The 43,022-nt window shown below is 50.2% G+C and carries 33 protein-coding genes and 2 rRNA genes; 30 read left to right on the forward strand and 5 right to left on the reverse strand.

The window, feature by feature from the left end:
* The 7 genes from FYJ84_RS11460 to FYJ84_RS11490 form a co-directional block, all read left to right on the forward strand.
* Window positions 1–125, forward strand: a 23S ribosomal RNA gene (locus FYJ84_RS11460); the annotation flags it as partial.
* A 74-nt stretch (window positions 126–199) separates the two neighbouring features.
* Window positions 200–316, forward strand: a 5S ribosomal RNA gene (gene rrf, locus FYJ84_RS11465).
* 1,152 nt (window positions 317–1,468) lie between these two features.
* The gene (locus tag FYJ84_RS11470; protein WP_154407747.1) at window positions 1,469–3,631 is read left to right on the forward strand and encodes a putative bifunctional diguanylate cyclase/phosphodiesterase; all 2,163 of its coding nucleotides are present in this window, start codon (window positions 1,469–1,471) and stop codon (window positions 3,629–3,631) included.
* Window positions 3,624–4,805 carry a BMP family ABC transporter substrate-binding protein gene (locus FYJ84_RS11475; RefSeq protein WP_205764225.1) on the forward strand — a complete coding sequence of 394 codons (1,182 nt, stop codon included), beginning with the start codon at window positions 3,624–3,626 and terminating at the stop codon, window positions 4,803–4,805. Before FYJ84_RS11470 ends, FYJ84_RS11475 begins: the two co-directional genes overlap by 8 nt.
* A gap of 85 nt (window positions 4,806–4,890) precedes the next feature.
* Window positions 4,891–6,033, forward strand: a complete 1,143-nt coding sequence (locus FYJ84_RS11480) for a PIN domain-containing protein (RefSeq protein WP_154407749.1) — start codon at window positions 4,891–4,893, stop codon at window positions 6,031–6,033.
* A gap of 528 nt (window positions 6,034–6,561) precedes the next feature.
* Window positions 6,562–6,909 (forward strand): ASCH domain-containing protein, encoded by a 348-nt coding sequence (locus FYJ84_RS11485; protein ID WP_154407750.1) that lies wholly within the window; start codon window positions 6,562–6,564, stop codon window positions 6,907–6,909.
* Window position 6,910: 1 nt separating this feature from the next.
* Window positions 6,911–7,309: a thioesterase family protein gene (locus FYJ84_RS11490; protein ID WP_154407751.1), complete on the forward strand. Its 399-nt coding sequence runs from the start codon at window positions 6,911–6,913 to the stop codon at window positions 7,307–7,309.
* Window positions 7,310–7,514: 205 nt separating this feature from the next.
* On the opposite strand, the gene FYJ84_RS11495 is transcribed toward FYJ84_RS11490, so the two are convergent.
* The 3 genes from FYJ84_RS11495 to FYJ84_RS11505 all read right to left on the reverse strand — a co-directional run bounded on the left by FYJ84_RS11495 (window position 7,515) and on the right by FYJ84_RS11505 (window position 11,222).
* Window positions 7,515–8,759, reverse strand: a complete 1,245-nt coding sequence (locus FYJ84_RS11495) for an ATP-binding protein (protein WP_154407752.1) — start codon at window positions 8,757–8,759, stop codon at window positions 7,515–7,517.
* 143 nt (window positions 8,760–8,902) lie between these two features.
* Complete coding sequence (locus FYJ84_RS11500; protein WP_154407753.1) at window positions 8,903–10,132, reverse strand: LL-diaminopimelate aminotransferase; 1,230 nt, start codon at window positions 10,130–10,132, stop codon at window positions 8,903–8,905.
* 211 nt (window positions 10,133–10,343) lie between these two features.
* A complete protein-coding gene (locus tag FYJ84_RS11505) occupies window positions 10,344–11,222 on the reverse strand; it encodes a LysR family transcriptional regulator (protein ID WP_154407754.1) in 879 nt (292 codons plus the stop codon).
* Window positions 11,223–11,521: 299 nt separating this feature from the next.
* Here FYJ84_RS11505 and motA point away from each other — a divergent pair, with 299 nt between their 5' ends.
* The 17 genes from motA to FYJ84_RS11590 all read left to right on the forward strand — a co-directional run bounded on the left by motA (window position 11,522) and on the right by FYJ84_RS11590 (window position 34,055).
* The gene (gene motA, locus FYJ84_RS11510; RefSeq protein ID WP_205764226.1) at window positions 11,522–12,295 is read left to right on the forward strand and encodes a flagellar motor stator protein MotA; all 774 of its coding nucleotides are present in this window, start codon (window positions 11,522–11,524) and stop codon (window positions 12,293–12,295) included.
* Between the two features lie 4 nt (window positions 12,296–12,299).
* Entirely contained in the window at window positions 12,300–13,070 is a 771-nt protein-coding gene (locus FYJ84_RS11515) for a flagellar motor protein MotB (RefSeq protein WP_154407755.1), read from the forward strand.
* 45 nt (window positions 13,071–13,115) lie between these two features.
* Window positions 13,116–13,487 carry a holo-ACP synthase gene (gene acpS / locus FYJ84_RS11520; RefSeq protein ID WP_154407756.1) on the forward strand — a complete coding sequence of 124 codons (372 nt, stop codon included), beginning with the start codon at window positions 13,116–13,118 and terminating at the stop codon, window positions 13,485–13,487.
* An 81-nt stretch (window positions 13,488–13,568) separates the two neighbouring features.
* Window positions 13,569–15,134, forward strand: coding sequence for an NAD(P)H-hydrate dehydratase (locus tag FYJ84_RS11525; RefSeq protein ID WP_154407757.1), 1,566 nt, complete (start codon window positions 13,569–13,571; stop codon window positions 15,132–15,134).
* A 144-nt stretch (window positions 15,135–15,278) separates the two neighbouring features.
* Window positions 15,279–16,355: a branched-chain amino acid aminotransferase gene (locus FYJ84_RS11530; protein WP_154407758.1), complete on the forward strand. Its 1,077-nt coding sequence runs from the start codon at window positions 15,279–15,281 to the stop codon at window positions 16,353–16,355.
* Window positions 16,356–16,599: 244 nt separating this feature from the next.
* Window positions 16,600–17,454, forward strand: coding sequence for a diadenylate cyclase CdaA (cdaA, locus tag FYJ84_RS11535; protein ID WP_154407759.1), 855 nt, complete (start codon window positions 16,600–16,602; stop codon window positions 17,452–17,454).
* Window positions 17,451–18,380: a CdaR family protein gene (locus FYJ84_RS11540; protein ID WP_154407760.1), complete on the forward strand. Its 930-nt coding sequence runs from the start codon at window positions 17,451–17,453 to the stop codon at window positions 18,378–18,380. Before cdaA ends, FYJ84_RS11540 begins: the two co-directional genes overlap by 4 nt.
* A 124-nt stretch (window positions 18,381–18,504) precedes the next feature.
* A complete protein-coding gene (locus tag FYJ84_RS11545) occupies window positions 18,505–20,121 on the forward strand; it encodes an NAD(P)/FAD-dependent oxidoreductase (RefSeq protein WP_154407761.1) in 1,617 nt (538 codons plus the stop codon).
* 144 nt (window positions 20,122–20,265) lie between these two features.
* Window positions 20,266–21,624 carry a phosphoglucosamine mutase gene (gene glmM / locus FYJ84_RS11550; RefSeq protein WP_154407762.1) on the forward strand — a complete coding sequence of 453 codons (1,359 nt, stop codon included), beginning with the start codon at window positions 20,266–20,268 and terminating at the stop codon, window positions 21,622–21,624.
* A complete protein-coding gene (locus FYJ84_RS11555; protein WP_154407763.1) occupies window positions 21,624–22,409 on the forward strand; it encodes a sirohydrochlorin cobaltochelatase in 786 nt (261 codons plus the stop codon). Before glmM ends, FYJ84_RS11555 begins: the two co-directional genes overlap by 1 nt.
* Window positions 22,410–22,597: 188 nt before the next feature.
* A complete protein-coding gene (locus tag FYJ84_RS11560; RefSeq protein ID WP_154407764.1) occupies window positions 22,598–22,966 on the forward strand; it encodes an OadG family protein in 369 nt (122 codons plus the stop codon).
* A 36-nt stretch (window positions 22,967–23,002) separates the two neighbouring features.
* Entirely contained in the window at window positions 23,003–23,161 is a 159-nt protein-coding gene (locus FYJ84_RS11565; protein WP_154407765.1) for a hypothetical protein, read from the forward strand.
* Window positions 23,162–23,183: 22 nt separating this feature from the next.
* On the forward strand, window positions 23,184–24,320 hold the full coding sequence (locus tag FYJ84_RS11570) for a sodium ion-translocating decarboxylase subunit beta (protein ID WP_154407766.1): 1,137 nt from the start codon (window positions 23,184–23,186) through the stop codon (window positions 24,318–24,320).
* Between the two features lie 195 nt (window positions 24,321–24,515).
* The gene (locus FYJ84_RS11575) at window positions 24,516–27,638 is read left to right on the forward strand and encodes a DUF499 domain-containing protein (RefSeq protein WP_154407767.1); all 3,123 of its coding nucleotides are present in this window, start codon (window positions 24,516–24,518) and stop codon (window positions 27,636–27,638) included.
* Between the two features lie 25 nt (window positions 27,639–27,663).
* Window positions 27,664–28,314 carry a DUF3780 domain-containing protein gene (locus FYJ84_RS11580; protein ID WP_154407768.1) on the forward strand — a complete coding sequence of 217 codons (651 nt, stop codon included), beginning with the start codon at window positions 27,664–27,666 and terminating at the stop codon, window positions 28,312–28,314.
* A 41-nt stretch (window positions 28,315–28,355) separates the two neighbouring features.
* Window positions 28,356–31,181, forward strand: a complete 2,826-nt coding sequence (locus FYJ84_RS11585; protein WP_154407769.1) for an anti-phage-associated DUF1156 domain-containing protein — start codon at window positions 28,356–28,358, stop codon at window positions 31,179–31,181.
* A 33-nt stretch (window positions 31,182–31,214) separates the two neighbouring features.
* Window positions 31,215–34,055, forward strand: a complete 2,841-nt coding sequence (locus FYJ84_RS11590; RefSeq protein ID WP_154407770.1) for a phospholipase D-like domain-containing anti-phage protein — start codon at window positions 31,215–31,217, stop codon at window positions 34,053–34,055.
* A 73-nt stretch (window positions 34,056–34,128) separates the two neighbouring features.
* Here the strand turns inward: FYJ84_RS11590 and FYJ84_RS11595 are convergent, their stop codons facing one another.
* Window positions 34,129–35,013 carry a PD-(D/E)XK nuclease family transposase gene (locus tag FYJ84_RS11595; protein WP_154407771.1) on the reverse strand — a complete coding sequence of 295 codons (885 nt, stop codon included), beginning with the start codon at window positions 35,011–35,013 and terminating at the stop codon, window positions 34,129–34,131.
* Between the two features lie 938 nt (window positions 35,014–35,951).
* Window positions 35,952–36,323: a VOC family protein gene (locus FYJ84_RS11600; RefSeq protein ID WP_154407772.1), complete on the reverse strand. Its 372-nt coding sequence runs from the start codon at window positions 36,321–36,323 to the stop codon at window positions 35,952–35,954.
* A 156-nt stretch (window positions 36,324–36,479) separates the two neighbouring features.
* On the opposite strand from FYJ84_RS11600, the gene FYJ84_RS11605 reads away from it, so the two are divergent.
* The 6 genes from FYJ84_RS11605 to FYJ84_RS15080 all read left to right on the forward strand — a co-directional run.
* Window positions 36,480–38,240 (forward strand): GNAT family N-acetyltransferase, encoded by a 1,761-nt coding sequence (locus tag FYJ84_RS11605; protein WP_205764227.1) that lies wholly within the window; start codon window positions 36,480–36,482, stop codon window positions 38,238–38,240.
* A gap of 173 nt (window positions 38,241–38,413) precedes the next feature.
* Entirely contained in the window at window positions 38,414–39,283 is an 870-nt protein-coding gene (locus tag FYJ84_RS11610) for a phosphoribosylaminoimidazolesuccinocarboxamide synthase (protein WP_154407774.1), read from the forward strand.
* Window positions 39,284–39,421: 138 nt separating this feature from the next.
* Entirely contained in the window at window positions 39,422–39,955 is a 534-nt protein-coding gene (locus FYJ84_RS11615; RefSeq protein ID WP_154407775.1) for a biotin transporter BioY, read from the forward strand.
* 156 nt (window positions 39,956–40,111) lie between these two features.
* Window positions 40,112–41,047 (forward strand): RluA family pseudouridine synthase, encoded by a 936-nt coding sequence (locus FYJ84_RS11620; RefSeq protein WP_205764228.1) that lies wholly within the window; start codon window positions 40,112–40,114, stop codon window positions 41,045–41,047.
* A 64-nt stretch (window positions 41,048–41,111) separates the two neighbouring features.
* Window positions 41,112–42,620: a M20/M25/M40 family metallo-hydrolase gene (locus FYJ84_RS11625; RefSeq protein ID WP_154407776.1), complete on the forward strand. Its 1,509-nt coding sequence runs from the start codon at window positions 41,112–41,114 to the stop codon at window positions 42,618–42,620.
* Between the two features lie 328 nt (window positions 42,621–42,948).
* Window positions 42,949–43,022, forward strand: a 74-nt coding sequence (locus tag FYJ84_RS15080; RefSeq protein ID WP_407060751.1) for a helix-turn-helix domain-containing protein, incomplete at its 3' end; no start/stop codon positions are given.

The raw sequence follows: 43,022 nt of genomic DNA on the forward strand, positions 1-43,022 counted from the left end.
GAGATGAGATCTCTCACAGAGCAATCTGGTAAGACTCCTTGAAGACGACAAGGTAGATAGGTTGGGAGTGGAAGCGTGGCAACATGTGAAGCGGACCAATACTAATAAGTCGAGGGCTTAATTACAACCCTAAAACGTCAATTCATGACTTGTTTCTGTATAGTTTTGTGTGTACATGTGAATGTATACAACAGCATAATCCGGTGATGATGGCTATGTGGCTCCACCTGTTCCCATTCCGAACACAGTAGTTAAGCACATAAACGCCGAAAGTACTTGGCTGGAGACGGCCTGGGAGGATAGGAAGTTGCCGGTTAGAAAGAGATTGTCTAAGGACAGTCTCTTTTTTGTTATATAGTCACCGTCTCCAGCCAAGGGACTTGCTTGGAGGGTGACATGCCGGTGGCATGTCACCCAGTGAAATACAGCGGGTTCGCTGTATTTCACTGCGACCGGCCTGGGAGGATAGGAAGTTGCCGGTTAGAGCAAGAGAGGTTACTGCAAGGTAGCCTCTTTTTTTCGTGCTTGGAAGTTCGTGGACTCTGTTCAGACTATGAAGGGGGCAGGTATTGGCAGTACCCATAGAAAACACGCTCTCGCTCGGAGGGATGACGAAACCCTATTTCCATGATTATTTTCGGTCTAAATCCTTGTCTGCGTTGTTGTCGTCGGTCGGCATGGAACCACCATGCCTTCCTCCTCCGCCTAGCATACAAGGATTTATCCTCGAAACTAATTCATGTCAATAGGGTTTCGTCATCCCCTGCGCCTCGCGCTTCTAAGCTCCTGCATCGCTTACGCTCGCACTCGCTAAGAAGCGAGGCTGCACTCAAGGTTTTCTTTGGGTACATGCCACACCTGCCCTTTCTTGGTCTGAACAGATACAACAGAATAATCAACGCTACAAAATGTACGCTACACATTACATAACATGGGGCTTGCATCTACCCGTCAATGGGAGCTGGTAGCTGACGAAGCTTGAAACTGCCAACATTTATGCAAGGATTTCTACTAGTAAGAGCATGGAGGCTTGCATAATTGATGGCAGTTGCAGGTTTCGTCAGCTTTCCGGCTCTCCTTTTCAATTTTTTTGTATGGTTGGGGGGAGGCAGGTTGCTATTGCAGGATAGTAAATGTTGGCAGGGAAGTGATGGGGGGAGATGGCGGTGCCAATGCAGGGCACTGAGACGCGCCTCGGTGCTTAGCAATTCGCGAGCCGAAGGCGAAGCGAGAGCTTAGCATCCGCTAGGCGCGGATAGTAGCGCGAGCGTGCCTGCATTGGCATTGCCTCTCCCCCCATTGGGATTTCCACAACGAAAAAATTGAAATTTTTAAATATTTGCAGGATATTTACATTTTATGGCGAATACTCTATATATGACTTTATTTGGGTAATTTGTTGTAGATATTTGGTAGTAAAACAGCAGGACAGTAAGAAAATAAATGGTAAGCAGTTGAGGTGGACAGTATGAAGTTTACACTTCATGAAAAGAATGACAGTTTCCAAGCTTTGATTGTGCTGGGGATGCTTTTAATGCTCTGCATGGGAGCCTGTCAGTATGCACTATCCCAGATCATGTACAGGGAAGCGGAAACTAATATGGTGGAGAAGACCGTTCAGTCCAGGCACTTGATTGATGAACGGATAAAAAAGTACTATGAAACATTGCGATATGTGAATTCTGTAGCGGAGTCCCAAACAAACAGCAGGAGTGAGCTAAATGAGTACATTCGCAAGGTAAATCCTGCCTTGAAGGATTTTATCCTCATAGGAGCAGTTACTCCTCAGGGGGAGATGATTTATGGCGATAAGGCACCTTATGATATTTTGCCTGTGCTGCAGCAGACCATGCGGGGCTATGAGAAAATACAGTATCATTGCAGCGGCATTTTTGAGCATGTGATTGTCAGTGTGCCATATTGGCGTGGTGGCAGGGTTTGCGGTGCCGTGTACGGGATTTTAAACAGCAGTGCCATGAACAGCCTTTTTTATCACGAGGATGATGACAGCGTTGTCTTTGCGGCATCGCAGCATAGCTGGCAGCTGGGAGTGAGCAGCATGACAATTGAAAGCCAGCAGGCTGCCCATACCTTCTTTAACGATGAAAGCCACTGGAATAGTCTTTCCCAAAAGCTCTATTACAATGACTATGGTATTGAGGCTTTTGAAAATGCTGACAAGAAATGGTACATGGTATCCGTGGCGGTGCCGGAGCTGGATGGCTGGTATGTGTACCGAATGCTGCCGGCATGGGTTGTGGATACGCCGATTCATAATGTATTGTACCTTGTCCTGGTGGCGTCCATGGTGCTGGCGGTGCTTTTCTGGCTTGCCATGTGGACATTGGATTCCAACAGGCGGGAGAGCCAGGACAAGCTGATCAGGCTTGCTTATATTGATGAGCTGACAGGCCTGTACAATTATGCAGGCCTGAGGCGCAAATGGCATACCCAGGGCAGGAAGCCTGTGACGATTTTTGTGGTGGATTTCAATTCCTTCAGCGCCCTGAATATGATTATGGGCAATGAGTATGGCGATATAGTCCTGAAAAAGACGGCAGCTATCCTGAAGGATGGCATAGACCAGGGGGAGATGGTGTGCCGGGTTACGGCGGACAGATTTGCCCTGCTGATGAATGGCGAAGGGGCATTGGAGCGTGTACAAAACCTTTTGGAGCAGGTGCGTGACAGTGTCAGGGAATATACCATAGTGCTGTCAGCAGGTGCCAGCGTAGCAGATGAGGGCGGTCACATGAACGCGGCGTATGAGCGGGCGATTACGGCCCTTAAGTATGCCAAGCAGGGCAGCAATATAGTGGTGTTTTATGACCAGAAGATGTACGAGGAGCAGCAGATGCGCAAAAGGCTGGAGGAGGACTTTGAGCATGCGCTGGAACGGCGCGAGCTGAAGCTGTATTTGCAGGCAAAGCACCATCTGCAGTCTGACGGATGGGCAGGCAGCGAGGCGCTGGTCAGGTGGCATCACCCGGAGCTGGGACTTATTCTGCCGTATCAGTTTGTGCCTTTGCTGGAGTCTACAGGAGATATAAAGCGGCTTGACTTGTATATGCTGAAGGAGGCATGCCGCCTGATACGCCACTGGCTGGATGAGGGCAAGGTGGTGTATCCGATTTCAGTGAATATCTCACGCGCCCATTTTGCCAGCAAGTCTTTGGTGGCAAATATCTGCATGATTGCGGATTCTTTCCGGGTGCCGCGGCATATGCTGGAGCTGGAGATTACGGAGAGCGCCTTTATTGATGATGCAGCTACCATGGTGGACAGGCTGCAGGAGCTGTCTGCGGCAGGCTTCAGGCTGTCCATTGATGATTTCGGTACAGGTTATTCCTCCCTGTCCATGCTGGAGCAGATACCGGCTGATGTGCTGAAGCTGGATAGGAATTTTGTGCTGGGCTGGGAAAGGAATCACAACAACAGCCTGGTTGCCAATGTGGTGAGGCTTGCCAGGGACTTTGGCATGCTGACAGTGATTGAGGGCGTGGAAACTGAGGAGCAGGCAGCCATGGCCAGGGAAAGCGGCTGTGATGTGGTGCAGGGATGGCTTTATGCCAAGGCAGAGCCGGTGGCTGACTATGAGAAGCGTGTCTATGGAGGTGGCAGTGATGAGTAAGGATTTAATCAAGCCCTTTGCTGTAGCACTGCTGCTCCTGATGGGCGTGGCAGGATATTTTTGCATCAAGTTTGCCAGCAATCCCTTTGCATCCGCGGTTACGGGAGATATACGGATTGGCGTGCTCTTTGACGGCAAGCTGAATGATGGAGGCTGGAATGAGGCTCAGCGCATTGGCTTTGAGTATGTAAAGAACACCTTGAAGGTTCAGGTGGTGTACAGGGATTCCCTGCCTCATGCTGATGCCGCCAATATGCGTGTGGACAATGATATGCGCGGTGATGGAAAGGGCATTGACGAGGAAACTGCCATGCATATTATTGACCAGCTGGTAAGGGCGGACAGGGCAACCATTGTCTTTTCCACCAGCGATGTATATGCCTCAGCTGTTGAAAAGGCGGCGCAGAAGTACAGCAATGTGAAGTTTTTTCAGCTGAAGGGCAAGAAGGCGCAGGGAAATCTGGCTTCCTACTACGCCAGGATATATCAGGCATGCTACCTGTCAGGCATCGTGGCCGGCAGGCAGACGGAAACGGGGCATATCGGCTATGTGTCCAGCTTTCCAAGGCCGGAGCAGATCAGGGTTATCAATGCTTTTGCCCTGGGGGTGCAGAGCGTAAATCCCCAGGCTGTGGTGCATTTGCGCTGGAGTCATACTTACAGTGACGTGGAACGGGAGAAAGAGGTTGCCAACAGGCTGATGGATGATTTTCCGGTGGATGTAATGGCGACCAATCTGAACACCATATCCGTGCTGGAGGCTGCTGATGCCAGGGGGGTCAAGAGCATCGGCTACAATATGGAGCATACGGATATGTTCCCCAATACCTTTTTGGCAGCTTCTGTATGGCACTGGGATAAGTTTTATGAGGCGAGGATGCGTGAGTGCATGGAGGGGCGCTTCAAGGGAACCATGTACTTTGCGGATATTTCCGAGGGCTTTTTTGGCTTGTCGGAGCTTTCGCCTCTGGTGAAGCCGGGGACTGCCAACCTGGTGGAAACGGCTATGGCACGGTTCCGGTCAGGCAAGTGGGATGTCTTCTACGGCCCTATTTACGACCAGAGGGGTGTCCTGAGGGTAGCAGGAGATGAGAATATGTCCGATGATGAGGTTTCACAGCATTTTGACTGGCTGGTCAGGGGCGTGGAGGGCAGCTGCGGCGAGGATGATTAGCTGCACAAATTTTTGTGTGCCGGTTGCTTTATCTGCCCTGGGAGAGTAAAATAAAGAAATAAAATAAATTTTGTGAGGTGCTAGGGTGTCAAGTTATTATATTGATTATGAAAATGTGCACAACGAAGGGTTGGGCGGTATTGAAAAGCTGGGGGCTGGCAGCAGGGTGTGCCTGTTTTACAGCTGCAAGGCAGATACGCTGAAGATTGATGTGGTGCGCCAGCTGATGGGCTGCGCAGCGGAGATACGCTTTGAGAAGATTGATAATGGCGTGGAGAATGCGCTGGACTTTCAGCTGATTACGGCTCTGATGTGCAGTTATTCAACGGATGAGAGCTATTATATCATCAGCAAGGACAAGGGCTATGATGCTGCTATTGAGATGGCTGCCAAGCAGGGACGGGATAATATCTATCGCTGCCGTGATATTGACGGTGCCCTCAAGCATCAGTCCGGGCTGGGGATTGATGAGAGCGACCAGGAGGTTATTGTAGATTTGAACCTTGACAGTGCTGCAGGTGCTGATGATTATGATTATGTTGTCGCTGACGGCCAGCAGGCAGATGGCGGCACAGGGGAGGTCTATGGGGCTGAGGAGCCGCCTTTTGGTGCTGATGATGGGTACTATGCTGATAAGGCTGCGGAGGCGGCTGCTGCCAGTGATGAGGCAGCAGGGGATAGCAGTGCCGGGGATGATTCAGATAGTGCATCCTGCGGAGCTTTGGCAGCTGCTGATGCGTTTTCCGCAGCCGTGGAGGCTGTTGCGGAGGAGGCTGCACCAGAGGCAGATGAGCCAGCTGAAGCAGGAGAGGCAAATGAGGCTGATGGTGAAGCAGGAGAGGCGAATAATGGCGGCGGAGCCGAGCCTACGGCAGAGGAGCTGCAGCGCAGGGCATATCAGTCCATCTGCACCAAGCTTCTGAACCATATTAAGCTCATCCACAAGATACCGCTGAACTACAAGCAGGCAGGGGTTATCTACGAGGCATTGTCCGAGTCTGACAGCAAGATGCAGTTCTATCACAAGCTGATTCAGATTCTGGGGCGCAAGAAGGGTGGCGAGCTTTATCAGAGGGTGAAGACTACCTACAAGTCAATTACGGCTATTTACAAGGCTTCCCTGAACTCCGATGGTGATGGGGATGGCAATGGCGTGCCTGCCGGGGCGGAGAGCAGCCGCAGTGCCTTCGATGAGGATGGGCAGAACCAGGGCAATCCTGAGGAGTAACCTGCTGCTATGCTGTTTTGTTATAGGTGGGATATGGATTAATCTATACCAATTTTGCTAATTTTGGCATAAAAAACTTCTATAATGGAATAGCTGAAACTAGGACTAAGGTCTGTTCACAGAAATTGGACATAGACGTATAATGTACACAAATGAATACAAAGTACACAGCAAGTACAAAATGGTGTAATGAATTTGTGGAGGTATACGGTTATGGATATGGCAGTTGTTGACGGAGTTCTGAAGCTGGTTATGCTGGCAGGCGTTATCCGCATGATTAAGTGATTGTTGATGTGTGTCCTGCTTTGGCAGCAGGAGATAAAAAATGAGCCGCAGGAGTATGTGCGGCTCGTTTTTTATTTGCAGGGGCTGTCATTCTTATCCGGGATATGGTCTTTTATTTTGCTGGAAAGTATGGTAAACTAATAATAATCCGACCGGAGGCGGTATTGCTGTGGTATCTTGCTGTGCTGGTTGCGAGATTTGTTGATGATGAAATTTATATATTGGGTTTAGGAGTGTTGTGTTATGATGTCTTTGAATTTCCAGGCCGAAAAGCACGAAAAGATGCTGATTGAGCGCAGCAAGAGATGTACTGTACGTCTGGGGGATGTGAGCGACAAGTATCCTGAGGGTTCCATTGTCTGGATTACTGCCGGCAAGAAGTTCACCCCGAAGAAGCGGCTCTATACTGCTTACCTTGACAAGGTACGGGTGAAGACCATGGAAAACCTGACCTCTGAGGATTTGGGCCAGCAGAATCCCAATATTCATTCCCGTGATGAGCTGATTGCTGATTTTGAGCGCATCTACAAGAAGCGCATTACCATGAATGATACCGTTACGGTAATCTATTTCACCGAGGTGTTTGGCTGATATGGCACAGGAGATAAGGACCGGGCTTTCCCATGAGGTCAGGGATGCAGTGACGGCTGCCAATACGGCGAAAGCCATGGGCAGCGGCTGCCTGGAGGTATTTGCTACTCCTGCCATGTGCTGCCTGATGGAGAAGGCAGCCTCCGACCTGATGGACAGCCTGCTGGATGAGGGCAGTACCTCCGTAGGGACGGCTCTTAACATCGCCCATAGTGCAGCTACTCCTGTGGGTATGCAGGTGAGGGCTGTGGCTGAGATTACCGGGGTGGAGGGACGCAGGATTTCCTTCAAGGTGACTGCCTTTGACGAGGCCGGGGAAATCGGCTCCGGCACCCATGAACGGTTTATTGTGTTCAAGGAAAAGTTCCAGCAGAAGGCTGACAGCAAGCTGGAACGGTAATCTGCATTGGGATATTGCCAACGTCAAAAAATCATACAGTGTCATAGGCAGCGCCCCCTTTCAGGGGCAGGATTTACCGCCTGCCGTGCCGGTACATCTCCTGCTGATGATATTATGCATGATTTTGGCTGAGAAGGCAACGAAAAAAGCACTCTGTTCGTTTTTGAACAGGGTGCTTTTTTATGGCTATTTTGCTTCGCGTGGTTTATTTATCCAGCATCTGTCCCAGATAGTGGGTGACAAACTGGCGGGCAGAGCGGCCGGAACGGCCGGAGTGCTCCAGGTTCCAGCGGTGGCCCAGGATGCGGAGCTCCTCCCGGTCAAGGGAGATGCCCTCCTGCTGCAGGTAGTGGTCGATAATATCCAGATATTCGTCCTGTGTCGGCTCCAGATAGGTGATGATGAGCCCGAAGCGGTCAGACAGGGAGATGGTCTCGTTGATGCTATCGTTCCTGAACATTTCATCCTGCTGGTCGTTCCTGTCACGCCAGGTCTCACGGATGAGGTGGCGGCGGTTGGAGGTGGCGTAAATAAGCACGTTTTCCGGCCTGGATTCCACGCCGCCCTCGATGGCGGACTTCAGGTACTTGTAGTCGCTGTCGGATTCCTCAAAGGACAGGTCATCAAAGAAGATGATGAAGCGCTTGCTGGCGTACTGGCGCAGGCTTGCCATGATTTTTGGCAGGTCGCTGAGCTGGGATTTCTGCATCTGGATGAGGCGCAGCCCGTCAGTGTAGTAGGCCTTGGCCAGTGCCTTGACGCCGGAGGACTTGCCTGTGCCCCGGGAGCCTACCAGCAGCACGTTGTTGGCAGGGCGGCGGCGGATAAATGCCAGGGTGTTGCCGATGAGCTGCTCCTTCTGCCGCTTGTAGGCAATAATGTCCTCAAAGTCCATAGCTTCAAAGTGGCGGATGCCCTGCAGCTTCTGATGCTTGGTATTCCAGCAGAAGGCAGGATAGGATGCAATCTCGCCATAGCCGTACCTGGCGTAGTAAGTCAGGAATGCCTCGGTGATTTCCTCCGGGGTGGCCTTGCCGGAAAGCTGCCGTTCAAGGTACTCGGTGGCTTCCAGCTTCTGAGGCAGGGAAGGGATATAGTCATCCAGCAGCTTTACATTGACAATATCCACTGCCTTTTCGGAGAGTGCCGGCAGCAGCTTTTTCATATCGTGAATGAAGGCATCCTGCAGGCTGGTGCCGATTTTGCCACTGGCGGCCTCTGCCATCTTTGCTGCCAGGCAGCCCTCCTGGCTAAGAAGGTGCAGGAACAGGGCGCGGATCAGGTTGCCGCTCCAGCCCTCCTGCTCAGCCTTTTCCATCAGGTGACCGGCAAAGCGATGGCTGGCGGATAAATCGTCAGGCGAGGCAACGGCCTCTGCCAGCTCCTGCACCAGCTTGTCCTTTAATATGTTTCTGCACACCAGCAGGTTTTGCAAATCAAGTGTTACCATAAGAATGCCTCCATTTATTTTTGAAAAATGCAATAGCCCCCCGACAAGGAGGGCTATTAATCATTTTATCTGTATTTTGAAAAAAGTCAAGTGTGCATTATCCAGCACAGGATGCAGCTGATAGTAATTTATACAGGCGTTGGTCAGAACTTCAGGCTGTTTTTGATGCGGTCAACTGCCTCAATGGTCTTTTCCCTGTTGCCGAAGGAGGTGAGGCGGAAATAGCCCTCGCCGCAAGGGCCGAAGCCTGCGCCAGGAGTACCCACGATATGCACATCGTTCAGGAGCTTGTCAAAGAAGTCCCAGGATGGCATGCTGTCCGGGGTTTTCAGCCAGATGTAAGGGGCGTTGATGCCGCCGAAGGCGGTAACGCCTGCCGCAGTAAGTCCCTCGCGGATGATGCGGGCATTTTCCATGTAGTAGCCGATCATTTCCTTGACCTGGGTCTTTCCCTCCGGGGTGAAAATCGCCTCTGCACCACGCTGGATGATGTAGGCGGTGCCGTTGAACTTGGTGGTGTGGCGGCGGTTCCACAGGGGATTCAGTGCCTGCCGGGAGCCGTCAGCAGCTTTGCCGGTAACGGTCTTCGGCAGGACGATGTAGCCGCAGCGGGTGCCGGTGAAGCCTGCTGTCTTGGAGAAGGAGCGGAACTCAATGGCACAGTTTTTGGCCTCAGGAATCTCAAAGATTGTGCGTGGCACATCCTCCTCGGTGATGTAGGCGTTGTAGGCAGCATCAAAGAGGATGATGGAGTCATGCTCCAGGGCGTAGTCCACCCACTTTTTCAGCTGCTCACGGGTGAGGGTGGTGCCCGTCGGATTATTCGGGCAGCAGAGGTAAATCAGGTCAACGGGCTTTTCCGGCAGCTCCGGGCAGAAATTGTTCTCAGCGTTGCAGGCCAGATAGGTGACGCCCTGGTAGCGGCCATCAGGCTGCAAGGTGCCGGTGCGGCCAGCCATGACATTGGTGTCCAGGTATACAGGATATACCGGGTCCGTGATGGCAATGGTGTTATCGGTGCTGAAGATTTCCTGAATGTTGCCGCAGTCGCTCTTGGCACCATCAGACACGAATACCTCGTCAGATTCAATGCCCAGCCCCTTATAGTTGTTCTCGATGATTTTGTCCACCAGGAAGCTGTAGCCCTGCTCCGGGCCGTAGCCCCGGAAGGTATCGGCAGATGCCATTTCGTCTACTGCCTTGTGCATGGCCTGGATGCAGGCCTGTGGCAATGGCAGGGTTACATCGCCTATGCCCAGGGAAATGACGTCAGCTTCCGGATGAGCCTCAATAAAGGCAGCTCTCCTGCGGGCCGTCTCCCTGAAAAGATAGCTGCCTGCCAGCTTTAAGTAGTTATCGTTAATGTTTGCCATAAAATCTCCTCCTGTTTCTTTGCAAATTTATTTTCACATATCATGACTACATGCCACAAAAAAACAGGCAACAGATAACCGGCTGATCTTTGGCAAGCATCTCTCTCCGGCTATCCTGTCACCTGTCGTTGGTGTAATATCTCTTTTTCAGTATTGTAGTATAACAGAATTTACATACTTTGTAAATAGTTTATTATACTTATGAGGCTTATCAGCCTTCCTTCATGGTATTGCGGCAGAAGTCGATGAAGGACTGGGCGGCGTTGCTGATGTAGCGGTCCTTTTTCCATGCCAGCCCCAAATCCACATAGATGGGGTCATCAAAAGGCACGGCCTTGATGCCCGGAGCCCCCTTGACGATGAAGTCCAGCAGGAAGGCGATGCCCACGTTGGAGGCAATCAGCCCCTTGACTGTCTCTATCTGGTTGGATTCCAGCACAATCTCAGGCATGATATTGGCACGCTTGATTTTGCTCAGTACCAGCTGCCTGAGGAAGGAGCCCTCCTTCAGCATAATCAGGTCGGCATTGGCCACATCGTTGATGGAGATGCTGTTCTTACTGGCCAGGGGGTGCTTTTCAGGGATGCACGCCACAATCTGGTTCCTGGACATAGGCAGGAGCTGCAGGCTGGCAGAGGCATCGGAGATGATGACGATGCCGAAGTCCAGGTCATCCCGCTCCAGCTGCTCCCGGATGGTCATGGAGCCTTCCTCGTAGAGGTAGATGTCCAGGTGAGGGTACAGCTGCTGGAAGCTGGAGAAGATCTTCGGGAACAGATAGGCGCCGATCATGGAAGGGATGCCTATCTTGATGGTGCCCTTCTGCAGCTGCTTGTAGTCGTTGACTTCCAGTACGGCATCCTGTATGCTTCTCAGAGCCAGCTCGATGCGGTTCAGGAAGATGTTGCCTTCCGGTGTCAGGGAAAGCTGCTTCTGGCTCCGATCGAACAGCTTGATGCCCAGCTCCGTTTCCAGCTTCTTGATGGCAACGGTGATATTGGGCTGGGAAACATTGAGCCGTTCCGCCGCCCGGGTGATGTTTTTCAGCCGGCTGGCCATCTGGAAATATTCCAGTTGTCGCAATTCCATAATGATCACTCCGATACAATTTATTCGCGAATTTGTCGTGCATATATACTAAAGTAATAAATTCAAGTTATTTAAAATTTATTATACCATATATTTTAGAAATAGTTAAGGATTTTTATGTTATTATAAAAGAAAATTATTTTAGTACAAAAGTCTAAGAATTTCATGAAAAATGGCTAATGGTTTGTTTTTCGGGAAAAAATTTTGTATAATTAAAGAAAATTGAGTTTGTTAGCAGGACTTTCAGATTTTTTATTGAATAATACTCAATAAATGTATATGGATAGGGGGATTTTATCTTGGAACTTGCAACAGTCATTGGTATGGTATTGGGTGTAATTTCTATCTTTGTGGGCATGATTTTAAAAGGTGCGCCTTTGTCAGCTATGAATAACCCGGCGGCGTTCCTGATTATTATCGGCGGTACATTCTCCTGCTTGTTCATCGGTTTCCGCATGGACCAGCTGAAGAATTTCCCGACGCTGTTCAAGAAGACATTTTTCAAAAACAACCTGCAGTCCTCAGTTGAGCTTCGTCAGACCTTTGTTGAGCTTTCCCAGCTGGCACGCCGCGAAGGCTTGCTGGCACTGGAGAGCAAGATTCAGGAGATTGACGACCCGTTCTTCCGCAACGGCCTCAGCATGGTAGTTGACGGCATGGAGCAGGAATTTGTCAGCGATGTGCTGGATGCGGAGATTTCCATCATGCAGGCACGTCATGCGGAGAACCGTTCCATGTTCTCCCAGGCAGGTACTTATGCACCTACCCTGGGCGTGCTTGGCGCCGTGGTAGGCCTGATTGCGGCACTGGGTAACCTGAATGATATTGAGAAGCTGGGCCATTCCATTGCAGCGGCGTTCGTTGCCACCATTCTGGGTATCTTCACAGGCTACGTTCTCTGGTTGCCGCTGTGCAACAAGCTGAAGATACTTTCCGAGCAGGAAATCAGCCAGAAGCGCATGATTATCGAGGGCATATTGTCATTGCAGGCCGGTGACTCCCCGGCTGCTATTGAGGCGAAGCTGATGGTATTTATTCCTCAGACTGTACGCGAGACTTTGAAGGAGGATTAAGCTGATGGCAAGAAAGAAAAGACCGGCTCCTCATGAGGAGGAAGCCAGTGAGGCATGGCTTTTGCCGTATTCTGACCTGATGACGCTGCTTTTGGCGCTGTTCATCTGCCTGTTTGCGATTTCCCAGACGGATGAGACGAAGCTGACCCAGATGGCTCAGGCCTTCAGTTCGGCCTTTAATATGGGCGGCCCGTCTTTCTTTGAAGGGGCAGGCCCGGCACAGAACAGCTCCCGTGACATGGTGTCATCGGATGATGGCGGCATGGAGGCTTATCTGGCAGAAAACAAGCAGATGGAGGCTGTTAAGAGGCAGCTGGATACATATATTGAGCAGAATGACCTGAACGAGGAAATCAGCACAGTCCTGACCGAGGACGGGCTGATGATCAGGATAAAGGAGAATGCGCTGTTCCCGTCAGGCTCTGCGGAGCTGACGGCTGGTGTGCAGAAAATCGGGCCGGTGATTGCGGCGCTGGTGGCACCTATTCCCCAGCGGATTCTGGTCACGGGACACACGGACAACGTGCCGATTACCAGCGGGGCGTATCCCTCCAACTGGGAGCTGAGCTCTGCCCGTGCCATTAACTTTATGAAGTATATTATTGCGCAGGATGGCAGGATGAATCCGGCCAGGTTCAGTGCCATGGGCAGGAGCGAGTACCGCCCAATTGCTGATAATGCCACCGAGGAGGGCAGGGCACAGAACCGCCGTGTTGAGGTGCTGATTGAGCGCTCCGTGCATGTGGACAAGTCTGAGTATCAGGTAGCAAGATAGAATTCAAGAACCCCTGCCCGGGGTTCTTTTTTGTAGAGGGGTAGTATGATTTTAGGCATTGGTGTTGACATAGTTGAAATAGGCAGGATGAGGAAGGCTGTGGCGAAGGAGGCCTTTGTCAAGAGGGTGTTTACGGAGGCGGAGGCGGCCTACTGCCGGAGCCGGGGGGCAGGCATGGCGGAGTCATTTGCCGGGCGGTTTGCTGCCAAGGAAGCGGTGCTGAAGGCTTTTGGCACCGGGCTGCGGGAGGGCAGGCTGCTTGATATTGAGATAGTCAATGATGAGCTGGGCTGCCCAAAGCTCTTGCTGTATGGTGCATTCCGGGATATGGCGGAGGCAAGGGGGCTGAAGCATGCCTGGATAAGCATCAGCCATGCCAGGGAGCATGCCGTGGCACAATGTGTTTTTGAGGGATAATTAGAGAAAAGTTGCGGCGCAGCAGGCCGGCAGAGGCAGGTAAGCCGCGGTATTTTTTTGAATAATGAGGGGGAAGCGTTCATGAAGCTGACAACAGTGGCGGAGATGAGGAATATTGACAGGCGGGCGATTCAGGAAATCGGGATTCCCGAGGTGGTGCTGATGGAAAATGCCGCCCGGGAGGTTTTTCTGGCATTGGATTCCCTTTTGGAGGGCGTGGCTGGCAAGAGGATTTGCGTGGTGGCTGGTATCGGCAACAACGGGGGAGATGCCTTTGCGGCGGCGCGGTATATTGCCAATGCAGGGGGCAGGCCCAAGGTGTTTGTGCTGGGGCAGACGGAGCGGATGTCAGCTTCGGCGGCAGTGAATTTCAATGTCATCTGCAACATGGGCATCGAGGTGTTCAACCTTCGGGAAGAACGTGACTGGGATAAGCTGCAGGTGGTGCTGAAGACGGCTGACGGGGTGGTGGACGGCCTTTTGGGCACCGGCTTTCACGGTACGCTCCGGCCGGAGGCAAGGCGGCTTATTGAGGCTGTGAACCGGGCTGGGCTCAGGGTGCTGTCCATTGATGTGCCCAGCGGTGTGGAGGCGGATAACGGCCAGGTGGAGGATGTGGCGGTGGCTGCTGCCATGACCGTCACTCTGGGTGCACCCAAGTGGGGGATGATGTTTGCACCGGGCTCTGTGTACTGCGGCAAGCTTCTCAGTGACGGCATCGGGATTCCCAGTGGGATTCTGGAGGATGACAGGATCCGTCAGGAGCTTTTGCTGGAGGACGGTGCCAGGCAGTGGCTGCTGCCAAGGCCTGTGGACTGCCATAAGGGAAACTGCGGCAGGATACTGGTGATTGCAGGTTCCAGGGGCATGACCGGGGCGGCGGTGCTGGCTTCCCGGGCGGCCCTGGGGATTGGTGCCGGGATTGTGACATTGGCATGTCCTGAGAGCCTGAACGATATCTATGAGGCAAAGCTGACGGAGGTCATGACCTTGCCGGTGCAGGATAATGGCAGCGGCCATTTTTCCCTGGACAATGCGGAGGAGCTTTTGTCGGCTGCCTCCGGCTATGACCTGGTGCTTTTGGGACCGGGGCTGGGCAGGACGGAGGAAGCTCAGTCCTTTGTGCGTGCCTTTGCGGCTGGTACGGATGTGCCGCTGGTGCTGGATGCGGACGGTATCTACGCTTTTCGGGAGCGGGGGGAGCTTCTGGCAAAGTGCCGCCATGTGCCGGTGCTGACGCCGCATCTTGGGGAGATGGCATGCCTTCTGGGGATTACGGTGCCGGAGCTGAAGGAGGAGCTTTTGGAGCTGGGCCGGGAGGCGGCCAAGGAATACAATACGGTTTTTGTCATCAAGAGCGAGACTACGGTGGTGATTTACCCTGATGGCATGGCTTATGTTTCCAACGGCGGCAATCCGGGCATGGCAACGGCAGGCTGCGGTGATGTGCTGGCAGGAACCATTGCCGGGCTCTATAAGCAGGTGATGGAGGGCAGGCAGCCGCTGGCCGGGGTGTACATTCACAGCCGGGCCGGGGAGCTGGCTTATGAGCAAAAGGGCAACTGCCTCATAGCCGGGGATATTGAGGAAATGCTTCCTGAGGTTATGAAAGAATTGACAAGAGATGAGGCAGAGCTTTGCCAGTGAAGTTTGTGGCAGGGCGGAGGACTGGTTTTATAGATACTTTAATAAATTTTATTTATTTACTTGATTTATGAGTGGAAAAGTCCTAAAATGTATACATTACACAGTTACAAAGTTATCAGATGAATTGTTAGGAGATGTATTTTTATGGCAGACATTCGTTTTGTACAGGCGGAGAGCTTAAAAGAGAAACCTGCGGATATCAGCAAGGTTGGCTTTGGCCGCGTCTTCACTGATTATATGTTTGAGATGGATTACAACCCGGAGGAGGGCTGGCATGACCCTCGCATCGTGCCTTATCAGGAGGTTTCCCTGAGCCCTGCCAATGCCACCTTGCACTATGGACAGGCTATTTTCGAGGGCTGCAAGGCGTATCGCTATGAGGGGGGCAAGGCTGTGGTCTTCCGCGCCAAGGATCATGTCGCTCGCCTGAATCGTTCCGCAAAGATTCTGGATATTCCTGCTGTGGATGAGAAGCTGGTGTATGATGCTCTCATGAAGCTGATTGACATTGAGAAGGACTGGATTCCTGATGGCCCTGGCCAGAGCCTCTATATTCGTCCGTTCATTTTCTCTACTGATCCGTATCTTGGTGTGAGCGTAGGCCAGTACTACAAGCTGATGATTATCCTTTCCCCTGTAGGTGCTTATTATGCCCATGGCTTTGCACCGGTAAAGATCATGGTGGAGGATACTTATGTACGCGCACCGAAGGGCGGCCTGGGGGCGGCCAAGACTCCTGCCAACTATGCAGCTTCCCTTCACGGCGGACTGGTGGCTCACGAGAAGGGCTACGACCAGACTTTGTGGATGGATGGCATTGAGCACAAGTATGTGGGCGAGGTTGGCTCCATGAACATCCTCTTTAAGATTGATGGCAAGGTGGTAACTCCTGAGCTGGACGGCACTATCCTGGACGGCATTACCCGCCGCACCGTGCTGCAAGTATGCAAGGAGTGGGGCATCCCTACCGAGGAGCGCAAAGTTTCTATTGATGAGCTGATTGAGGCTTATGAGAACGGCAAGCTGGAGGAGGTATTCGGCTCCGGCACGGCAGCTGTCATTTCCCCTGTCAGCGTGCTGGGCTATCAGGGCCAGGACAGGGTAATCAGCGGCGGCAAGATCGGCCAGTTCGCCCAGAAGCTGTATGATTACATTGACGGCCTGCACACCGGCAAGGAAAAGGATGTATACGGCTTTATTGATGTGGCCGGCGAGTATTAATTTTATTAATTGACGGCAAGGCAGCCGGGGAGGCATTTTCTGTCTCTCCGGCTTTTTTTGTGGCTGATTGTGGGCATTTGCAGTCCTTTTCATAAAAAAATCACAAAAAAGATTTATATTTTTTCGGAAAAATGAAGGATTTCTGCTTTTTTTCGCGAATGAGAGATATAGGGAGATTTTTCGGAATAATTTGTATTGGTGCATGGGTTTTGTTTGTTGTCATTTTATGTAGGGGAGTATGTATATGCCGTTTGATTTTTCTGTTCCGATACAGTACCATGGCCTGTTGTCCACAGTTGGGTTTCGTGATGTGGTGGACATACTGCTGGTAGCTGTTATTTTGTACAAATCTTATGAGATGCTGAAGGATACCAGGGCTATAACCCTGGCTAAGGGGATGTTCGTGATGATGGGCGTGGCGCTGGGGGCGTATATCCTGGAGCTGCATGCCATCTACTGGCTGCTGTCCAAGAGCATCTATCTTCTGTTCATGGCGCTGCCGATTGTGTTCCAGCCGGAGCTGAGGCGTGCCCTTGAACGTATCGGCCAGGGCAAGTTCCTGGGCTCTGCGGTGTACCTGAATGCGGAGGAGGCTGACACCCTGGTCAACGAGATTGACAAGGTGGTATTCAACATGTCTGCCAAGAAGATTGGTGCCCTGATAGTGCTGGAGCGGGAGATCGGCATCAATGAGATTATTGATACCGGCATCAGGGTGGACGGGCTGGTGACGGCTCCCTTCATGATGAACGTGTTTATTCCCAATACGCCCCTCCATGACGGTGCGGCAGTTATCCGGGGCAACCGCATGATTGCCGCCGGCTGCCTGCTGCCCCTGACGGAGAACCGCGGCCTCAGCACGGAGCTGGGGACCAGGCACAGGGCGGCCCTGGGGCTGTCCGAGCAGTGTGATGCAGTGGTGGTGATTGTCAGCGAGGAGACAGGCATTGTGTCTATTGCAGAGAATGGTCATATTACCAGGCGGCTGAATTCGGAGCAGCTGAAGAAAAGGCTTCGTCCGTTGCTCATCAAGGCAGATCCTACCTTGAAGATGAAGGATATAAAAAATGTGTTTGATACTTGGAGGAAGAATAAATGATGATAAATCTGCGTAATCTGGTTAGGCGCAATCTTCCTGTCAAGATTCTGGCACTGATTGCGGCGATTATCATGTGGGGCTATGTAATGAATGAGGAAAATCCTTCGGTCAATGCTACCTATACGGTGCCTGTGGAGATTGTCAATGCGCCGGAGGGGTATAATGTTACCATGGATGTCAGGGAAGTCAGTATGAAGGTGCGTGCACCCCGTTCCCTGATGGCAACTGCCCATGAGTATGACTTCAAGGCGGTCATCGATTTGTCCGGCAACACCGAGGGGGATTATGAAGCGAAGATCAAGACGGTTATCCCCCAGGGCTTTGAGCTGCTGGAGCTGTCCGATGCCGTGGTCAACGTGAGCATGGAGAGCCTGATTGCCCACGGGGTGCCGGTGGAGATTGCCGTCAGCGGCAAGCCTGCCCAGGGCATGGATGTGGGCAGCGTGCAGCCTGTGCAGCAGTATGTCAATGTATACGGGCCGAGGCATCTGGTGGAATCCATTGTGAAGGCGGCAGGCAGGATAAAGCTGGCGGACAATACGGCTGATTTTACCATGCGCGTCAAGCTGACGGCTGTGGACGCAGATGGCAACCAGGTCACCAATCTTTCGGTGCTGCCGGGGGAGATGGATGTGACTGTGCAGCTGGTGCCGGGCATGGGCAAGAAGGTTGTGGCGGTAAAGCCTGTGGTGAACGGGATTCTGCCGGAGGGCTACAAGCTGGGAGGTGTGACGGTGGAGCCTGCCCAGGTGGAGATAAGCGGTGCTACCAGGCTGCTGGCAGATATCAAGAGCCTGGAGACGCAGCCTGTTTCCCTGGCTGGCATGACGGAGGAAGGAACCAGGGATGTGGAGCTGGTGCTGCCTGAAGGGGTGACTTCACCGAATAAGACCGTGAGCGTGGGTATCAAAATCAATAAAAAATGATGTAAAAATATAAATGCTGCAAAATATAACGGATATATTTTGTGGATAGCTGGCACTTGTCAATGATATAATGTCATTGGCAAGTGTTTTGCGTTCAGTGTTTTTTGCGTGGAGAGTGGACATATTGATAAGGATTGCAAATTTTAATGTGAATTTTGATGATGCCAGGGAGCTGAAGGTGCTGGTGGCAGAGAGGCTGGGCGTGGCTGCCGATATGGTCAGCCTGGTGAAGGTGGTCAGGAAGGCGGTGGATGCCAGGCGTTTTCATGGTGCTCCCATCAGGTTTGTGTATATGCTGGATGTGGCGGTGCAGGGCAGCGAGAAAAAGCTTCTGAGCCGCTGGAAAAAGGACAGGAATGTATCTGAGGCGCCGGAGGCGATGGCATCCCTTGGGCAGTTTTCGCCTCCGGGCAGGGAGGATAAGCCGCCTGTGGTAGTGGGCTTTGGCCCTGCCGGCATGTTTGCGGCACTTACCCTGGCACGGCAGGGCTGGCAGCCTGTGGTGGTGGAGCGTGGCCGTGATGTGGACAGGCGCCATGAGGATATAGCCAGGTTCTGGTCTGGCGGCGGCTTTGATGAAAAATCCAATGTGCAGTTCGGGGAGGGGGGAGCCGGAACCTTCTCCGATGGCAAGCTGACTACCCGTGTCAATGACCCGCTGATGGGGCAGGTGCTGGCGGATTTTGTGGCAGCCGGTGCCCCGGAGGAAATCCTGTACCTGCACAAGCCCCACATCGGTACGGATATGCTGCGGCAGGTGGTGAAGAACATCCGCCAGGAGATTATCCGCCTGGGAGGGCAGGTGCGCTTTGAAACCCAGGTGACAGGGCTTGAGGCAGATAGTGATGGCAGGCTCCGGGGCGTGCAGCTGAATGGACAGGAAAGGCTGTCAGCAGGGGCTGTCTTCCTGGGCATCGGCCATTCCGCCAGGGATACTTATCAGATGCTTTTTGATAGGGGTATAGCCATGGAAGCAAAGCCCTTTGCCATCGGGGTCAGGATAGAGCATCCTCAGGAGCTTATTGATGTGTCCCAGTACGGGCAGGATGCAGGCAGCCCTCTTTTGCCGGTGGCTGATTATGCCCTGACCTACAATGACAGGGCATCCGGCAGGGGAGCCTATTCCTTCTGCATGTGCCCGGGGGGCCAGGTGGTGGCCGCGGCCTCGGAGGCCGGGGGCGTGGTGACTAATGGCATGAGCAATTATCGCCGCGATTCCGGGGTGGCAAATTCCGCGCTGCTGGTGACGGTGAATACGGCGGATTTTGCCAGCCATGTGCTGGGGGGCATTGAGTTCCAGCGGCAGTGGGAGCGGCTTGCCTTCCGGCTGGGGGGCGGTGACTATCGGGCACCTGTGCAGACGGTGGGAGATTTTCTGTCCGGGCGGCAGGGCTCCCGGGATTTTCTGACCAAGCCAGGCTATCTGCCGGGAGTGAAGCCGGTGGATTTGCATGGCTGCCTGCCGGGGTTTGTGACGGATATGCTGGCAGCCGCCCTGCCTTACTGGGACAGGAAAATTCATGGCTTTGCCCATGAGGGGGCGGTAATGACCGGCGTGGAAACCCGTTCCTCGGCACCTTGCAGGATTGTCCGTGACCGTGAAAGCTATCAGTCTGTCAGCATGCCCGGGCTGTATCCTATCGGCGAGGGAGCTGGCTATGCCGGGGGAATTATGAGCGCGGCATTGGATGGAATGAACGCATCACTTGCATTTTTGCGTGAAAACAGTCATAATATATAGGATAATGGCTAGAAAAGCGGAAGCTGCTTTGGCTTTTAGGGGCATTTTATGAGTATTATGCAAATGCTATATGAGTATTATGCGAGTATTGTTTATGTAAGTATTATGTAAGTATTATGAGCTTGATGCGGAGGGTTTTGTTTTATGTCAAGATTGTTTGGTACTGATGGTGTTCGCGGTGAGGCAAATCTGGAGCTGACGCCTGAGCTGGCGTATCGCATGGGGCGGGCTGCCACCCTGTATTTTGGCGAGGATGACAGCGATGAGGCGCCTGTGATTCTGATTGGCCGCGATACCCGTATTTCCGGCCCGATGTTTGAGGCGGCACTGGTGGCAGGCATCTGCTCTGCCGGTGGCCATGCGGTGGTGACGGGGGTTATTCCTACGCCTGCCATTGCCTATCTTACCAAGAAGCATGGGGCAAAGGCAGGTATTGTGATTTCTGCTTCCCACAATCCATTCCATGACAACGGTATCAAATTCTTTGGCGGCAATGGCTACAAACTGCCGGATGCAGTAGAGGATGAGCTGGAGAACATCGTGCGCACTATCGAGCAGGAGGACCAGATGTATCGTGCTACCGGCTCACAGATGGGCACTGTGACTTATCGCCATGATTTTGTGAAGGAGTACATCGAATTTGTGGTGTCTACCGCCAGTGAGCGGCTGGATGGCATGAAGATTGTGCTGGACTGTGCCAATGGCGCGGCCTTTGAGTCCATGCCGGCAGTTTTGAAGCAGCTGGGGGCAGAGGTGACTGTCCTCAATGACCAGCCAAATGGTGTAAATATCAATGACAACTGCGGTTCTACCCATCTGAAGATGCTGCAGAAGGCTGTAGTGGCTCAGGGGGCTGATTTTGGCATTGCCCATGACGGGGATGCAGACCGCTGCCTGTGCGTGGATGAGAAGGGCCATGTGATTGACGGTGACCACATGCTGGTGATGTGCGCCAAGGAGATGATTGCCAATGGCACTCTGAAGGATAATACGGTGGTGACTACCGTCATGGCGAATATCGGCTTCCACAAGGCTGTCAAGGGCCTGGGGGGCAGGGCTGAGATTACCAAGGTAGGCGACCGCTATGTGCTGGAAAACATGCTGGCTAACGGCTACAATCTGGGCGGCGAGCAGTCCGGCCATATTATTTTCTCAGATTTCAGCACTACGGGAGATGGCCCTGTGACTGCTTTGCAGACCTTGTGCGCCATCAAGAGAAGCGGCAAGAAGCCGTCGGAACTGAATGAGCTGATGACCAGCTATCCTCAGCTTCTGGTCAATGTAGTGGTGAAGTCCAAGGAGGGCTGGGAGGAAAATGCCAATATCGCGGCTGCCATCAAGGCAGGTGAGGAGGAGCTGGGGGCAGAGGGACGCATCCTGGTACGTCCTTCCGGCACTGAGCCGCTGATTCGCGTTATGGCGGAGGGGCCTGACCAGGCGCAGCTGGAGGTCATCTGCCAGAAGATTGCCGATGTGGTTGTGGCAGAGCAGGGTGCAAAATAATGACGAAGGGTGCTATTGTGGCAGTGTCCTTTGGCGTGGGGGATATCCATGTGAAGGAACGCTGCCTTGATGCGCTGCTGGCTGATGTGAGGGAGGCTTTCCGGGACTTTGAGGTACGGGAGGCCTGGACCAGCAGCTTTTTGCGCAAAAAGATGGCAAGGGAAGGATATGTATATCCTTCCCTCGAGGAGCTTCTGGATGAATTGTCCGGTGCAGGGTATGAGGATGTGGTGGTTATGCCCACCCATCTGACGCCGGGGGAGGAATTTCAGAAGAAGATTGTGCCTGGGGCAGAGGCTTTTGCGGATAGATTTGCCAGCCTGCAGGTGATGGAGCCGGTCTTTACTGTGAACGAGGCAGAGGATTTTGCTTTTTTGACAGATGATGTGCTGGGGCTATCCGGGCTGGCTGAGGATGAGGACATGGTGTTCATGGGGCACGGCTCCCCTCATCAGCACAATCCAGCCTACGAGCTTTTGCAGCAGTACGCTGACAGCCGGGGCTGGCGGATGCATATCGGCGTGGTGGAGCCTGATGATTATCCCAACAAGGCTGATGTGCTGAAAAGGCTGGCAGAATGCGGTTCCAGGAAGGTGTACCTGCGTCCGCTGCTTCTGGCAGGGGGCAATCATGCCATTCATGACCTGGCAGGTGACTCCCCGGAGTCCTGGAAATCAGTGCTGCAGGGGGCAGGCTTTGCCGTGCGCTGCTCTACGAAGGGGCTGGGAGAGTATGCAGCCTTCCGTAGGCTGTATGTGCAGAAGCTGAAAAAATTGCTGATATAACTATTTATAGCCAAAAGTTATGGAAAATATTCTCATAACCTACTTTTACATATTTGGAATTTCTGTTATAATGTGATAAGGCGTTATTAGAAAGCTGTAGGGCATAGGTGTGGAATGTATAGATATTTTATTTGACATTTGCTTAATGCTTATAACAGCGGAAACTATTATTTTAAGGCGGTGTCTATATGGATAATCAAATGTCAAATCCAGTTGTCATCATGCTTATCAACATGACAATTGTATTTGCGGTACTGTTTCTCCTGAGCCTTTTTATTCGTGTGATTCACTTCATTGATCCAACGAAGCCGAGAACGAAGAAGAAGACTCATCCGACAGCAGCTCCGGCCAAGCCGAAGAAGGCTGCCCCTGCGAAGGCGGCAGAGCCTGCGGCTCCTGTAGTTGCTCCTGGGATCAGCGGTGAGACAGTGGCTGCTATTGCTGGTGCTTTGGCAGCATATGGTGTTGGCTTTTCCCAAATCAAGGCGATTCGTCCGGCTGAGAGAAGAAGCTGGGCCGGCGCAGCTCGCATTCGTGGTTTGAGAAATGACAGGTAGTATTGTATTTTTTTAACGAATGAGGAGGCAATTATTATGGCAGTAACAAATGGTGTAAACAAGGACACAGTAGCAGTAATCGCAGGGGCTTTGGCCGCAATGGGCGTGGGCTTTTCCAGGGTGAAGGCAATCCGGCCGGCGGTGCGCCAGAATTGGACTGACTCTGCCAAGGTGATTGCCCTGAAGAAAATTTGACACACAAGGGGTGCATTGATTAATGGAAATTTTTAGCGCTTTTGCGATTTCTTTGCAGTCCGTATGGCTTGACAGTGGCTTTTCAGCATTGACTTGGGGAAATGTAGCGATGATTATCGTGGGCATTTTCCTGCTGTACATGGCTATTGGCAAGGAGTACGAGCCTTTGCTGCTGACTCCGATCGCATTTGGCTGTATTATGGCTAACTTCCCTTGCACTGGCTTTCTTGAGGAGCCTGGTGTAATGCAGGTTATCAATTATGGTATCAAGTTTGAGATTTTCCCGCCGTTGATTTTCCTGGGCGTAGGTGCAATGACCGACTTCGGCCCGCTGCTTGCTAACCCGAATACGCTGTTCCTGGGTGCAGCTGCCCAGTTCGGCGTGTTTATTTCCCTGGCAGGCGCCATGCTTTTGGGCTTTACGGCCCAGGAGGCATCTGCTATCGGTATCATCGGTGGTGCGGACGGCCCTACTGCTATTTATATGGCATCCAAGATGGCTCCTAACCTTCTGGGTGCGATTGCGGTGGCGGCTTATTCCTATATGTCCCTGGTACCGTTGATTCAGCCGCCGATTATGAAGGCCCTGACTACGCAGAAGGAACGCGAAGTCAAGATGGACCAGTTGCGTAACGTAACCCATTTTGAGAAGATGGTATTCCCGGTTGCTTCCGCTATTTTGATTTCCTTATTGCTGCCGCCTGTAGCAGCCCTCATCAGCATGCTGATGCTGGGCAACCTGTTCCGTGAGTCCGGTGTTACTGACCGCCTGTCTGATACTTCTCAGAACGCGCTCTGCAACATCGTGACGATTTTCCTGGCAACAGGTACTGGTATGACTATGAACGCCGAAGACTTCCTGACTGTACAGACCCTGATGATTATCGGCCTGGGCCTGCTGGCTTTTGCCGGCGGTACTGCGGCTGGTGTTATCCTGGGCAAGATTATGTGCCGTCTGTCCGGCTGGAAGATTAATCCATTGATCGGTTCTGCCGGTGTATCTGCAGTGCCGATGGCTGCGCGTGTTTCCCAGGTTGTAGGCCAGAAGGCTAATCCTTCTAACTTCCTGCTGATGCATGCAATGGGGCCTAACGTTGCCGGTGTTATCGGTACGGCTGTTGCCGCCGGTACCATGCTGGCTATGCTGGGTGCGAAGTAAGATGATGATTTGTACGGGCTGCCCTTCGGGGCAGCCCTTTTTTTCTATTTTCGGATTACTCAGTGGTTGTGTCTGAATATGAGTATGAGCACTTTATGGCATAATATTTTTGCAAAGTTATACACAAAAGCAGGATTTTCTTTGTAGCTTGTAGAATTTATACGCATATAACAATTTTCTTAAGGGGCGCGGGTTATGAAAAGTTTATATGAGCTTTGTCAGGTGAGACAGGATGTCTTTTTGGATAATCAGCAGGATGATGCGCTGGATTTAGCAAATCTAGTTGATGGAAGCATTGATGCGAAAAAATTTTTTTCTGAAAATTATATAACTGAAGGCATGAATACTTTGGTTGATATGGCTTTTCAGCGTTTTTCAGGTACAGGAGCACGAGGCCTCATACGCTTGAAGCAGTCTATGGGTGGTGGCAAAACCCATAACATGATTGCACTGGCTCTTTTGGCAAAATATCCTGCTCTGCGTGAAGCGGTTCCTGCAAATATAATCCATGATTTTAAGGATGAGGTCAGGGTTGTAAGTTATACTGGCCGCAACAGCGATATAAAATACGGGATTTGGGGCGAAATTGCTGAGCAGCTTGGCAAGAAGGAAGCCTTCAAGGATTATTATGCGCCATTGGCAGCCCCTGGCCAGAATGCCTGGATTGAATTGCTTAAGGGAGCACCACTTTTAATTGTGCTGGATGAGCTGCCACCTTATTTGTCCTACTTAAAGACTCAGCCTAGTGGCACTGGCACTGTAGCGGATATAACAGTAACGGCTTTGGCAAATCTGTTTAATGCTGTCAACAAGGGTGGCGAGTTGGCCAAGGTATGCATTGTGGTTTCTGATCTGAATGCAACTTATGAAAGTGGCAGTGATTTGCTGCAGAATACCTTCAAAGATTTGGATAACGAGATTTCCCGTACATCTATGGATATTGAACCTGTGCGGGCTACTTCTGATGACTTGTATAAGATTTTAAAGAAAAAGCTTTTTAGTGCCCTGCCTGAGAAAGCAGAGATTGAAGCCGTTGCGGCTGAATACAAGGATGCTGTCAGCAAGGCGCGTCAGATGAATTATACCGGCTATGATGTTAATAGTGTATATACGGGTATTTGCGAAGTTTACCCGTTTCATCCATGCATAAAAGATTTGTTTGCTCGTTTTAAAGAAAACAATAATTTCCAGCAGACAAGGGGATTTATCCGCTTGACACGTCTGATGGTTCGTTCCCTGTTTGGCAATGAAGGTAAGAAAGCAAAGGAAAAGTATCTCATTAATGCCTTTGATTTTGATTTGCATGATAATCTTACAGTTTCTATGGTTTCTGCAATCAAGCCAAAGCTGCAGCTGGCTATGTCCCGTGATATAGTTTCTGAAGGAAGGGCAGCTGCAGAAGTAATTGATGCAAGGACGGGCAGCCACGACATGCAGGAAATTGCCAAAATGATTTTGATGGCATCGCTGGGAGATGTAACAGGTGTCATTCTTGGTCTGACTGCCAATGAAATTATAGGTTACATGGTAGCTCCCGGGCGTGATATGTCCAATTTCAGAAATCTGATAGAGGAATTTAATAATGCAGCATGGTATTTGTATGCGGACGAGAGAGGCCATCTTTATTTTAGGGACATACAGAATGTAAATGCCAAGCTGAACAGTATAGTGACTTCCTACAATAACGCTCAGGCAAAGCAGGAAATCAAAAAGGTTTTGCAGGATAAGTTTTCCCCACGGGTAAAAGATTGCTATCAGAAAGTGAATGTTTTTCCTGCCATAGATGAAATTCAGCTAAATAAGAACCAGGTTACATTAGTGTTGTTTGAGCCTGTGGATAATGGGAAATTTCCTAAGGAACTTATTGATTTTTACAATAATGCTGTGTATAAAAATCGCATTATGTTCTTGTCCGGTCAGAAAAATACTATGGAAAGCCTGCTGGAAGTATCAAAGGAATACAAGGCAATTATGTCCATCATTCAGGAGTTGCAGGCAGAGCATATTTCGGAAAAAGATACCCAGTATATGGCAGCAGAAAGCTTGCGGGATAGGATTTTGATGCGTATGCGTTCCGCTATGACCGAGACTTTTGTTACGCTTTATTATCCGGCTAAGGATACTTTGCGCAGCAAGGAGATTACAATGGATTTTCGATCCAACAATTTTGATCCTGAGGCGCAAATAAGAAATCTGCTAATGGAGGCTGGCAAGTTTACAACCCAGGAAAAGCTTTTTGAGGACACGTTCCGCAAAAAAATAGAAAAAAGGCTGTTTACTGCTAATAAGATGAGCTGGCATGATTTGGTAGAACGGGCGGCAACCAATATGTCTTGGAACTGGTATATTCCTTCAGGCTTGGAAGATGCAAAGGATAGATATGTGGTAAATGGCATTTGGGCAGAGGAAGGCGGTATGCTGGATAAGGAACCGCCTGCACCTAAAACCGGGGTGTCTGTCCGTGCAAAATATCTGGAAGATGGTACAGTGCTGCTCAATATTGTGCCGGAGAATGGCGATATCGTGTATTGGGAAGTTGAGCAGCAGGCAACGACAGCTTCTGCACGGGTAAAAGATTGCAGTGCTTTTCAGACTGATGAAATGCTGCTGTACTTTTTGTGCGTTGATTCTACGGAGGTGCACGAAACCGGTGATTTGTGCCGTTGGGAAAATAATGTCAAGGTGCAGTACAGTTATTATGACCAGGGGGGGCGCAAATATTGCTGCCTAAAGGCAACAAATCCCAAGGTCAGGATATACTATACTACGGATGGCTCAAATCCTGATAAGGAAACGGCAGCAGTGTATCAGGAACCTTTTGTTGTAACCAAGGAAATGTCCATGCTGCAGGCTGTAACATATTATGAAAAGGAAGATATATGGGGTGAAGTGCTATCCCAGATGCTGCCAAGATTGGATGGCGGACATGGGACAGGCTGTGGCGGTGATGTGGAAATTCAGCCTGATAAGCCGCTTTGCCTGCAGAAAAACTTTAGTTACAACAGCAACAAAGATGTGTATGAATTTCTGGTGGATATGAAAAAGTGGCATTTGCAGGCTGATGTGGAAAGAATACTGTTGAGTGATGCCAATGATGACAGTATTTTTGTGGAAATTTCCGCTTCCGGTGTCAGGCTGGATGGCAATGCCATCGAAAAGCAGCTGGAGAACATCAGGCAGAATGTGCTCGGTTTGGAAAAGACCAAGCATACTGTGGAGTTGTCTGGCTTATGGTTTGTGTCTGGCCGTGACTTTAGCAAGTGGGTAGGAGAACGCCGGGAAGAAATTAAGAAATATGGGGAGGCTATCAGGCAGTAGAGGATAAAGTGCCTGGTGGAATGAAATGAAAAGAAAGAAAACTATCGGCTTTGGCTTTGACCCTGAGGAAGCACAGCAGCATTTTATGGTGATTGTGCCTAAGGCTGGCAATAAACAGAGTGTATCTGTTTATGAAAGGTTTGTCTGGGATGAAGGAGATGTTCAGTATACGGCACTGCCGCTGACTGTTTCCAAAGCCTATATGGAGCAGGCGGCATACGATGCGCACTGTGTTATGCCAATGGTTCCTGTAAATGATGAGGAAGAAAAGGAAAAAATACGGCACAAGATTATTTTGCCATACAAAAAATGGAGGGCTGTGAAACCTGTCCTGGAGAGGGAGTTCAATAGGACACTGAAGGCAGAAGGCAAGCTGACAGGCCGTTTCAAATCAGGTCATATTCCAGTGGAAAGATTGCTGGGAAAAGAGATGATGGTGCTCCTTTGGGCAATAGAGGACTGTGATTCTAGCGTGATTGATAAAGCGGTGCAGAATTGGTGCGGACTTAGCAGGGAAGAACGCTGGTGGCTTTTTACGATGACCAATGCATCGACCGGGGAGGCTGATGATAAACTGGGCTGGCGCAGTGCCCTGCGGTATGCCTTGACTGAAAATCCTGTGGAGGAAATGGTATGTCAGGGGGATTTTCTGGAAAGCCTGGCACAGCATAGGTAAGCGAATGTTTTTATTTTATATGGATAGGCAGGTTGGCGCAAATGCTTGATTATACTAAATCTTTTATTGAAACCCAGTTTCCAGTAGCAAAGCTTTCCAAGGAAAGTTATCGTGAGCGCAAGGCAGGACGTAGCCAGACCTTGACAGGGCTGGGGAAATGGTGGGGACGCAAGCCCCTGATTTTAGTCAGGGCGGCACTGTTTGGCGCATTGTTGCCGGTATCTGATGATGCAAGGCGGGACAAGGAAATATTCTTGAAGATTTTGACTATGGACAAGGCCGGATTTTGGCGCAGGCATGAAAAACAGGCTGCTAAATTGCAGGAACGGGATTTGTTTAATCAGCTTGAGTATAGTGCCATGCTGGATGTAAGCTGCCGTCCGGAGGAGATAGATGGCCCGGATGAGTCCGCATGGCATGAGATAAATGCCCACTTGGAAACTGATGCCCATAGCTTGCAGGAATTGGCACAGCAGCTGGGCAAAAAGCGTTTTGGCCATATTCCGAGAGTAGGGGATTGCTTTTCGGGTGGCGGTTCTAATGTGTTTGAGCCTGCCCGTATGGGGTGTGATGTATATGGTTCAGACTTAAATCCCTTGGCAGGGATATTGACCTGGGCTGATTTGCATCTTTTGGGCTGCAGTGAAGATGAGCAGAAAAAGCTTAACGAATTTCAGGAGAAGGTTTTTGATGAGGTCTGTGCTGAGATTGATTCCCTTGGTGTGGAGGAAAATCCGGAGTACAAGCCTCATAGTTATGCAAAGTATTATTTGTATTGCCATGAAATAGTATGTCCTGAGTGCGGCTATCTGGTGCCTACCTTGCCTTCTTTGGTGGTGAGCAAAAAGCAGAAGCTGGTAGTGGAATTGGAAGATACCGGGGAGAAGCACTTTGCTATGCATCTGGTGACGGTAAATGATACCAAGGGTGTGGATAAAAATGCTACAATCCAGCGTGATTCATTGGTGTGCCCTCACTGCCGGAATATTACTTCGATAAGGTCAATTCGCGGTGGCGATGAGGGAAGTTTTTTGCGCAAGTGGGAAAGAAAGGATTTTGTTCCCCGTCCTGATGATATTTATCAGGAGCGTCTTTATGCCATCAAGTATGTGCAGGTGACAAAGCCGAATCGCACTAAGGAAGGGCTGCGCAAGAAGCCGGGGCCGGTGACAGATAATACTTTTGGCGAGTCGTATTATGTGGAGCCTGCTGCGGCAGATTTGGCGCGGGAAGAACGGGTATATGAATATGTGAAAGAGCATTTTGAGGAATGGCAGGAAAAGGGATATATTCCTAGCGGGGAGATTGTAGCTGGAGATAAAACTGATGAACCTATACGAACCCGTGGCTGGAAATACTGGCATCAGCTGTTTAATCCAAGGCAGCTTTTAATGTTGGGGCTGTTTGTAAAAAAGTCGTTGGAGTTGGCAGAAAATAAAAATGAAATAGTTGTTTCAATATTAACATTAAATAAATTAAATGATTTTAATTCAAAGTTGTCAATATGGTTTACAATAGGAGATAAAAGTGAAAATACTTTTTATAATCAAGCACTAAATACACTTCATAATTACGCGGTAAGAACATCTTTTACTATATGGAGCATATATAATTTATTATTTCGTATTCATGCTGTTAATTTTTATAATAAAATCGATATAAAACATGCGGCTGAAGTTGATGATGCTTGCGATATATGGATAACTGACCCGCCTTATGCCGATGCAGTGAATTACCACGAGCTGACGGAGTTTTTCCTTGCCTGGGACAAGGCATTGATAAAAAAAGCTTTTCCAGATTGGTATACTGATACAAAGAGGGCATTAGCCATAAAGGGGAAAGGAAAATCCTTCAATCAGTCTATGGTTGCCGCGTATAAGAATTTGGCTGCGCATATGCCTGATAATGGCCTGCAGATTGTGATGTTTACCCATCAGGACACTAAGGTCTGGGCGGAGCTGGCCATGATTCTCTGGTCGGCGGGGCTGCAGGTAACAGCTGCCTGGTGCATTGCTACAGAAACTGAATCCGGTGGTTTGAAGCAGGGGAATTATGTCAAGGGAACTGTTTTAATGGTTTTGCGCAAGCGCACTACTGATGAAGAAGCCTTTGAGGATGAACTGTATGAGGATATTCGTGATGAGGTCAAGGCGCAGATAGACTCCATGCATGATTTGGATGATATGAGCAGTCCCGACTTCAATGATGGAGATTATTTGCTGGCAGCTTATGTGGCAGCCCTGAAAGTGCTGACTTCATATGCGAATATTGAGGGACTGGATGTGGAATATGAGCTGGAAAAAGCCCGTGAAAGCAAGATGGACAGCCCTGTAACAAAGATTATTAATACTGCGCGCAAGGAGGCCTATGATTATCTTGTGCCTGAGGGCATCCAGCCGATGCTGTGGTCGAAGCTGACTGTGGAGGAACGTTTTTATATCAAGGGGCTGGGCATGGAGATGAATGGTGTCCATAAGAGCAGTGCTTTTCAGGAGCTGGCCCGTGGCTTTGGCGTTGCTGACTATCAGGATATGCTGGGAAGTACCAAGGCAAATAAGGTGCGCCTGAAATTGCCGAAGGAGTATCGCATGACTTACATGAATGAGCATGGTTTCGGCAGCTCGCTTTTGCGGCAGATATTGGCGGCACTCTATCAGTCTATGGAAAAAGATAATGTGCAGGAAGGATGCAGTTATTTACGTTCTCATTACCATGAGGGCAACAAGTATTGGGAATTGCGCAACGATATTGTAGCATTACTGGATTTTATGGCAAAAATGCAAGGGAATAAGAACGTAGAGCATTGGCAGGATACAGTTGAGTATATCAGGATGCTCAGGGAAGCAATCCGAAATGATGGCATATGATGACTTCAAGCAGGTTTATGGGGTATATTGGTTATGAAACGCTATTCATCTTTGCGGGGAAAGCCTTTTATTGAGGTGCTTACCGGCAATTTGCAGGGGGCACAGGCTTATGACCGCATCGCAGGGTATTTTTCATCTTCTATTTTGGATATTGCCGGAGAAGCTTTGGAAAGCATGGCAGGGAAGGTGCGCCTGGTGTGTAACTCGCAGCTTGATGTGGAAGATGTGAAAACCGCGAAATTGGCAGCAGAAGCAATGCGGCAGGAGTGGAATAGTTTTCAGCCTGAAAACCTGCCCGACTGTAGCAAGCGTTTTCAGAGGCTGTATGAGTTTTTGGCAACAGGCAAGCTGGAAGTAAGGGTTTTGCCCTCGGAGAGCTTTGGCTTAGAACATGGAAAAGCTGGTGTTTTTACCAGGGCTGATGGCAGCCGGAGCAGTTTTTTGGGGTCGGCTAATGCGACTTATATGGGCTGGAAGGGCAACTATGAGCTGGTCTGGGAGGATGATGCAGATGCAACGGTGGCATGGGTTCAGGAGGAATTTGACCGCTTGTGGAATCATCCGGAAGCGATTGCCCTGTCAGATTATGTTGTGTCAGATATAAAGCGGCTAAAAGACCGCCATGTAATTGGCTCTGTCGATGAGTGGCGGAACAAGGCTGCAAATCCCGCTTCGGCAACAGTTGAGGCTCCTATTTACAGGCAGAATTTTGGTTTGTGGGAGCATCAAAAATATTTTGTGGATAGAGCATTTCGTGACCACAAGACCAGCTATGGAGCTAGATATGTGCTGGCAGATCAGGTAGGCTTGGGAAAAACAGTGCAGCTTGCTGTTACAGCAGAGCTTATGGCATTGTATGGTGACAGGCCTATTTTGATTGTTGTGCCCAAGACATTGATGGAACAGTGGCAGGGGGAATTGAAGGATCTGATGGGGCTACCGTCTGCTATCTGGCGCAATAAGCAATGGGTTGATGAAAATGGTGTTGAATATCCCCTGCCTGTCAGCAAGTGCCCACGGCGTATGGGTATTATATCCCAGGGGATTATTAGCAACGGCAGCCAGGCATGCCAAAAATTAAAAGAAAGTCTATTGCAGCAGTATTATGAATGTGTAATTGTAGATGAAGCTCATAGGGCGAGGCGGCGTAACCTGAGTGAGCAGAAATTGAATCAAAAGCCTGAAATGAATAATTTGTATAGATTCTTGCTGCAAATTTCTTTAAGGACACATAGTATGCTTCTGGCTACTGCTACACCTGTGCAAATGTACAAGGTAGAGGCATATGACTTGCTGAATATACTTTCTCAAGGTAGTGACAGTGTTTTGGGGAGGAATGGCAGTAAGTGGCTAGGGCCGGCTGAAAGTGTGCTGCAGGGGCTTGACTTAATTACCGGGGAAAGCAAGTTGAAGGAAGAAAATGAAATATGGCAATGGGTGAGGAATCCTTTTCCGCCATCTGAAGAAGATGTGCACTATTTTGGGCGTTTGCGCAAGCGAACCGGCATGACGGATGGGGATTTTGTCTGTGCAAAGCTATTGAGTGACTTTGAGCCGTCTGATCGCAAGCGTGCAAAGGATATTTGCTTAAAAAAGAATTTTTTTGGCATGCATAATCCTTACATACGCCATATTATTCGTAGGGAGCGCAGCTATTTGGAAAATACTGTGAATCCGGAAACTGGGCAGACATATTTGCCTAAAATTAGTGTTAAGCTGGTGGGGGAATCAGCAAGGGAAGCCTTGGTTTTGGAAGGTTATTTGGGTAATGCATATGCTTGTGCTGAAATTTTTTGCCAGCTTATACAGGAAAGAAGTCCATCTGCCGGGTTGTTTAAAACGTTGCTTTTGAAGCGGGTGGGCAGTTCTATGATTGCCGGTTTGAATACGGGCAGGAAAATTCTTACGGAATGGCAAAATACTGATAAGCTGGTTCAGATGTACCTTGCATCTGATGATGAGAATGCAGATGATAATGGAGAGCTGGAGGATATTGGAGGGGAGTTTGAGGATAATGTGCGTGGGAGCACATCTTCCCAGCAGGCGAGAAATAATTCTGATGGTACTGATAGCCTGAAAAATCTTACCCAGCGTGAAAAGGAGGTACTGGAGAAATTCGTTGGCCTATTGGAAGTAGCATTAACCAATGAACACCTTGACCCAAAGTATGACAAGGTATATAAGATTTTGAATGAAGGCATGACCTTGGAAAGTGGTGTTTGTACCAAGCCGTGGAAACAGCTCGGCTGTATAATTTTTTCGCAGTATTATGATACGGTGGAATGGGTGGCACGTTGTTTATCAAAGGCGATGGCAGAACCAATTGGCGTATATGCCGGTGGCAGCAAGTCAGGTATTTTTAGGCAGGGGATTTGGCATAGGCAGGAAAAAACGGAGATTAAGCAGATGGTCAGGGATAGGAAACTCAAAATCCTTGTGGGTACGGATGCAGCTAGTGAAGGTTTGAATTTGCAAACGTTAGGAACTTTGATTAATCTTGACTTGCCGTGGAATCCAACCAGGCTGGAGCAGCGAAAAGGGCGTATTCAACGTATAGGCCAGATGTATGATACGGTTTATGTGTGCAATCTACGCTATAAGGATTCTGTTGAGGATCGGGTGCATCAGTTGTTATCCAATCGCATGGAGAGCATTTATAAAATGTTTGGGCAGTTGCCGGATGTATTGGAAGATGTATGGGTAGATGTGGCCATTGGCAATATTGAAGAAGCTAAAAAGCGAATTGATTCTTTGCCTGAAAAGCATCCATTTGAAATGAAATATCATGAACAGGTTGAACACATAGATTGGGAATCGTGCGCAGAAATTTTACGGCAGCAGGATGTGTATCAATGCCTGGTAAAAAAGTGGTAAAAAAGAAAAACACCGTTGTCATTAAGTTTTGTATGGCTTAATGATAACGGTGTTTTATTTTATAAAGTTATTTTCAGGCAGTGGGCAGAAGCTCTGCCATAAGCTGCTGCTGATAAGCTGCATCCTCTGTGGCACGGGCAAGGTCATCGAAGCGGCCTGCCTTGATGAGGATTCTGTTCAGTGCATTGATTTCTGACTGTCCCTCAGCTTTGCCCTCAGCTTTGCCCTCAGCTCTGCCCTCAGCTCTGCCCTCAGCTCTGCCCTGGTTGATACCTTGGTTTTTAAACCTCTCCTGGACCAGCTGCATCAAATCATCTAAGGACTCGCACATGTCACTCACTCCTTTGTCACTTTCTTTGAAATCACTGACTCTGTTGGCCAGCACACGGTAATTCATGTCTGCGGCCCGGGTGCAGAAAAAATCATGCATCAGCCTGCCTACGGCATCATCGCCACGGTATTCTCCGTTTACATAGATGATATGTGCACCATCATTTACAGCCTGGCCTGTTTCCATAAGGCAGCGTTCAATGTGGTACAGGGGAAGCTGCAGCCTGAACTTGTCCTTTTCGGTGATGAAAATCACATAGGTTTCAGCCAGCTGCTCGCCATACCTGCCAATATCGGACTGATTGGCATCCAGGTAACTGCTGTTGCGGCGCGCCCTCTTGATGCCTGCTCCCTGCTCCGAACGCTGTACCTCTATGTTTACTATTTTACCATCAAAGGAGGCTATGATGTCAAGCCTTATTTCCTGCCCCTGGAAGCCGGAGATAGTGTATTCGACGCTGCTGGATATGACCTTTAAATCCGGCTTGTCCAAAATAATCTGCAACACCAGCTCAATACATTCATCATGCCCCTCAAATACCTTCTTCATGAAGGCATCGTCGATGATACGCAACTTGTGCTTAACAATATAGATGATCTGCGCCCTCAAGTCTTCGTTCGTATACACAATAAGCACCCCTCTTATTATATTTGGTATATATGTATTATACCATAAAGAAAAGATAATTACCATGACCAAGACTCATGCCGTAAGGCAGGAGGACAGCCCGAAACTTTTGGACACTATTGTTAATTCCAGTTTGTCGTAGTGCTTAATTGTTACTTCGTGCATATACTGATGATGTAGTTTGATATTTCGTGGACTCTGTTCAGACATTATAAAGGGACAGGTAGCGGCAGTACCCATAGAAAACTCGCTCTCGCTCTTAGCACAGCCTCGCGCTTCTAAGCTCCTGCATCGCTTACGCTCGCACTCGCTAAGAAGCGAGGCTGCACTCAAGGTTTTCTTTGGGTATATGCCGCACCTGTCCCTCTTTTTGTCTGAACAGATATGCACGTAGTTATCAACTATATTCTGCTGTACGCTACCAAGGTAATCAATCTAACTTTACGAGCAAGCCTGAAATAGGGGGGGCTGGGAGGCTGGCGAAGCCTGATACTGCCAACAACTATGCAAGGCAACCTGCTATTGTGAGCAGAGTTGTTGGCACTGTACGTTTATGCAACGGTCGGCAATAACAGGTTTCGCCAGCCACTTCGTCCCCCCTATTTCAGGCTTATTCGTAAAGCTGTATGGGGCACTATGGTAACAAATAATGTATGCGGTTCTGTCATTTTGTTTATATCTGTTCAGACAAAGAAAGGGATGAGTGAGGACAGTACCCATAGAAAACCTTTGTTGTGCCTCGTTACTTCATTCATCAGAGCCGCAGGCGATAGATGAATGTTAGTAACGCGAGGCACAACTAGGAGCGAGAGCGTGTTTTCTATGGGTAGCTGTCCCGCTCAGCCCATTTTTAATCTGAACAGAATCCACAAACTAACAAAACTCATCCGTTAATGTTCTAAAAGTCTCGTACCTTCACGACGGCAAACTGAAATCCTTTATTTTATTGGTGGCAGAACCTCCAGCCAGTATCCATCCGGATCCTTGATGAAGTAGATGCCCATCTGGGGATTTTCGTAGCAGATGCAGCCCATGGCCTCATGCTTGGCGTGAGCGGCCTCGTAATCATCGGTGCGGAAGGCCAGGTGGAACTCGCAGTCCCCCAGGTTGTAAGGGCGGTCCATGTCCCGGAGCCAGGTCAGCTCCAGCTCGAAGTCGGAGTTTTCGTTAGCCAGGTACACGATGATAAAGGAGCCGTCAGCGGCCTCCTTGCGGCGGGTTTCTTTCAGTCCCAAAGCTTCCTCATAAAATGCCATGGACTTTGCCAGGTCTGCCACGTTATAATTTTCGTGAATCATTTTGAACTGCATACTTTCTACCTCTTTTCATAAACCTATTGTAATATGTTGTAAAGCTTCTGTTATTATTTTATCAAAAAAGGGGCGGCATGACAATTTTTGTGGTATAATGACTTTTGCGTGATGAAAGTAAAGAAGATTTAACTAGTATGTAAGTAGGTAATGATTATGGAAGATTATAATTTTCACGAGGTTGGCATAGAGGACAAGGACTGGATCAAGGCACGGCTGGCGGAGGATGATGGCAACAGCTGCGAGCGTTCCTTCAGCACGATTTTCCTGTATCGGAAGCTTTATCATGTGCAGGTGGCGGAGATTGCAGGCTGCCTGGTTTTTCGCTGCATGTACAAGACCATGAAGGAAAACGTGCCGTACTGGACATATTATTTTCCTATCGGTGCTGGTGACAAGAGGGCAGCCCTGGAAATCATGCTGGAGCTGTGCCGCCAGGAAGGTATTCCCCTGCATTTGGAGCCCATTCTCGCCCAGGAGCGGGAGCTTCTTCTGGAGTGGTTCCCGGGGAGGTTTTTAATCGAGTCCAACCGTGATTGTTATGATTATTTGTACAGCCGTGAAAAGCTGGCGTCTTTGAAGGGCAAGAAAATGCAGAAAAAGCGCAATCATATTGCCCGCTTCAAAGATGATGAGAATTGGAGCTATGAGCCTATCACCAGGGAAAATCTGGCGGAGACGCGCTTTATGGCGCGGAACTGGATTTGCTCCCGGGCGGAAAAGTGGAATGAGGACATGGAAAATGAGTTTTCCGTGCTGGAAGATGCCTTTGTCAATTATGAGGCAATCGGACTGAAGGGTGGCATCCTGAGGCGTCATGAGGACATTGTGGCATTTACCATGGGAGAGCCGTTGAACTCTAATACATTTCTGGTGCATTTTGAAAAGGCCTTCCCGGAGGTGCAGGGTGCCTATCCGATGATTAACCAGCAGTTTGTCCAGCATGCCACGGAGGGCTTTGAGTATATCAATCGGGAGGATGATATGGGCGACCTGGGGCTTCGCAAAGCGAAGCTGTCCTATTATCCTGAAATCCTGCTGAAGAAGTATGTGGCGGAAACTGCGGATGTGGTTATGGCGGATCCTGTCCGCGACCGGGAGGCAATCCATGCCATGTGGGAGCAGTGCTTTGGGGATAGCCCGGAGTTTATTGATTTTTACATGTCAAAGCGCATGAGCGAGCTGAATATGCTGGTGATTTACCGGGATGGCAGGGCGGTGTCCATGGCAAGCTTCCTACCGGCAGATATTCAGACCGCCATCGGCAATATTGAGGGCTACTATGTGTATGCGGTGGCTACCCTGCCGGAGTATCAGGGGCAGGGGCTGTCAAGCCGGATTTTGCAGTTTGCCCAGCAGCATTGGCAGAAGCCGCTGATTTTGTCACCGGCGGAGTCAGATTTGCGGATTTTCTATGCCAAGCGGGGGTTCCAGCCGGTGTATGACAAGAAGTTTTATGCCCTGCAGCCATGCCGGGAGCAGGAGGCGGCAGATGTGGCATTGAAGCCTGCTACGGCAAAGGAGTACAAGGCCATCCGTGATGCCAAGTGGCAGGGCCCGGGCTATGTGGCGTGGCTGGAGGAGGATATTGCCTACGCCATGGAGCATGCTGCCTTCCAGCAGGGGGAAACCCTTTTGGTGAAATGCTGCCATGAGGGCGAGGGAGAGACGCCACAGCACATCCTCATGTATACCTTGGACGGGGAGACCATGCGGATAGTGGAGTCCACCCTGAACCTCAGTCAGCTGCCGAAGCTCCTGCCTCTCCTGGCAAGGCGGGCGGCAGAGCTGCATCCTGAAAGCCGGAAGGTGCGCAGCTTTGAGTACAGGCTGCCGGACGGCATGGTCTGGCTGCCGGAGCGGCTGAAAACTACCAGATTAAAGCGGCGGGGGTATTTCAACCTGGTGCTGGATTAATGCAGTATCGTTCAGCTGTGCCGGGGTAGCAGTCCCTTTGGGGGGACTTTTGCAAAACAGCTTGAGGAAAAGGTATTTCTGTGGTATCATAAAATTTGCGTTAGGATGTACAGGTGCCGGATAGTGCAGAAAGCCGGATTGTACAGAAATTTATCAAGACACAGGAGGAAATTATGAAAGAGTATAAGCCATTCAAATCAGGTAAGGTTCGTGAGGTATACGATGCAGGCGATAGCATCATCATGGTAGCTACTGACCGTATTTCCGCATTTGACCACATTCTCAAGAACAAGATTACTCAGAAGGGTGAGGTACTTACCCAGATGTCCAAGTTCTGGTTTGATTTGACTGCTGATATTGTGCCAAATCACATGATTTCCGTTGATAATAAGGATATGCCGGAGTTCTTCCAGCAGCCGCAGTTCCAGGGCAACAGCATGATGTGCAAGAAGCTGACCATGCTGCCTATGGAGTGCATCGTCCGTGGCTACATCACCGGCAGCGGCTGGGAGAGCTATCAGGAGAACGGTACTGTCTGCGGCATCAAGCTGCCGGAGGGGCTGAAGGAGTCCCAGCAGCTGCCTGAGCCTATCTTTACTCCTAGCACCAAGGCTGAGCTGGGTGACCATGACATCAATGTCAGCTTCGAGGAAGGCGTCAAGTATGTGGAGAAGGAGTTCCCTGGCAAGGGGCTGGAATACATGACCATGATGCGTGATGCCACCATCGCCATCTACAAGAAATGCGCTGCTTATGCCCGTGAGCATGGCATCATCATCGCTGATACCAAGTTTGAGTTCGGCATTGATGAGAACGGCACTTTCATGATTGGTGATGAGATGCTGACTCCGGACAGCTCCCGTTTCTGGCCGCTGGAGGGCTATGAGGCAGGCAAATCCCAGCCATCCTATGACAAGCAGTTTGTCCGCGACTGGCTGAAGGCAAACCCTGACAGCGATTATCTGCTGCCGGATGAGATTATTGACAAGACCATTGCCAAGTACAAGGAAGCTTATGCCCTGCTGTCCGGCAAGGAGCTGTAATATAGCGGCAGAATATGTGCTGCATGATGTATCTGGCGCAAGGCAGATGGTAAACTTAATATAGCGCATTAGTTGACTAAATTGCCTCCCGGGGGTATACTGATATGAGAGTATTGGTATTACCGGGAGGTCTTTATTATGAAGGATAAGGTATTTACGCCCCGTTCCATGGGCAGGATGGCCATGTGCGTGGCACTGATAAGCGTTGGTGGATATATTGCTTTTCCGACGCCTTTTTCGCCGGTCATGGTGACGGCTACCACTCTGGCTCTGGGCATAACAGCATTGATTTTGCCGCCCAAGCAGACTGCGGTAGCTATCCTGGCATGGATTCTGCTGGGGGCAGCTGGCGTGCCGGTATTTTCCGGCGGACAGGGAGGCATTGGCAAGCTGCTGGGGCCCAGCGGCGGCTTTTTTCCCGGCTTTTTCGTGGGCTACACCTGCGTAAGCTATTTAAAGGGCAAAAGCTATGACTGGAAGCGGTATCTGCTGGTGCTGCTGGCGGTGGCATTTCCTGCTACCTATATCCTGGGGATTGCCTACATGATGCTGACACTGCATGTAGAGCTGTGGCAGGCAATGACCATGGCGATGTTCTCCTTTATTCCGGGGGATATTATCAAGGCTGTGGCGGCGGCATTCCTGGGAGTGCGGCTGAACAAGGTGCTGTAAGCCATATATTTGCCGGGGGTTCAAGTGGCAGTTATCAGGGGATTTAACCTGATAGCTGCTATTTTTGTGGAATTTTTTTCTTTACTTCAATATATATCGTGATATATCGTGCATCTATGCTATAATAATCCTATTGAAAGTTTTGCGGAGGTATTTATGAAAGGAAAGCGCAGGGAAAAGAATTCCAGCCTGAAAAAATACATTGTAGCAGCTCGTTATGATGGAATGGAGCTGGAGCAGTATCTGAAGGAGGTTATGTCTGTATCGGCACGGCAGCGGCAGAAGCTGTTTTTCAGCCGGGGTGTGTATGTGAACGGCAGCAGCGCCCATACGAAAAGGCTGCTGAAGGCTGGCGATATGGTGGCAATCCGCCAGTTCAAGGATACCGGCTATGGGGTAGTGCCGGAGGAAGGTGCAGTGGAGGTTCTCTACGAGGACAATGAGGTGATTGTGCTGAACAAGCCTGCCGGGATGCTGGTGCATCCTGCCGGGCAGACCGGCTCCGGCACCCTTGCCAATTATTTGGCACATTATTTCAAGGTCAAGGGGCAGATGGTGACAATCAGGCCTCTGCACCGCCTGGACAGGGATACTACCGGCTGCGTGCTGTTCGCTAAAAGCTCTGAGGTGCAGGCAAAGCTGGAAGCTTCCCTGGCAGCAGGCCGGCTGCACCGCAAGTATGAGGCAGTTGTCTCTGGTGATGTGGCTCTGCTGCAGGCAAAATTCCCGGAGGGTACCATCAATCTGCCTATAGGCAGGAATCCCCTGCAGCCCAATCGCCGTCAGGTGATGGCAGGTGGCAAGGAGGCTGTTACCCATTTTCAGGTGCTGAAGCAGGGCAGGGAGCATAGCCTCTTGCAGCTGACGCTGGAAACGGGGCGCACCCACCAGATCAGGGTGCACCTGGCTCATGCAGGCTGCCCGGTGGCAGGTGACAGGATGTACGGCAGCCGCAGCAGGGCAATCAGGCGGCAGGCACTGCACGGGGCAGAGCTGGATTTTTGGCAGCCGGCTACAGGCAGGCGCATTGTGGTCAAGGCACCTTATCCTGAGGATATGCAGGAGCTGATCAATATAATTGATGCTGAATGATGATGAATAATGAATAATGATGGATGATAAATGTTGAATATTGATAAGGCAAGGAGCATGGGGCATGAACAATATAGTGAATATCAGTGAAAATGAAATTGTGGAAGGGGTGCTGGCTGAGTTTTCCCAGCTGGCCAAAATACCTCGTCCATCAGGATATGAGAAGGCAGTCAGCGATTATCTGTACAAATTATTTTCGGATATGGGCTGCCGCGTGGTGCAGGATGATGTAAATAATATCATCGCTGATATGGAAGCCACGGAAGATTGCCAGGAAAAGCCATTAACGGTGCTGCAGGCACACATGGACATGGTCTGCGTGGCGGCAGAGGGGGTGGATTTCAATCCCCTGACGGACGAAATCAAGCTGGTACGGGAGGGCAATCTCCTCCATGCTGACGGAACCAGCCTGGGAGCTGATGACGGCATGGGCATTGCGATTATCGTGTACATCATGAAGCATTTGGAGAGCCATGGCCCTTTGCGGGCGGTGATTACCGTGGATGAGGAATGCGGCATGACCGGGGCGGAAAAGCTGGCGCCGGAGGCACTTGCTGATGCCAGGTATCTGATTAACTGCGACTCAGAGGATTGGGACTTGCTGACAGTGGGCAGTGCAGGTAGTGGCGATATCACCTTCCGGCAGGGCTTCTGCCCGATGCGCAGCAGCCTGCCTAAGCTGTATCGGCTGAAGGTCAGCGGCCTTCGGGGCGGCCATTCCGGAGAGGAAATCAACTGTGGCGGCGGCAATGCCATCAAGGCTTTGGCTGCCTGCCTGCATAGCTGGCGCCAAAAGGGGCTTGCCTTTGATTTGGTCAGCTTCAATGGCGGCAGGGCAAAGAATGTTATTCCCGGCGGCAGCGAGGCTGTATTTTATAGTGATGCAGGGCTGGAGGAACTGGCAGCAGCTGCTGATGAGTCCCGGCAGGAGTTTTTGGCGGTTTATGGTAGCATAGAGGCAGGGGCTGTTTTTGCTGTGGAGCCTGTAGAGGATGTAGAGGCTATAGGAACTGCGGCAGGGGTGGGACGGCCTCAGGCCATGGATAGGCATCAGAAGGATAACCTGATAGACCTTCTGATGTGCCTTAGTAACGGTGTATCAGCCATGTCCCAGCTCTGTCCGGGGCTGGTGCAGACTTCGGCAAACCTGGGGGTGGTGCGCACCGTATTTGAGGCGGACAGAGGCGAAAAATACATTGAGGTGCAGTACATGCCTAGATCAGCAAACGAGGGAAGTATTCTGGAATACTATAGGACAGCAGAAATCCTGGCACGGCTGACGGATTTTGAGCTGCAAACAGGCAGGATTTCCCCTAGCTGGGGGGAGCGGCAGGACAGCCGTCTGGCAAAGCTGATGCTGGAGGTATTTGCGGAGCAGAATGGTCAGCCGATGCGGATGGCAACTATTCATGCCGGGCTGGAATGCAGCTGGCATTTGCAAAAGAATCCTCAGCTGGACATTGTTTCTATAGGTACTAACAACAATGATATTCATTCGCCATCAGAAACCTTGGAGCTGGATACGGTGGCTCCCCAGGCGAAGCTTATTGCAGAAGTTTTATGCAGGATATAATACTGTAAATAGCCTTGCAAATTTTGCAGGAGAATTGTATAGAGACATAAAAAGGTGCTACCGATAGACGGTTAGTCCTCAGCATATTAAGTCAGAATGACCGCTCGCTTTGGAACTGAGGCGGTCATTTCTGTTTTTGGGAAATTCCCAGTGGACTTACCGCAAGGATATTACTACGGAGGAAGCTTTGTTTATCTTAATGTGGCAGAAGACTCCCTGCCTCTATAGGCGGGAGATGAATGCCACGTCCACCGAATTTACGCAAGTAATTGAGATGGACAATAGAACATAGTGGTGATATAATAGTAAGTGACAGGAGGTGAACGATGTGTTACAGCAAAAAGGCTATCAGTATCGAATATATCCCACTAAACAACAGCAACAGCTAATCAATCAGACACT

The sequence above is a fragment of the Anaerovibrio slackiae genome (assembly GCF_009695585.1).
In the GTDB taxonomy this organism is placed as follows: domain Bacteria; phylum Bacillota; class Negativicutes; order Selenomonadales; family Selenomonadaceae; genus Anaerovibrio; species Anaerovibrio slackiae.

Excerpts from the sequence above, each read along its gene's own strand:
- FYJ84_RS11470 (WP_154407747.1), top strand. The coding sequence starts at position 1,469 with ATGAAGTTTACACTTCATGAAAAGAATGACAGTTTCCAAGCTTTGATT.
- FYJ84_RS11475 (WP_205764225.1), top strand. The coding sequence starts at position 3,624 with ATGAGTAAGGATTTAATCAAGCCCTTTGCTGTAGCACTGCTGCTCCTG.
- FYJ84_RS11485 (WP_154407750.1), top strand. The coding sequence starts at position 6,562 with ATGATGTCTTTGAATTTCCAGGCCGAAAAGCACGAAAAGATGCTGATT.
- FYJ84_RS11490 (WP_154407751.1), top strand. The coding sequence starts at position 6,911 with ATGGCACAGGAGATAAGGACCGGGCTTTCCCATGAGGTCAGGGATGCA.
- FYJ84_RS11495 (WP_154407752.1), bottom strand. The coding sequence starts at position 8,759 with ATGGTAACACTTGATTTGCAAAACCTGCTGGTGTGCAGAAACATATTA.
- FYJ84_RS11500 (WP_154407753.1), bottom strand. The coding sequence starts at position 10,132 with ATGGCAAACATTAACGATAACTACTTAAAGCTGGCAGGCAGCTATCTT.
- FYJ84_RS11505 (WP_154407754.1), bottom strand. The coding sequence starts at position 11,222 with ATGGAATTGCGACAACTGGAATATTTCCAGATGGCCAGCCGGCTGAAA.
- FYJ84_RS11515 (WP_154407755.1), top strand. The coding sequence starts at position 12,300 with ATGGCAAGAAAGAAAAGACCGGCTCCTCATGAGGAGGAAGCCAGTGAG.
- acpS (WP_154407756.1), top strand. The coding sequence starts at position 13,116 with ATGATTTTAGGCATTGGTGTTGACATAGTTGAAATAGGCAGGATGAGG.
- FYJ84_RS11525 (WP_154407757.1), top strand. The coding sequence starts at position 13,569 with ATGAAGCTGACAACAGTGGCGGAGATGAGGAATATTGACAGGCGGGCG.
- FYJ84_RS11530 (WP_154407758.1), top strand. The coding sequence starts at position 15,279 with ATGGCAGACATTCGTTTTGTACAGGCGGAGAGCTTAAAAGAGAAACCT.
- cdaA (WP_154407759.1), top strand. The coding sequence starts at position 16,600 with ATGCCGTTTGATTTTTCTGTTCCGATACAGTACCATGGCCTGTTGTCC.
- FYJ84_RS11540 (WP_154407760.1), top strand. The coding sequence starts at position 17,451 with ATGATGATAAATCTGCGTAATCTGGTTAGGCGCAATCTTCCTGTCAAG.
- glmM (WP_154407762.1), top strand. The coding sequence starts at position 20,266 with ATGTCAAGATTGTTTGGTACTGATGGTGTTCGCGGTGAGGCAAATCTG.
- FYJ84_RS11555 (WP_154407763.1), top strand. The coding sequence starts at position 21,624 with ATGACGAAGGGTGCTATTGTGGCAGTGTCCTTTGGCGTGGGGGATATC.
- FYJ84_RS11560 (WP_154407764.1), top strand. The coding sequence starts at position 22,598 with ATGGATAATCAAATGTCAAATCCAGTTGTCATCATGCTTATCAACATG.
- FYJ84_RS11565 (WP_154407765.1), top strand. The coding sequence starts at position 23,003 with ATGGCAGTAACAAATGGTGTAAACAAGGACACAGTAGCAGTAATCGCA.
- FYJ84_RS11570 (WP_154407766.1), top strand. The coding sequence starts at position 23,184 with ATGGAAATTTTTAGCGCTTTTGCGATTTCTTTGCAGTCCGTATGGCTT.
- FYJ84_RS11575 (WP_154407767.1), top strand. The coding sequence starts at position 24,516 with ATGAAAAGTTTATATGAGCTTTGTCAGGTGAGACAGGATGTCTTTTTG.
- FYJ84_RS11580 (WP_154407768.1), top strand. The coding sequence starts at position 27,664 with ATGAAAAGAAAGAAAACTATCGGCTTTGGCTTTGACCCTGAGGAAGCA.
- FYJ84_RS11585 (WP_154407769.1), top strand. The coding sequence starts at position 28,356 with ATGCTTGATTATACTAAATCTTTTATTGAAACCCAGTTTCCAGTAGCA.
- FYJ84_RS11590 (WP_154407770.1), top strand. The coding sequence starts at position 31,215 with ATGAAACGCTATTCATCTTTGCGGGGAAAGCCTTTTATTGAGGTGCTT.
- FYJ84_RS11600 (WP_154407772.1), bottom strand. The coding sequence starts at position 36,323 with ATGCAGTTCAAAATGATTCACGAAAATTATAACGTGGCAGACCTGGCA.
- FYJ84_RS11605 (WP_205764227.1), top strand. The coding sequence starts at position 36,480 with ATGGAAGATTATAATTTTCACGAGGTTGGCATAGAGGACAAGGACTGG.
- FYJ84_RS11610 (WP_154407774.1), top strand. The coding sequence starts at position 38,414 with ATGAAAGAGTATAAGCCATTCAAATCAGGTAAGGTTCGTGAGGTATAC.
- FYJ84_RS11615 (WP_154407775.1), top strand. The coding sequence starts at position 39,422 with ATGAAGGATAAGGTATTTACGCCCCGTTCCATGGGCAGGATGGCCATG.
- FYJ84_RS11620 (WP_205764228.1), top strand. The coding sequence starts at position 40,112 with ATGAAAGGAAAGCGCAGGGAAAAGAATTCCAGCCTGAAAAAATACATT.
- FYJ84_RS11625 (WP_154407776.1), top strand. The coding sequence starts at position 41,112 with ATGAACAATATAGTGAATATCAGTGAAAATGAAATTGTGGAAGGGGTG.